At 70.9% G+C, this 57,671-nt stretch carries 44 protein-coding genes, 2 tRNA genes and 1 riboswitch (1 of these 47 running past the window's edge); of the genes, 33 read left to right on the forward strand and 13 right to left on the reverse strand.

Annotation, left to right across the window (positions count from 1 at the left end; genetic code table 11):
* Positions 1–352: 352 nt before the first annotated feature.
* A complete protein-coding gene (locus ACGFWJ_RS34600) occupies positions 353–541 on the reverse strand; it encodes a hypothetical protein (RefSeq protein ID WP_392956614.1) in 189 nt (62 codons plus the stop codon).
* Positions 542–809: 268 nt separating this feature from the next.
* Positions 810–1,799 (reverse strand): 2,3,4,5-tetrahydropyridine-2,6-dicarboxylate N-succinyltransferase, encoded by a 990-nt coding sequence (dapD, locus tag ACGFWJ_RS34605; protein WP_387643065.1) that lies wholly within the window; start codon positions 1,797–1,799, stop codon positions 810–812.
* 101 nt (positions 1,800–1,900) lie between these two features.
* Here dapD and ACGFWJ_RS34610 point away from each other — a divergent pair, with 101 nt between their 5' ends.
* The 3 genes from ACGFWJ_RS34610 (at position 1,901) to argF (ending at position 7,421) form a co-directional block, all read left to right on the forward strand.
* Positions 1,901–3,577 carry a 3' terminal RNA ribose 2'-O-methyltransferase Hen1 gene (locus ACGFWJ_RS34610; RefSeq protein WP_392956616.1) on the forward strand — a complete coding sequence of 559 codons (1,677 nt, stop codon included), beginning with the start codon at positions 1,901–1,903 and terminating at the stop codon, positions 3,575–3,577.
* On the forward strand, positions 3,574–6,177 hold the full coding sequence (locus ACGFWJ_RS34615) for a polynucleotide kinase-phosphatase (RefSeq protein ID WP_392956618.1): 2,604 nt from the start codon (positions 3,574–3,576) through the stop codon (positions 6,175–6,177). The genes ACGFWJ_RS34610 and ACGFWJ_RS34615 overlap by 4 nt, the downstream gene beginning before the upstream one ends.
* 242 nt (positions 6,178–6,419) lie before the next feature.
* Positions 6,420–7,421: an ornithine carbamoyltransferase gene (gene argF / locus ACGFWJ_RS34620; RefSeq protein ID WP_392956620.1), complete on the forward strand. Its 1,002-nt coding sequence runs from the start codon at positions 6,420–6,422 to the stop codon at positions 7,419–7,421.
* Between the two features lie 30 nt (positions 7,422–7,451).
* On the opposite strand, the gene ACGFWJ_RS34625 is transcribed toward argF, so the two are convergent.
* From ACGFWJ_RS34625 to ACGFWJ_RS34640, 4 genes are all read right to left on the reverse strand, one after another.
* Positions 7,452–8,018 carry a superoxide dismutase family protein gene (locus ACGFWJ_RS34625; protein WP_392956622.1) on the reverse strand — a complete coding sequence of 189 codons (567 nt, stop codon included), beginning with the start codon at positions 8,016–8,018 and terminating at the stop codon, positions 7,452–7,454.
* A gap of 161 nt (positions 8,019–8,179) precedes the next feature.
* Positions 8,180–8,584 carry a type II toxin-antitoxin system VapC family toxin gene (locus tag ACGFWJ_RS34630; RefSeq protein WP_387643070.1) on the reverse strand — a complete coding sequence of 135 codons (405 nt, stop codon included), beginning with the start codon at positions 8,582–8,584 and terminating at the stop codon, positions 8,180–8,182.
* Between the two features lie 273 nt (positions 8,585–8,857).
* Positions 8,858–9,760, reverse strand: coding sequence for a hypothetical protein (locus ACGFWJ_RS34635; RefSeq protein WP_392956624.1), 903 nt, complete (start codon positions 9,758–9,760; stop codon positions 8,858–8,860).
* Between the two features lie 149 nt (positions 9,761–9,909).
* On the reverse strand, positions 9,910–10,428 hold the full coding sequence (locus tag ACGFWJ_RS34640) for a SigE family RNA polymerase sigma factor (RefSeq protein ID WP_387643072.1): 519 nt from the start codon (positions 10,426–10,428) through the stop codon (positions 9,910–9,912).
* Positions 10,429–10,744: 316 nt separating this feature from the next.
* Here ACGFWJ_RS34640 and acnA point away from each other — a divergent pair, with 316 nt between their 5' ends.
* The 5 genes from acnA to ACGFWJ_RS34665 all read left to right on the forward strand — a co-directional run bounded on the left by acnA (position 10,745) and on the right by ACGFWJ_RS34665 (position 18,612).
* Positions 10,745–13,390 carry an aconitate hydratase AcnA gene (gene acnA, locus ACGFWJ_RS34645; protein ID WP_392956627.1) on the forward strand — a complete coding sequence of 882 codons (2,646 nt, stop codon included), beginning with the start codon at positions 10,745–10,747 and terminating at the stop codon, positions 13,388–13,390.
* A gap of 167 nt (positions 13,391–13,557) precedes the next feature.
* The gene (locus tag ACGFWJ_RS34650) at positions 13,558–14,871 is read left to right on the forward strand and encodes a glycoside hydrolase family 18 protein (RefSeq protein ID WP_392956629.1); all 1,314 of its coding nucleotides are present in this window, start codon (positions 13,558–13,560) and stop codon (positions 14,869–14,871) included.
* 374 nt (positions 14,872–15,245) lie between these two features.
* Entirely contained in the window at positions 15,246–16,652 is a 1,407-nt protein-coding gene (gene ngcE, locus ACGFWJ_RS34655; protein WP_387643075.1) for an N-acetylglucosamine/diacetylchitobiose ABC transporter substrate-binding protein, read from the forward strand.
* 75 nt (positions 16,653–16,727) lie between these two features.
* Positions 16,728–17,660, forward strand: coding sequence for a carbohydrate ABC transporter permease (locus tag ACGFWJ_RS34660; RefSeq protein ID WP_387643076.1), 933 nt, complete (start codon positions 16,728–16,730; stop codon positions 17,658–17,660).
* 13 nt (positions 17,661–17,673) lie between these two features.
* A complete protein-coding gene (locus tag ACGFWJ_RS34665) occupies positions 17,674–18,612 on the forward strand; it encodes a carbohydrate ABC transporter permease (protein WP_387861538.1) in 939 nt (312 codons plus the stop codon).
* 74 nt (positions 18,613–18,686) lie between these two features.
* Here the strand turns inward: ACGFWJ_RS34665 and pepN are convergent, their stop codons facing one another.
* A complete protein-coding gene (gene pepN / locus ACGFWJ_RS34670) occupies positions 18,687–21,254 on the reverse strand; it encodes an aminopeptidase N (protein ID WP_392956632.1) in 2,568 nt (855 codons plus the stop codon).
* Positions 21,255–21,443: 189 nt separating this feature from the next.
* On the opposite strand from pepN, the gene ACGFWJ_RS34675 reads away from it, so the two are divergent.
* Positions 21,444–22,079: a DsbA family protein gene (locus tag ACGFWJ_RS34675; RefSeq protein WP_387861536.1), complete on the forward strand. Its 636-nt coding sequence runs from the start codon at positions 21,444–21,446 to the stop codon at positions 22,077–22,079.
* 73 nt (positions 22,080–22,152) lie between these two features.
* On the forward strand, positions 22,153–23,370 hold the full coding sequence (locus ACGFWJ_RS34680) for an IS30 family transposase (RefSeq protein WP_392956634.1): 1,218 nt from the start codon (positions 22,153–22,155) through the stop codon (positions 23,368–23,370).
* 65 nt (positions 23,371–23,435) lie between these two features.
* Here ACGFWJ_RS34680 and ACGFWJ_RS34685 read toward each other — a convergent pair whose 3' ends face one another.
* Complete coding sequence (locus tag ACGFWJ_RS34685; RefSeq protein WP_392956636.1) at positions 23,436–24,839, reverse strand: amino acid permease; 1,404 nt, start codon at positions 24,837–24,839, stop codon at positions 23,436–23,438.
* Between the two features lie 279 nt (positions 24,840–25,118).
* Between ACGFWJ_RS34685 and ACGFWJ_RS34690 the strand changes: the two genes are divergently transcribed.
* Together ACGFWJ_RS34690 and ACGFWJ_RS34695 are read left to right on the forward strand one after the other, a co-directional pair.
* Complete coding sequence (locus ACGFWJ_RS34690; RefSeq protein ID WP_392956638.1) at positions 25,119–25,715, forward strand: biotin transporter BioY; 597 nt, start codon at positions 25,119–25,121, stop codon at positions 25,713–25,715.
* A gap of 74 nt (positions 25,716–25,789) precedes the next feature.
* Entirely contained in the window at positions 25,790–26,275 is a 486-nt protein-coding gene (locus ACGFWJ_RS34695) for a ribose-5-phosphate isomerase (RefSeq protein ID WP_387643082.1), read from the forward strand.
* 70 nt (positions 26,276–26,345) lie between these two features.
* On the opposite strand, the gene ACGFWJ_RS34700 is transcribed toward ACGFWJ_RS34695, so the two are convergent.
* Positions 26,346–27,599: a GNAT family N-acetyltransferase gene (locus tag ACGFWJ_RS34700; RefSeq protein WP_392956640.1), complete on the reverse strand. Its 1,254-nt coding sequence runs from the start codon at positions 27,597–27,599 to the stop codon at positions 26,346–26,348.
* A gap of 166 nt (positions 27,600–27,765) precedes the next feature.
* On the opposite strand from ACGFWJ_RS34700, the gene ACGFWJ_RS34705 reads away from it, so the two are divergent.
* From ACGFWJ_RS34705 to ACGFWJ_RS34715, 3 genes are all read left to right on the forward strand, one after another.
* Positions 27,766–28,977 carry a PP2C family protein-serine/threonine phosphatase gene (locus ACGFWJ_RS34705; RefSeq protein WP_392956642.1) on the forward strand — a complete coding sequence of 404 codons (1,212 nt, stop codon included), beginning with the start codon at positions 27,766–27,768 and terminating at the stop codon, positions 28,975–28,977.
* 387 nt (positions 28,978–29,364) lie between these two features.
* A complete protein-coding gene (locus tag ACGFWJ_RS34710) occupies positions 29,365–29,559 on the forward strand; it encodes a hypothetical protein (protein ID WP_035862776.1) in 195 nt (64 codons plus the stop codon).
* A gap of 370 nt (positions 29,560–29,929) precedes the next feature.
* A riboswitch (cyclic di-AMP (ydaO/yuaA leader) is annotated at positions 29,930–30,084 on the forward strand.
* Positions 30,085–30,089: 5 nt separating this feature from the next.
* On the forward strand, positions 30,090–31,076 hold the full coding sequence (locus tag ACGFWJ_RS34715) for a peptidoglycan DD-metalloendopeptidase family protein (protein ID WP_392956644.1): 987 nt from the start codon (positions 30,090–30,092) through the stop codon (positions 31,074–31,076).
* Between the two features lie 134 nt (positions 31,077–31,210).
* Here the strand turns inward: ACGFWJ_RS34715 and ACGFWJ_RS34720 are convergent.
* Positions 31,211–31,281: transfer RNA gene (locus ACGFWJ_RS34720), tRNA-Gly, on the reverse strand.
* Positions 31,282–31,430: 149 nt separating this feature from the next.
* On the opposite strand from ACGFWJ_RS34720, the gene ACGFWJ_RS34725 reads away from it, so the two are divergent.
* From ACGFWJ_RS34725 to clpX, 5 genes are all read left to right on the forward strand, one after another.
* A tRNA-Pro gene (locus ACGFWJ_RS34725) sits at positions 31,431–31,504 on the forward strand.
* Between the two features lie 242 nt (positions 31,505–31,746).
* Positions 31,747–33,120 (forward strand): trigger factor, encoded by a 1,374-nt coding sequence (gene tig, locus ACGFWJ_RS34730; RefSeq protein ID WP_392956646.1) that lies wholly within the window; start codon positions 31,747–31,749, stop codon positions 33,118–33,120.
* A 222-nt stretch (positions 33,121–33,342) separates the two neighbouring features.
* Positions 33,343–33,972: an ATP-dependent Clp protease proteolytic subunit gene (locus tag ACGFWJ_RS34735; protein WP_387861582.1), complete on the forward strand. Its 630-nt coding sequence runs from the start codon at positions 33,343–33,345 to the stop codon at positions 33,970–33,972.
* 44 nt (positions 33,973–34,016) lie between these two features.
* Positions 34,017–34,679 (forward strand): ATP-dependent Clp protease proteolytic subunit, encoded by a 663-nt coding sequence (locus ACGFWJ_RS34740; protein WP_387643087.1) that lies wholly within the window; start codon positions 34,017–34,019, stop codon positions 34,677–34,679.
* 275 nt (positions 34,680–34,954) lie between these two features.
* Entirely contained in the window at positions 34,955–36,241 is a 1,287-nt protein-coding gene (gene clpX / locus ACGFWJ_RS34745) for an ATP-dependent Clp protease ATP-binding subunit ClpX (protein WP_043913988.1), read from the forward strand.
* A gap of 82 nt (positions 36,242–36,323) precedes the next feature.
* Here clpX and ACGFWJ_RS34750 read toward each other — a convergent pair whose 3' ends face one another.
* Together ACGFWJ_RS34750 and ACGFWJ_RS34755 are read right to left on the reverse strand one after the other, a co-directional pair.
* Entirely contained in the window at positions 36,324–37,127 is an 804-nt protein-coding gene (locus ACGFWJ_RS34750; protein WP_392956649.1) for a hypothetical protein, read from the reverse strand.
* Between the two features lie 43 nt (positions 37,128–37,170).
* Positions 37,171–38,124: a hypothetical protein gene (locus ACGFWJ_RS34755; protein ID WP_392956651.1), complete on the reverse strand. Its 954-nt coding sequence runs from the start codon at positions 38,122–38,124 to the stop codon at positions 37,171–37,173.
* A gap of 145 nt (positions 38,125–38,269) precedes the next feature.
* Here ACGFWJ_RS34755 and ACGFWJ_RS34760 point away from each other — a divergent pair, with 145 nt between their 5' ends.
* Together ACGFWJ_RS34760 and ACGFWJ_RS34765 are read left to right on the forward strand one after the other, a co-directional pair.
* The gene (locus ACGFWJ_RS34760) at positions 38,270–40,906 is read left to right on the forward strand and encodes a valine--tRNA ligase (protein WP_387861532.1); all 2,637 of its coding nucleotides are present in this window, start codon (positions 38,270–38,272) and stop codon (positions 40,904–40,906) included.
* Between the two features lie 278 nt (positions 40,907–41,184).
* Positions 41,185–41,703 carry a hypothetical protein gene (locus ACGFWJ_RS34765; RefSeq protein ID WP_392956653.1) on the forward strand — a complete coding sequence of 173 codons (519 nt, stop codon included), beginning with the start codon at positions 41,185–41,187 and terminating at the stop codon, positions 41,701–41,703.
* 62 nt (positions 41,704–41,765) lie between these two features.
* On the opposite strand, the gene ACGFWJ_RS34770 is transcribed toward ACGFWJ_RS34765, so the two are convergent.
* A complete protein-coding gene (locus ACGFWJ_RS34770; RefSeq protein ID WP_392956655.1) occupies positions 41,766–43,289 on the reverse strand; it encodes a chitinase in 1,524 nt (507 codons plus the stop codon).
* A gap of 175 nt (positions 43,290–43,464) precedes the next feature.
* Between ACGFWJ_RS34770 and ACGFWJ_RS34775 the strand changes: the two genes are divergently transcribed.
* The 11 genes from ACGFWJ_RS34775 to ACGFWJ_RS34825 all read left to right on the forward strand — a co-directional run.
* On the forward strand, positions 43,465–44,856 hold the full coding sequence (locus tag ACGFWJ_RS34775; protein WP_392956657.1) for a bifunctional folylpolyglutamate synthase/dihydrofolate synthase: 1,392 nt from the start codon (positions 43,465–43,467) through the stop codon (positions 44,854–44,856).
* Positions 44,857–44,862: 6 nt separating this feature from the next.
* Complete coding sequence (locus ACGFWJ_RS34780) at positions 44,863–45,207, forward strand: DUF4233 domain-containing protein (protein WP_387643094.1); 345 nt, start codon at positions 44,863–44,865, stop codon at positions 45,205–45,207.
* Positions 45,208–45,290: 83 nt separating this feature from the next.
* Complete coding sequence (gene ndk, locus ACGFWJ_RS34785; RefSeq protein WP_387643095.1) at positions 45,291–45,704, forward strand: nucleoside-diphosphate kinase; 414 nt, start codon at positions 45,291–45,293, stop codon at positions 45,702–45,704.
* Between the two features lie 318 nt (positions 45,705–46,022).
* Positions 46,023–47,048, forward strand: a complete 1,026-nt coding sequence (locus ACGFWJ_RS34790; RefSeq protein WP_387643832.1) for a rod shape-determining protein — start codon at positions 46,023–46,025, stop codon at positions 47,046–47,048.
* Between the two features lie 79 nt (positions 47,049–47,127).
* The gene (mreC, locus tag ACGFWJ_RS34795; protein ID WP_392956659.1) at positions 47,128–48,063 is read left to right on the forward strand and encodes a rod shape-determining protein MreC; all 936 of its coding nucleotides are present in this window, start codon (positions 47,128–47,130) and stop codon (positions 48,061–48,063) included.
* Positions 48,063–48,710, forward strand: a complete 648-nt coding sequence (gene mreD, locus ACGFWJ_RS34800) for a rod shape-determining protein MreD (RefSeq protein ID WP_392956661.1) — start codon at positions 48,063–48,065, stop codon at positions 48,708–48,710. Before mreC ends, mreD begins: the two co-directional genes overlap by 1 nt.
* A 21-nt stretch (positions 48,711–48,731) precedes the next feature.
* Positions 48,732–50,966, forward strand: a complete 2,235-nt coding sequence (gene mrdA / locus ACGFWJ_RS34805; RefSeq protein ID WP_392956662.1) for a penicillin-binding protein 2 — start codon at positions 48,732–48,734, stop codon at positions 50,964–50,966.
* Positions 50,963–52,162, forward strand: a complete 1,200-nt coding sequence (gene rodA, locus ACGFWJ_RS34810) for a rod shape-determining protein RodA (protein WP_392956663.1) — start codon at positions 50,963–50,965, stop codon at positions 52,160–52,162. The genes mrdA and rodA overlap by 4 nt, the downstream gene beginning before the upstream one ends.
* Positions 52,163–52,246: 84 nt before the next feature.
* Positions 52,247–54,175 carry a TIGR03960 family B12-binding radical SAM protein gene (locus ACGFWJ_RS34815; protein WP_387643100.1) on the forward strand — a complete coding sequence of 643 codons (1,929 nt, stop codon included), beginning with the start codon at positions 52,247–52,249 and terminating at the stop codon, positions 54,173–54,175.
* A 248-nt stretch (positions 54,176–54,423) separates the two neighbouring features.
* Positions 54,424–55,197, forward strand: coding sequence for a TIGR03936 family radical SAM-associated protein (locus ACGFWJ_RS34820; protein ID WP_392956664.1), 774 nt, complete (start codon positions 54,424–54,426; stop codon positions 55,195–55,197).
* A gap of 362 nt (positions 55,198–55,559) precedes the next feature.
* Positions 55,560–57,671, forward strand: partial view of a ribonuclease E/G gene (locus ACGFWJ_RS34825; protein WP_392956665.1) — the 5' portion only. It continues 1,329 nt past the right edge of the window; 2,112 of the gene's 3,441 nt are visible here — the first part of the coding sequence; the start codon lies at positions 55,560–55,562; its stop codon lies off the right edge, out of view.

Raw genomic sequence — 57,671 nt, forward strand, 5'->3', positions numbered from 1 at the left:
CGACCCGCCACGACCGGGCCGGCCCGGCGTCGTCCTGGTCGGACCGACCAAGACCACCCCGACTCGCCAAAAATCAACCTAAATCACCGGTATTGGGGCTAGACGCGAGCTCCGAATGCCGGGATCTGGTCGCCGAGTTGCTGCGCGAGCAGCGGCGGGTGACGGCGGCCGACGGGGCGTCACCCGAAGGCACGGAGGACGCGGAGGACACGGAGGACAGGGAGGGCATGGAGGCCGCGACAACGGCATTGGTGGCACTGCGGGAGGAGGAGACGGTGCCGGCCGGGGCCCGGCGAGAGGGGGAGCCGATGCTCGTGGTCCCGCTGGGCCCGCCGGTCCCGGTGGCGTGTGCTCAGTCGCGGGCCGAGTCGTCCGGCTCGTCCCGGGGTGCGGTGTCCCGCAGCTCGGAGTCGAGTCCGGCCAGGTCGGTGTTGATCGAGGCGAGCAGCTCCTGCATCTGCTCCAGCAGCGACTTGGTGGTGACGGGCGCGCCGCCCGTGGGGGTGCCCGGGGTGGGCGGCTCGGTCCAGGGCTCGGACATGAGGGGGCCCCTTCAGCTCGGTGGTGCGGTGTGAAGCGCCGGGGGTCGACGCCGCCGGTCCAACGAGCTTCCGCCGTACGCGGTCACCCCGGACCACTCGTAGAGGTCCAACCGCCGGGCCCGGTCAGCCCCAGGGGTGAGCCGAGTTTGCGAGCCCGGCCCCCGCTCGGCTACAGCACCGAGCGGGGGCCGGGACTCCGCGGCGGCCGTCGGGCGGCTGCCGGACAGCCGCACCGCGGCTGCTGAACGGGTACGACCTGGAAGGAGGTCAGTTGTGCGAGTGCAGATCCGCGTTCAGGCCGCCCCACGAACCGGTGCGGGCGATCACCTCGACCGCGCCGGACTGCGAGTTGCGGCGGAACAGCAGGTTGTCCTGGCCGGACAGCTCCACCGCCTTCGCCACCGCGCCGTCCGGGGCGGTGACCCGGGTGCCGGCGGTGACGTACAGGCCCGCCTCCACCACGCAGTCGTTGCCCAGCGAGATACCGATGCCCGCGTTGGCGCCCAGCAGGCAGCGCTCGCCCACCGAGACGACCTGCTTGCCGCCACCGGACAGGGTGCCCATGATCGAGGCGCCGCCACCGATGTCGCTGTGGTCGCCGACCACCACGCCCGCGCTGATCCGGCCCTCCACCATCGAGGTGCCCAGGGTGCCGGCGTTGAAGTTGACGAAGCCCTCGTGCATCACGGTGGTGCCCTCGGCCAGGTGCGCGCCGAGGCGGACCCGGTCGGCGTGCGCGATGCGCACCCCGCTCGGCGCCACGTAGTCGGTCATCCGCGGGAACTTGTCGATGCCGTACACCGCGAGCTGCCCGCCCTGGGCGCGCACGGCCAGCCGGGCCTGCTCCACGTTGGCCACCGGCACCGGGCCGATCGACGTCCAGGCGACGTTCGCCAGCAAGCCGAAGACGCCGTCCAGGTTCTGGCCGTGCGGCTTCACCAGACGGGAGGAGAGCAGGTGCAGTCGCAGGTAGACGTCGTGCGCGTCCAGCGGCTTCTCGTCCAGCGAGGAGATCACGGTGCGCACCGCCACCACCTCGACGCCGCGCCGCGCATCGGCGCGCAGCGCCTCGGCGGCGCCCGGGCCGAGCGCCTGCTCGGCCTCCTCGGCGCTCAGCCGGACGGTACCGGACGGGCCGGGGGCGGCGGCCAGCTCCGGCGCGGGGAACCAGGTGTCGAGAACGGTGCCGTCGGCGGCGATGGTCGCCAGGCCGACAGCCACCGCACCGTTTACGGGAGTGGAGGTCTCAGCAGTCACATCCCGCACGTTAACCAATTGGGGCAAGTGCTGACCAACACGCTCACCGGACGGACAAAACCTGATGCCCGAGAACAGGCCCACCGGCCATACTCGGCCGGGTGTTCGTATCGATCTCCACCACCGGCACTGCCGAGAATCCTGCCTCCGACCTGGGCTTCCTCCTGCACAAGCACCCCGACAAGGTGCAGCGGTTCACCACCGCGCACGGCACGGCGCACGTCTTCTACCCCGAGTCCGGGGAGCACACGTGCACCGCCGCGCTGCTGTTGGAGGTCGACCCCGCGGCGCTGCTGCGGCAAGGCCGCGGCAAGGGCCGTTCCGGTTCGCCCGACCTGGCGCTCGCCGAGTACGTCAACGACCGGCCGTACGCCGCGTCCTCGTTGCTCGCGGTGGCGCTGCGCACGGTGTTCCGGTCCGCGATGAAGGGCGAGTGCACGCACCGCCCCGAACTGCCCGGCCGCGCCATGCCGTTGCGGATCTCGCTGCCCGCCGTCCCGGTGGCCGGCGGCGGACCGGCCCTGGTGGAGCGGCTGTTCGCCCCGCTGGGCTGGCAGGTCGAGGCGACGCCCGTCCCGCTGGACGAGTCCTTCCCCGAGTGGGGCGACTCCCGGTACGTACGGCTCGAACTCACCGGCACCCTGCGGCTCGCCGACGCCCTGCAGCACCTGTACGTGCTGCTGCCGGTGCTGGACGGCGCCAAGCACTACTGGGTCGCGCCCGACGAGGTCGACAAGCTGCTGTCGGCCGGTCAGGGCTGGCTCGCCGACCACCCCGAACGCGCCCTGATCACCCGCCGCTACCTGTCCCGCCGCTACTCGCTGACCCGACTCGCGATGGAACGCCTCGCCCTGGCTCGCCTGGCCGAGGCCGACGACCGCGAGGCCGAGGAACTCGACAACGCCGTCCCCGACGCCCCGGAGGAGGTGACCACCGATGGCACGGCCGACCCCGCTGCCGACGCCGCGCCGACCCAGGTGCAGGCGCAGGCGAACGCCGAGCCGAACGCGGAGCCGACCGCCGAGCCGGAGCCGGGGCACCCCGCTGCCGACGACGAGGCGACCGGGCGCGGTGGGCCGCTGGCCGTCCAGCGGCGGACGGCGATCCTGGCCGCGCTGGCCCGGACCGGCGCCGCCCGGGTGCTCGACCTGGGCTGCGGCCAGGGCGAGTTGGTGGGTGCGTTGCTCAAGGAATCGCGTGTGACGGAGGTGATCGGTGTGGACGTGTCCTCCCGGGCGCTGACGATCGCCGCCCGCCGGCTGCGGCTGGACCGGATGTCGGAGCGTCAGGCGAGCCGGGTGCGGCTGCTCCAGGGTGCACTGACGTACACCGACGCCCGGCTGAAGGGCTACGACGCGGCGGTGCTGTGCGAGGTGATCGAGCACCTCGACCTGCCCCGGCTGCCCGCGTTGGAGTACGCCGTGTTCGGTTCGGCCCGGCCCGCCGCGGTCGTGGTCACCACGCCGAACGCCGAGTACAACGTGCGCTGGGAGAGCCTGCCCGCCGGGCACCTGCGGCACGGCGACCACCGGTTCGAGTGGAGCCGCGCCGAGTTCACCGCCTGGGCGGCGCGGGTGGCCGACAGCTATGGCTACACGGTCGCGTTCGAGCCGGTCGGGCCGGTCGATCCCGAGGTCGGCGCGCCCACCCAGCTCGCCCACTTCCGCCTCGGCGAGCCCGCCGCCGCCCCGGCTGCCGCAGTCACCACAACAACGACCACCGACCGCACCGACGCCCCGTCGAACGACCTCGCCCCGGAAGGGAGCGCTCACCGATGACCACCGAAACCCTGGAGGCCGGCACCCCCACCGGCCGGCGCCTCCCCGTCACCGACGTCTCGCTGGTGGTGCTGATCGGCAGCACCGGCTCCGGCAAGTCCAGCTTCGCCCGGAAGCACTTCCTGAGCACCCAGGTGATCTCCTCGGACTACTGTCGGGGGCTTGTCTCCGACGACGAGAACGACCAGTCCGCCTCGGCCGACGCGTTCGACCTGCTGCACTACATCGTCGGCAAGCGGCTCGCGGCCGGCCGGCTCACCGTGGTCGACGCCACCAACGTCCAGCACGACGCCCGCCGCGCGCTTATCGCCCTGGCCCGGGAGCACCACGTGCTGCCGATCGCGATCGTGCTGGACGTGCCCGCCGAGGTGTGCGCCGAACGCAACCGGGCCCGGCCGGACCGGCAGCTGCCCCCGCACGTGATCCCGCGCCACCAGCGCGACCTGCGGCGCTCGCTGCGCGGTCTGGAACGCGAGGGCTTCCGCAAGGTGCACGTGCTGCGCGGGGTCGAGGAGATCGAGCGTGCCGAGATCGTGCCGGAGAAGCGCTACAACGACCTGCGGCACCTGACCGGCCCGTTCGACATCGTCGGCGACATCCACGGCTGCCGCTCCGAGCTGGAGACCCTGCTCGGCCGGCTCGGCTACGCGATCGTCCGCGACGAGCAGGGCCGCCCGGTCGACGCCGCGCACCCGGACGGCCGGACCGCCGTGTTCGTCGGCGACCTGGTCGACCGCGGCCCGGACAGCCCGGGCGTGCTGCGCCTGGTGATGGGCATGGTCGCGGCCGGCCACGCGCTCTGCGTTCCCGGCAACCACGAGAACAAGCTCGGCCGCTGGATGGACGGCCGCAAGGTCACCGTCTCGCACGGCCTGCAGGAGACCATCGACCAGCTGTCCGGCGAGAGCGAGGAGTTCCGCGCCCAGGTGCGGTCGTTCATGCGCGGCCTGGTCAGCCACTACCTGCTGGACGACGGTGCGCTGGTGGTCTGCCACGCCGGTCTGCCGGAGAAGCTCCAGGGCCGCGCCTCCGGCCGGGTCCGCTCGCACGCGCTGTACGGCGAAACCACCGGCGAGACCGACGAGTTCGGTCTGCCGGTGCGCTACCCGTGGGCCGAGGAGTACCGCGGCCGCGCCCTGGTGGTCTACGGCCACACCCCGGTGCCGGTGGCGAGCTTCCTCAACAACACCATCTGCCTGGACACCGGCTGCGTCTTCGGCGGCAGCCTCACCGCGCTGCGCTACCCGGAGCGGGAGATCGTCGGCGTGCCCGCCGAACAGCAGTGGTACGAGCCGGCCCGCCCGCTGCGCGGGGACGCGCCCGGCGGCCGGGAGGGGCGTCCGCTGGACCTCGCCGACGTGTCCGGCCGCCGCGTGGTGGAGACCAGAACCCTCGGCAACGTCGCCGTCCGGGAGGAGAACGCCGCTGCCGCGCTGGAGGTGATGAGCCGCTTCGCACTCGACCCGCGGCTGCTCGCCTACCTGCCGCCGACCATGGCACCCTCGCCGACCTCCCGCCGCGAAGGCTGCCTGGAGCACCCCGAGGAGGCGTTCCTCGCCTACCGGCACGACGGGGTGCGGCAGGTGATCTGCGAGGAGAAGCACATGGGCTCGCGCGCCGTCGTCCTGGTCGCCAGGGACGACACCGCGCTGGACAAGCGCTTCGGCCTGCCCGGCCCGGGCGCGATCTGGACCAGGACCGGCCGGGCCTTCCTGTCCGACGAGAGGCTCACCGGCGCGATACTCGACCGGCTGCGGGCCGCCGCCGAGCAGTCCCGCCTGTTCGAGGAACTCGACACCGGCTGGCTGCTGCTGGACGCCGAGCTGATGCCCTGGTCGCTGAAGGCCGTCGAACTGCTGCGCCGCCAGTACGCCGCGGTCGGCGCTGCCGCCGGCGCCGCCCTGCCCACCGCACTCGACGCCCTCGCCAAGGCCGCCGCCCGCGGACTGGACGTGGCGGACCTGACGGACCGGCAGCAGCAGCGCACCGCCGACGCGCTGGCCTTCACCGAGGCGTACCGGCGCTACTGCTGGCCGACCGAGGGCCTCGACGGCATCCGGCTGGCCCCGTTCCAGCTGCTCGCCGCCGAGGGCGCCAACCTGGCGCTGCGCCCGCACACCGAGCACCTCGACCTGATCGACCGCCTGGTGGACGCCGACCACCGCCTCGCGGAAGAGGCCGGTGGCACGGCCCCGGTGCTGCACCGCACTGGGCGGATGCTGGTCGACACCGAGGACGAGTCCTCGGTGGCCGCAGCCATCTCCTGGTGGGAGGAGCTGACCGGTGCGGGAGGCGAGGGCATGGTGGTCAAGCCGGTCGAAGCGCTGCACCGGGACAGCACCGGGCGGCTGGGCCAGCCCGGCCTGAAGGTCCGCGGCCGCGAGTACCTGCGGATCATCTACGGCCCGGACTACACCCGCCAGTTGGACCGGCTGCGGCAGCGTTCGCTGGGCCACAAGCGCTCGCTCGCCCTCCGCGAGTACGCGCTCGGCCTGGAGGCACTGGACCGACTGGCGGCCGGCGAGCCGCTCTGGCGGGTGCACGAGGCGGTGTTCGCGGTGCTGGCCCTGGAGTCCGAGCCGGTCGACCCCCGCCTCTGACGTCAGGCCCCGCCTCTGACGTCAGGCCCCGCCTCTGACGTCAGGCCCCGCCTCTGACGTCAGGGCCCGCCCCTGACGTCAGGGCCCGCCCCTGACGTCCGGTCCCGCAGCCGGCGCCGGTCCCGCAGCCGGCGCCGGGCCCGTGCCGCTGGCACCGGGCCCGGCGTTGCGGCATTGCATGAATATTCGAATACTCGTATACACTTCCCGTCTCAGTCCGTTGACCGACCCAGGAGACCGGTATGGCGTTCAACCTCCGGAACAGGCACTTCCTCAAGGAGACCGACTTCACTCCCCAGGAGTTCCGTCACCTGGTCGATCTCGCTGCGCAGCTGAAGGCCGCCAAGTACGCCGGTACCGAGCAGCCCCGGCTGCGGGGCAAGAACATCGCCCTGATCTTCGCCAAGACCTCCACCCGCACCCGCTGCGCGTTCGAGGTGGCGGCGCACGACCAGGGCGCGTCCACCACTTACCTGGACCCGGCGGGCTCGCAGATGGGGCACAAGGAGTCGGTCAAGGACACCGCCCGCGTGCTGGGCCGGATGTTCGACGGGATCGAGTACCGGGGCGACGGCCAGGAGATCGTCGAGGAACTGGCTGCCCACGCGGGCGTCCCGGTCTGGAACGGCCTGACCGACGAGTGGCACCCGACCCAGATGCTGGCCGACGTGCTCACCATCCAGGAGCACTCCACCAAGCCGCTGAGCGAGACCACCCTGGTCTACCTCGGCGACGCCCGCTCCAACATGGGCAATTCGCTGCTGGTCACCGGCGCGCTGCTGGGCATGGACATCCGGATCGTCGCCCCGGCGCAGCTGTGGCCGTCGGAGGATGTTCAGAAGACCGCCCAGACGCTGGCCGAGGCCAGCGGCGCCCGGGTCACCCTGACCGAGGACGTGGCGGCCGGCGTGGCCGGTGCGGACTTCCTGTACACCGATGTCTGGGTGTCGATGGGTGAGCCCAAGGAGGTCTGGGCCGAGCGGATCGCCCTGCTGAAGCCCTACCAGGTCTCGATGGACACGGTGCGCGCCACCGGAAACCCGGCGGTCAAGTTCCTGCACTGTCTGCCCGCGTACCACGACCTCGGCACCGAGATTGGTCGGCAGATGTTCGAGTTGACCGGCATGTCCGAGTTGGAGTGCACCGACGAACTCTTCGAATCGGCGCACTCCGTGGTCTTCGACCAGGCCGAGAACCGCCTGCACACCATCAAGGCCGTGATGGTGGCGACCCTCGGCTCCTGATCACCTCTTCTGACCGCCGGGCCGGACCGGTCAGAAGTCGATGTTCACACAGCCGACCCGGTCGGTGGGGGCGTGCGATCCGGCGTCGGGGCCGGCGTGCAGCACCAGCGAGTGCGCACCGTCGGGGCGGAACGCCCAGGGGACGGCCGCCGAGGCGTCGCCGGCCCCGCCGGGATCGGTGCGTACGGTCATCCGTACCTCGTTGTCCCCGGCGTTCGAGCCCGCCACGTGCTGGTAGTGCGGGCCGGACGCCGCCGGGTCGGAGCCGCAGTGGCCGGTGTGCACGTGCGCCGGGAACTCGTGCGGGCCCGCCACCCCGGCGACCTCCACCGCGACGGTCGTCCGGCCCGCCTCGCGGTGGACGGTGACCCGCACCTGCGCGCCGTACGGCACCAGTTCGGGTGCGTGGGTGATCGCCCTGGCGGGGACGATGCCGTTCGCGCGGTCGAACTGGGCGTCCACCACCTGGTCGGGGACGGCTGCGACGGCTGTCGCACCGGGACGGGCTGCGGGGCCGGGGGCGGGGACTTCGGGCGGGCCGATCGGCAGCAGGGTGAGCGGCACCAGCAGTGCGCCGGCGGCGGAGGACAGGGGCATCGCGAACCTTCCGACAGGCCGTCAGGGAACACCGCCCACCGTGGCCGCCGGTCACCCCGCCGCGCACGCCGCCGTGCCGGACCGTCGCCCGCAACCACCCGTACGAGAACGCAGGCCTACGAGAGCGCCGGCCATGGCGCGGTCCGGACCGGCCGGAGGTCTCAGCCGGTGGCGGTGATGCCGCGGATCTCGCAGCGCGGCCCGCTGGCGCGCATCAGCCGCAGGTCGGCGGTGATCAGCGGGGCGCCGCAGTGTTCGGCGACCGCGACGTAGGCGGCGTCGTCCGGGGTCAGGTTGTCCTTGAGCTCCCAGATCCGGCCGAGCAGCGGGGCGATCTCCACCTTGCGGATCGTCAGCTCCGGCAGCCGCCGGGCGACGTCGGCCGCCTGCTCGGCCGTCACCTCCTTGGCGAGGTAGAGCCCGCGCAGCGACTGCATCACCTCGATCAGCACATGCTCGGGCGCGACCCAGTCGGGGTCGGCGGCCAGCGCGGCACGGGCAGCGGCCCCGCGCGGCCCCGGGTCGGCGAGCGAGAGCACCACCGCAGAAGCGTCCACCACGATCACCCGCCCACGGTAGCCCGCCCGTACCGCCGCACTGCGGCGGGGTGCCCAACCGCCGCCCCCCACCACGCCGACCCGTGCCCGCCGGTCACCGCTACGGCGCGGGCCCGCCGGTCACCGCTACGGCGCGGGCCCGCCGGTCACCGCTACGGCGCGGGCCCGTCGGTCACCGCTACGGCGCGGGCCCGTCGGTCACCGCTACGGCGCGGGCCCGTCGGTCACCGCTACGACCCGTGCCCGCCGGCCACCGTTACGGCGCGGACCCACCTGCCACGCCTACGGCGCGGACTTTCCCGGCGTCGCCACCGCGCCCGCGGACCCGCCCCCCGCCGAGCCCGCACCCGACGTCTTCGCCTCCACGGCCGCCAGTTCCGCCGGACTCAGCGCGGGTTGCCCCGCCAGCCGCTGCTCGGCGTCCTCGGCGAACCGTCGGTCGATGACGGGTTGCCACCCCGGGAGGAGAACCCACTTCGAGATCTCGTCCTGCGACACCAGCGGCTCGTTCCGATCCGCACCGGTGGAGATCAGGGTGATCATGATGCCGTCGGTCCGTTGGAGTTGCGAAAGGAAGGTGATCCGCTGGGCGTCGTCGCGCCGGGCGATGACCGTGCCGTTCTCGGCCTTGAACGAATCGCACTTCTCGTCCGCGAGTCCGGGGGTGCAGCCGAATACGCCCGTCTGTGGCCGCGACGGGCCGGCGGGGGGTTCCACCTGGAGCATCAGGGTGCCGGTGTGTCCGTTCCTCGGGTCGTGCAGGGAGAGCATGACCGCGATGCCCGCCTGGAGGTCCGAGGGGGCGACCTTGTTGGTCCAGTAGTCGACGACCAGGCGGGAATCGAGCAGGTCGCCCAGCATGAGCCGGGCGGCAGGGCCGGTGAGCGGCACCCGTTCCGACGGCAGGGTGGTCTCCGGCGTGGGGGTGGCCGTCGTCGTGCCGGCCGTCGCGGTGCCGGCCGAGGCCGGAGGAACGGTGGTGGCGGTGGGCGGGCCGGGGCGCAGCAGCAGTCCGCCGACGAGGCCCAGGCCGGCGACCCCGACGATCACCCCGGTGAGCGTGGCGCGCCGCCGCAGCCGGAGGGACCGTCCCTCGGCGGTGGCCCCGGCGACGAGCAGGCCGAGGTCGGGTGCGGCGTCGCCGATCGCCCGCTCGAAGACGTCGGTCAGCTCCTGTTCGGGCATCGGGGCTCTCGCATTCTGACGGCGCGTCGGTCGGTTCGGCGGGCGGCCTGCGGGCAGGGCGGCCGGGGAGGGGCGGCCGGTGGGCAGGGCGGGGCGGCCGGGTGGCGGGGCGGCCGGGGCGGGGTGACGGGGGAGGGGCGTGGGCTCGGTCACGACGCCAGGCTGTCCAGGTGCGGGGCGAGCTGGCGGCGCAGCCGGGTGAGGGCGCGCAGCGCGCGGACCCGGACGGTGCCGGGGGCGAGCTGGAGTTCGGCGGCGGTCTCCTCGACGCTGCGGTCCTCCCAGTACCGCAGCACCAGGACGGCCCGGTCCTTGGGCGGCAGTTCGGCGAGTGCGGCGAGCAGCGCGACGCGCAGTGCCGGGTCGCTGTCGGGGGCGGCCTGTTCGGGGAGGAAGTCGAGGCCGGGCAGTTCGCTGCTGCGGCGCAGCCGCCGGTGCGAGAGGTAGCAGCGGAGCAGGACGGTGCGGGCGTAGGCGACGGGGCTGTCGGCCTGTCGGACGCGTCCCCAGGAGGCGTAGATGCGGGCGAGCGCGGTCTGGGTGAGGTCTTCGGCGAGGTGCCAGTCGCCGCAGAGCAGGAGGGCGGTGCGGAACAGTGCGGTGCCGCGGGCGTGCGCGAACTCCTCGAACTCGCGCCGCTCCTCGGCCCGTCGCCGCCCCACCACCATCCGCACCCCTTGTTACATGCCGCGTTCCGGCGGCCCCGTCACTGGACGCGGTGCCGCTCGGTACATAGAAGTCAGATGCCCCGGGGCTGCGGTTGCGTTACAGGATGAGCCGGTGAAGTTTGGACGGAGCCATGCACTATGGTTTATCTCGACATCGAGATACATTCGGCGTTAGACTATATCTTGACGTCAAGATACTTGCCGAGAGGCGCAGGTCCCGCGTTCGGCGGGCCTTCCATCATCGGCCCGGTAAGCGGCGGCCGTCAGGTTAGGCAAGGCTTACCTTATAACCGGGTGGACCAAGAAGGAGTCAGTCGTGTCCGCGAACAGCTTCGACGCCCGCAGCTCGCTGCAGGTGGGCGACGAGTCGTACGAGATCTTCAAGCTCTCCGCCGTCGAGGGTTCCGAGCGGCTGCCGTACAGCCTCAAGGTCCTGCTGGAGAACCTGCTCCGCACCGAGGACGGCGCGAACATCACCGCCGACCACATCCGCGCGCTGGGCGGCTGGGACCCGACGGCCGAGCCGTCCGAGGAGATCCAGTTCACCCCGGCCCGCGTGATCATGCAGGACTTCACCGGCGTTCCCTGCGTGGTCGACCTGGCCACCATGCGTGAGGCCGTGAAGGAGCTGGGCGGCGACCCGTCCAAGATCAACCCGCTGGCGCCGGCCGAGCTGGTCATCGACCACTCCGTCATCGCCGACAAGTTCGGCACCCCGGACGCCTTCGTCCAGAACGTCGAGATCGAGTACGGCCGCAACAAGGAGCGCTACCAGTTCCTGCGCTGGGGCCAGACCGCGTTCGACGAGTTCAAGGTCGTCCCGCCCGGCACCGGCATCGTCCACCAGGTCAACATCGAGCACCTGGCCCGCACCGTCATGGTCCGCAACGGCCAGGCGTACCCGGACACCTGCGTCGGCACCGACTCGCACACCACCATGGTCAACGGCCTGGGCGTGCTGGGCTGGGGCGTCGGCGGCATCGAGGCCGAGGCCGCGATGCTCGGCCAGCCGGTCTCGATGCTGATCCCGCGCGTGGTGGGCTTCAAGCTCAACGGCCAGCTGCCGGCCGGCACCACCGCCACCGACCTGGTGCTCACCATCACCGAGATGCTGCGCAAGCACGGTGTGGTCGGCAAGTTCGTCGAGTTCTACGGCGAGGGCGTCACCTCGATCCCGCTGGCGAACCGCGCCACCATCGGCAACATGTCGCCGGAGTTCGGCTCGACCTGCGCGATCTTCCCGATCGACGCCGAGACCATCAACTACCTGAGGCTCACCGGCCGTGACGAGCAGCAGCTCGCCCTGGTCGAGGCGTACGCCAAGGAGCAGGGCCTCTGGCACGACCCGTCGGTCGAGCCGGTCTTCTCCGAGTACCTGGAGCTGGACGTCTCCACCGTCGTCCCGTCGATCTCCGGCCCGAAGCGCCCGCAGGACCGCGTGATCCTGGCCGAGGCCGCCGAGAAGTTCGGCGAGGCGCTGCCGACCTACTCCGCCGAGGCCTCGAAGCCGACCGCCGTCACCGCGGCCGACGGCTCGTCCTACGAGATCGATAACGGCGCGGTCGTGATCGCCTCGATCACCTCCTGCACCAACACCTCCAACCCCTCCGTCATGCTGGGCGCCGCCCTGCTGGCGAAGAAGGCCGTGGAGAAGGGCCTCACGGTCAAGCCGTGGGTCAAGACCACCCTGGCGCCCGGCTCCAAGGTCGTCATGGACTACTACGAGAAGGCCGGCCTGCTCCCGTACATGGAGAAGCTGGGCTTCAACCTGGTCGGCTACGGCTGCGTCACCTGCATCGGCAACTCGGGCCCGCTGCCCGAGGAGGTCTCCGCCGCGGTGAACGAGTCCGACCTGGCGGTCGTCTCGGTGCTCTCCGGCAACCGCAACTTCGAGGGCCGGATCAACCCGGACGTCAAGATGAACTACCTGGCGTCCCCGCCGCTGGTGGTCGCCTACGCCCTCGCCGGCAACATGAACATCGACCTGACCCGGGACGCGCTGGGCCAGGACGCCGACGGCAACGACGTCTTCCTCGCCGACATCTGGCCGTCCGAGCAGGAGGTCGCCAACGCGGTCGCCGGCTCGATCGACGAGGCCATGTTCGACAAGGGCTACCAGGACGTCTTCGCCGGCGACCACCGCTGGCAGTCGCTCCCGGTCCCGACCGGCAACACCTTCGAGTGGGACGCCGAGTCCACCTACGTCCGCAAGCCCCCGTACTTCGAGGGCATGGCCAAGACCCCGAGCCCGGTGACCGACATCGCCGGTGCCCGCGTGCTGGCCAAGCTGGGCGACTCGGTCACCACCGACCACATCTCCCCGGCCGGCAACATCAAGCCGGGCACCCCGGCGGCGCAGTACCTCACCGAGCACGGTGTGGAGAAGCGTGACTTCAACTCCTACGGCTCGCGCCGTGGCAACCACGAGGTCATGATCCGCGGCACCTTCGCCAACATCCGCCTGCGCAACCAGATCGCGCCGGGCACCGAGGGCGGCTACACCCGCGACTTCACCCAGGCTGACGCTCCGGTGTCGTTCATCTACGACGCCTCGCAGAACTACCAGGCCGCGGGCATCCCGCTGGTGGTCCTGGCCGGCAAGGAGTACGGCTCCGGCTCGTCCCGCGACTGGGCGGCCAAGGGCACCGCGCTGCTCGGCGTCAAGGCCGTCATCGCCGAGTCCTACGAGCGCATCCACCGCTCCAACCTGATCGGCATGGGCGTCCTGCCGCTGCAGTTCCCGGCCGGCCAGAACGCCGACTCGCTGGGCCTGACCGGTGAGGAGACCTTCGAGTTCACCGGTGTCACCGAGCTGAACGAGGGCCGCACCCCGAAGACCGTCAAGGTCAAGGCCGGTGCGGTCGAGTTCGACGCCGTGGTGCGCATCGACACCCCCGGTGAGGCGGACTACTACCGCAACGGCGGCATCCTGCAGTACGTGCTGCGCAGCCTGATCGGCTGACAGTAGGCCGGAAGAGCCGCACCGTTTCCCGCAAGGGACGGTGCGGCTCTTTGCCATTTCCTGGAGGAATCCGGCCACCCTCTTGTGCGGCGCCCGCCAGGTGGACTAGACCTCTCCATCAGCACTTGGTCCATACCAATTGACGCCGAATCGGAGAGATGCTCGGAATGACCAGACGAACCTCCGCACTCCTCGCCGCCGCCACCATCGGCGCCCTGCTCGTCTCCCCGGCCACCGCGCACGCCGACCAGCAGGGAAAGCGCCTGAGCGGTCAGCGGGTCGGCTACTTCACCCAGTGGGGCATCTACAGCGGGTTCTCCGCCAAGAAGGTCCAGGACAGCGGCCAGGCCGGCAAGCTGACCGTGCTCAACTACGCCTTCGGCAACGTCTCCGCCGACGGCACCTGCTTCGAGGCGAACGAGGCCGGGGCGGGCGACGCCTGGGCCGACTACCAGCGGCCGGTGAGCGCCGAGGAGTCGGTGGACGGCGTGGCCGACGCCCCGGACCAGGCGCTCAAGGGCAACTTCAACCAGCTGCGCAAGCTGAAGGCGAAGAACCCGCAGCTGCGGGCGGTGATCTCGCTGGGCGGCTGGAGCTGGTCCAAGCACTTCTCGGACGCGGCGCTCACCGACGCCTCCCGGAAGAAGTTCGTCTCCTCCTGCATCGACCTCTACGTCAAGGGCAACCTGCCGCAGCTGGGCTCCGCCGAGGGCGGTGCGGGCGCCGGCGCGGGAGTGTTCGACGGCATCGACATCGACTGGGAGTACCCGGGCAGCCCGGGCGACGACGGCAACGTGGTGCGTCCCGAGGACGGGCGGAACTTCACCCTGCTGATGCAGGAGTTCCGCACCCAGCTGGACGCGCTGTCCGGCAGGAAGGGCCGGCACCACCTGCTGACCGCCGCGGTGCCGGCCGGTGAGTCCGCGATCGACAAGTTCGAGATCGACAAGGTCGCCGAGCCGGTGGACTGGCTGAACCTGATGGCCTACGAGCTGCACGGCCCGTGGGAGACCAAGGGCCCGACCAACCACGAGTCCAACCTGTACTCCGACCCGAACGACCCCACCGGGCTGCGGCTGAGCGTGGACCGGCTGGTCGGCACCTACACGGACCGCGGCCTGCCGTCCAGGAAGGCCGTGGTGGGAGTCCCGCTCTACGGCTTCGGCTGGACGGGCGTGCCCGGTGGCCCGCGCGGCAACGGCCTGTACCAGTCGGCCACCGGCCTGGCCCGCGGCGGCACCCTGGCCTACAAGCAGATCAAGGACCTGCCCGGCACGGTCTACAGCGACCGGGCGCACGGGGTGAGCTGGAAGTACGACGGCACCGACTTCTGGACGTACGACACCCCGGAGATGGCGACCGCCAAGGCCCGCTACGTCCGGGAGAACGACCTGGGCGGGGTGATGGTCTGGTCGCTGGACGGTGACGACGCCCGGGGCGGCATGATCGCCGCGCTGGACAAGGGGCTTCGGGACAACTGAGACTGAGGGCCCGTCAGGGCGCTCACCGCGCGCAGCTTTGCCGTCACAGTTCCCTAACGTGATGCGCAAAGCTGCGCAGTTCTATGTTCAAACGAACATAACCGCGCTAGATTCGCGATCAGGTCTGGCGCGGACACGTAATGTGCAGGGTCCCTGCACATTGCACATGCTGCACCGCCGACAACGCTTTGACTGTCAGGTTTGTTATCAGACCGGCGGCCTATTGCTGTCAGATGAACAGTGGACTATACCTTTGCGCATCATCACACCGCCTCTGACCGGCATATTCGCCGCTGGGCACCTTTCGGGCCACGAAAGTTGACGCGACGTCAGCTTTGGCTCACATCTTCTGGAACTGAGGGGTTAGGGCACGCATGGGCTCTGCAACTGAGTACAACCGCCGCGACCTGTTCAAGCGCGCGGCCGCGATCACCGTCCTGGCGGCCGGCAGCAGCTCGCTGCTCGCGGCCTGTGCCGGCGGTACCGGGAGCTCCGACAAGGGCACCAAGGCGGCGGGTGGCTTCAACCTGAGCGACGCCAAGAACCCGTTCGGGGTCAAGGACTCCGACGGCCTCGAGGTCTTCATCTTCGACGGCGGCTACGGCAACGAGTACGCCAAGGCGTTCGAGGCGATCTACTCGAAGCAGTACCCCGGTGCGAAGGTCAACCACCAGGCCGACAAGGACGTCACCGGCAAGCTCCAGCCGCGATTCAACGCCGGTTCCCCGCCGGACGTCATCGACGACTCGGGTGCCAAGCAGATGAAGCTGGACGTCCTCGCGGACTCCAACCAGCTCACCGACCTGGCCCCGCTGCTGGACGCGCCGTACATCGACGACCCGTCGAAGAAGGTCCGCGACGTGCTGATGCCCGGCACCGTCGAGTCCGGCACGGTCAAGGGCAAGGTCTACAACCTGTCCTACGTGTACACCGTCTGGGGCTGGTGGTACTCCGGCAAGCTGTTCAAGGACAACGGCTGGACCGCGCCGAAGACCTGGGCCGAGTTCATCACCCTGTGCGAGCAGATCAAGGCCAAGGGCATCGCCCCGGTCGCGCACCAGGGCAAGTACCCGTACTACATCAACGTCGTCATGATGGACATGATCGCCAAGCAGGGCGGCCTGGACCTCATGAAGCGGATCGACGCCCTCGACGCCGCCGCGTGGGACGACCCGGCCGTGAAGACCGTGGTCGAGGCGTTCTACCAGGTCGTCGACAAGGACTTCCTGCTCCCCGGCACCAACGGCATGACCCACACCGAGTCGCAGACGGCGTGGAACCAGTACAAGGCCGCGTTCATCCCGTCCGGCTCCTGGCTGGAGAACGAGCAGCTGCCGACCACCCCGGCCGACTTCGACATGAAGTTCCTGCCGATGCCGTCGCTGCCCGGTGACAAGCTGCCCTTCGAGGCCATCCGCGCCGGTGCCGGTGAGCCGTTCATCGTTCCGTCGAAGGCCAAGAACGTGGCCGGCGGCCTGGAGTTCCTGCGGATGATGCTGACCAAGGAGGCCTCGGGCAAGTTCGCCCAGACCGCCAACAGCCTCACCTGCCTCAAGGACGGTGTCGGCCCGGAGGTCCAGCTGAAGCCGGGTACCGCCTCCACCGTGGTGGCGCTGAAGGCCGCGGCCGCGAACACCTTCAACTTCCAGTACCCGAACACCGCTTCGAAGTTCGACGAGGACCTGCAGAACGCCTCCGGCGAGCTGATGGCCAAGCGCATCGGTCCCGACGAGTGGATCAAGCGCGCCAAGGAGTCGGCCTCCAAGAACAAGACCGCCTGATCGGTCACTCGATCAACGCACCGGGGGCGTCGAGGCGCCCCCGGTGCGTCTTCCTGACGGACAGGAGAAGTGGCCATGCGTCACGGCAAGTACCCCTTCATCGTGGGGTTCCTCTTCCTTCCGATCGTGCTGTACGTCGGCCTGGTGCTCTGGCCCTACGCGCAGACCTTCGGATACTCCCTGACCAACTGGTCCGGGGCGAGCCAGGAGATGGATTTCGTCGGCCTGGACAACTACACGAAACTCCTCGATGACGAGGTCTTCGCCGGTGCCCTCTGGCACAACCTGATGCTGCTGATCCTGCTCCCGGTCGTCACCATCCTGATCGCGCTGTTCTTCGCCTTCATGCTGAACGTCGGTGGCAAGGGCGGCACCGGCGGTGTGCAGGGCGTCAAGGGCGCGGCCTTCTACAAGGTCGTCTTCTTCTTCCCACAGGTGCTGTCGATCGCCATCCTCGCCGTGCTCTGGCAGGCGGTGTACCGCACCGACCAGTCCGGCCTGGCCAACGGCATCCTGATCAAGCTGGGCCTGGCCACCGTGAACGACCCGGTGCAGTGGCTGTCCGACCCCGACCTGGTCATGTGGTGCGTGCTGGCGGTGCTGGTCTGGTCCGGCGTCGGCTTCTACCTGGTGCTGTTCTCGGCCGCCATGCAGGGCATCCCGAAGGACATCTACGAGGCCGCCCTGCTGGACGGCGCCAAGCGCGGCCAGACCTTCTTCAAGATCACGCTGCCGCTGCTCTGGGAGACCGTCCAGACCGCCTGGGTCTACCTGGCCATCGTCGCCATGGACGCCTTCGCACTGGTCGCCTCGATCACCCCCGGCGCGTACTTCGGCGGTGGTCCCGACCACCACAGCGAGCTCATCTCGACCTACCTGATGCGCAACTTCCTGCGCAACGGTGAGGCGGGCTACGCCTGTGCGATGGGTGTGGTGATCTTCTTCTTCACCCTCATTCTGACCGTCGTCTCGCTGTGGGCCACCAAGCGCGACAAGATCGAGTACTGAGCGGGGACCGGACATGACCACTCTCGACAAGACCGCGAGCGTCCCCGGTCAGCGCGGTACCAAGCCCAAGCCGGGCAAGGACCAGCGCTTCGCCGACGGCGGCGGCGTGCTGAACGTCTTCTCGCACGGCTTCCTGGCCATCTGGGCCGTCCTGATCGTCCTGCCGCTGATCTGGGTCGTGCTCGGCTCGTTCAAGACCGACGCGCAGATCAACGGCTCGGCCTGGAGCTGGCCGGCGCACTGGGGCTTCGACGCCTTCAGCCGCGCCTGGTCCAAGGGCATCGGCGGCTTCTTCACCAACACGATCATCGTGCTGCTGGGCTCCGTCACCCTGACCATGCTGCTCGGCTCGATGGCCGCCTACGTGCTGGCCCGCTACGAGTTCAAGGGCAACCGGTTCATCTACTACCTGTTCGTCGCGGGTTCGATGTTCCCGGTGTACCTGGCCCTGGTGCCGCTGTTCTTCATGGTCCGCAACCTCGGTGAGATCTCGCCGTACCTCGGCCTGAACAGCTACGCCGGCCTGATCCTGGTGTACGTCGCCTACTCGCTGCCGTTCACCGTGTTCTTCATGTACTCGTTCTTCCGCACCCTGCCGAGCGCGGTGCACGAGGCCGCGATGCTGGACGGCTGCTCGCACACCCGGACGTTCTTCCAGATCATGGTGCCGATGGCCAAGCCCGGCCTGATCAGCGTGGGCATCTTCAACGTGCTCGGCCAGTGGAACCAGTACATCCTGCCGGTCACCCTGATGCAGCCCACCACGGCCGGCGAGGCCGACCACTCGATGCTCGCCCAGGGCCTGGTCAACCTGGCCCTGCAGTCCGGCTACAAGAGCGACGCCCCGGCGCTGTTCGCCGGCATGACGATCGCGATGCTGCCGGTGCTGGTGGTGTACCTGTCCTTCCAGCGCCAGGTCCAGGCCGGTCTGACCTCCGCCACCCTCAAGTAGCGGACGCCGCAAGGCAGAAGGCCCGGCCCCCGTTCCGAATCGGAGCGGGGGCCGGGCCGTTGTGCGCGGAATCGCTACTGGATGTCGCAGGCCTGCGCGCGCAGCGCCCGGGCCAGGTCGTCGCGGCACTCCAGCACCAGGCGGCGCAGCGCGGGGGCGGCGTCCTGGTGGGCGGTCAGCCAGTCGTCGGTGGCCGCCAGCGTCTCGGGCGTGGTCTGGTAGCGCGGGTAGAAGCCGCCGACGATCCGCATCGCGATCTCGATCGAGCGGTCCGCCCAGATCGACTCCAGCATCTCGAAGTACGGCTCGGCGTAGGAGGCCGTCAGCTCGCGCTGCCCGGCCTGGTTGAAGCCGGCGATCTGCGCCTCGACCAGGGCGTTGGGCAGTTCGTCGGAGTCGACCACGGCGGACCAGGCGGCGGCCTTGGCGCCCGGGGTGGGCAGCGCGGCCAGGCACTCGGTGTGCTGGCGGCGGCCGCTGGCGGTGTTGTCGCGGGCCAGTTCGGCGGCCAGCTCCTCGGTGTCGGCCGCGCCGTTGGCGGCGAGGGACAGCCAGAAGTTCCAGCGCAGTTCCTGGTCCACCGTCAGGCCGTCGATCCGGGCGGTGTCCTCCAGCAGGTCGCGCAGCAGCCGCAGGTGGTCGGCGCGCTCGGCGGTGTCGGCGAGGAAGCGGGCCCAGGCGAGCTGGTGGTCGCTGCCGGGGGCGGCCTGCGAGAGCTCGCGCAGCGCGACCTCGGCGAGCGCGGTGCCGTACTCGGCGCGGCGGGCCGGGTCGGCGTACACCTGCAGGGCGACGCCGGCCTGGAGGTGCAGGGACTGCAGCACGCCGATGTCGGACTCCCGGCCGGCGAAGCGCTGCACCAGGTCGAGGTAGTCGCGGGTGGGCATCAGCCCGTCCCGGGTCAGGTTCCACACCGCGGACCAGGCCAGCGCCCGGGCCAGGCCGGTCTCGCCGGTGAGGTCGCCGAGGCCGGTGCGCAGGGTCTCCAGCGAGCGCTCGTCGAAGCGGACCTTGCAGTACGTCAGGTCGTCGTCGTTGAGCAGCACCAGCGCGGGCACCGAACGGCCGGCCGCGTCGGCGACCACGGTGCGGGCGCCGGTGACGTCCAGTTCGTAGCGGTCGGTGCGCAGCAGCGCGCCGTCCTCGGCGAGGTCGTACAGGCCGACCGCGATCCGGTGCGGGCGCAGTACTTCGCCGTCCTGGCGGATCGCCAGTTCGGTGATCCGGCCCTCGTCGTCGTACGTGACCTCGGGGGTGAGGGTGTTGACGCCGGAGGTCTGCAGCCAGGCGGCGGACCAGGCGCGCAGGTCGCGGCCGCTGGTCTCCTCCAGGGCGTCCAGCAGGTCGCCGAGGACGGTGTTGCCGAAGGCGTGCTTCTTGAAGTACCGGCGGGCGCCCTCGAAGAACGCGTCCCGGCCGACGTAGGCGACCAGCTGCTTGAGGACGGACGCGCCCTTGGCGTAGGTGATGCCGTCGAAGTTGAGCTTGGCGTCCTCGAGGTCGCGGATGTCCGCGGTGATCGGGTGGGTGGTGGGGAACTGGTCCTGCCGGTACGCCCAGGCCTTGCGGCGGTTGGCGAAGGTGATCCAGGCGGAGCGGTACTTGGTGGCCTCGATCTGCGCGAACGAGCCCATGAAGTCGGCGAACGACTCCTTCAGCCACAGGTCGTCCCACCACTTCATGGTGACCAGGTCGCCGAACCACATGTGCGCCATCTCGTGCAGGATCACGTTGGCGCGGGCCTCGTAGGCGGCCTCGGTGACCTTCGAGCGGTAGATGAACTCCTCGCGGAAGGTCACGCAGCCCGGGTTCTCCATCGCGCCGATGTTGTACTCGGGGACGAAGCACTGGTCGTACTTGCCGAACGGGTACGGGTAGTCGAACTCGTCGTGGAAGAAGTCCAGGCCCTGCTTGGTGACGGTGAGGATCTCGTCGGCGTCGAAGTACGGGGCCAGCGAGCGGCGGCAGGTGGTGGCGAGCGGGATCTCCAGCACGGTGCCGTCGGGCAGTTCGCGCGAGTAGTGGTCGCGCACCACGTGGTACGGGCCGGCCACCACGGCGGTGAGGTAGGTGGAGATCGGCTTGGTCGGCGCGAACTCCCAGGTGCGGGTGGAGCCTTCCTCGGTGACGCGCTCGTGCACGGCGTTGGCGTACACGTCCCACGCGGCCGGGGCGGTCACGGTGAAGCTGAACGGGGCCTTCAGGTCGGGCTGTTCGAAGTTGGCGAACACCCGGCGGGCGTCGGCCGGCTCGTAGTGGGTGTACAGGTAGGTCTCGCCGTCCACCGGGTCGACGAAGCGGTGCAGGCCCTCGCCGGTGCGGCTGTAGGCGCACTCGGCGACCACCGTCAGCTCGTTGTGGGCGGCGAGCTCCGGCAGCGCGACCCGGGCGCCGTCGAACACCTCGGCCGGGTCCAGCCGGCGCCCGTTCAGCTCGACGGAGACCACCTCGGGGGCGAGCAGGTCGGCGAAGCTGGACGCGCCCGGGGTGGCGCAGTCGAAGGAAATCCGGGTGGTGGAACGGAAGGTAGGCCGGCCGGAGTCGGCCGCCGCACTCACGTCCAGGTGGACGCGGTAGCTCTCCACCCGGATGATCCCGGCCCGGTCGCGGGCCTCCTCACGGCTCAGGTTCTTGCCCGGCACGGCGGTACTCCTCTGTACGGAACACACGGCTTTGGGGGTGTTCATGGCACCCCGTCGGGGGCATCCTTTCACGCCGTTCCCACGGTGCCATTGCACTGGGCGAGGAATCATCACACTGGGGCCGGAGTTGCCGTTCGGAGGGGGCGACGCCCCCGCAACTCTCGATCGCCGACACCGAGGACGCCGCCCGTGAGCACCGCAGACACTCGCAAGACCGCCGACTTCTGGTTCGACCCGATCTGCCCCTGGGCCTGGATGACCTCCCGCTGGATGCTGGAGGTCGAGCAGCTCCGCCCCGTGGACACCCGCTGGCACGTGATGAGCCTGTCCGTCCTCAACGAGAACCGCGACGACCTGCCCGAGCAGTACCGCGAGCTGCTGGCCGCCGGCTGGGGCCCGGTGCGGGTGCTGATCGCCGCCGCCGAGGCGCACGGCGAGGAGGTGCTCGGCCGGCTCTACACCGAGCTCGGCACCCGCTTCCACAACCAGGGCCTGCCCAACACCCGGGAGACCGTGGTCGCCGCCCTCACCGCCGCCGGCCTGCCCGCCGAGCTCGCGGACGCCGCCGACACGGACGAGTTCGACGAGAAGCTGCGCGCCTCCCACGCCGAGGGCATCGGCCTGGTCGGCCAGGACGTCGGCACCCCGGTCATCGCCGTGGACGGGCCGGACGGCGACCGGATCGCCTTCTTCGGGCCGGTCGTCACTCCCACCCCGCGCGGCGAGGCGGCCGCCCGGCTCTGGGACGGCACGCTGCTGGTCGCCTCCACCCCCGGCTTCTACGAGATCAAGCGCACCCGCACCGCGGGGCCCTCGTTCGAGTAGCCCGCACGCGGAAACCCCCGCACCGAGGCTTGGGTTCTGACGGTCGTCGCAACACCCCAGCTGAAGGGGTGCGATGGACTTCGAGATCCGAGCGAATCGGGAGCCGCAGGAGCCGACGAGGCTCCGTGCCGAGCGGGCGGAATACTTCCGGCTCGTGCAACAGGGCTACAGCAACAAGGAGGCGTCCCGGCTGGTCGGCGTCCACGAGCGGACGGGACGCGAGTGGCGCAACGGCCGGACGGACCCGAACAGGTTCCGGGCGCCCGCTCGACCCGAGCGGGCGCCCGTCGCCGCGCCCGGACCGTCCCGGTACCTGCGTGAGGACGAGCGCATCCACATCGCCGACCGGCTCCGGGAGAAGGCCGGCGTTCGCACGATCGCCGCCGAGCTGGGCCGCAGCCCGTCCACGGTCAGCCGGGAGATCCGGCGCAACAGCCATCCGGGCAGCGGCAGTTACCGCCCCCATGCCGCGCAGGCCCGCGCCGACGCCCGCCGGCCCCGGCCCAAGCCCGCAAAGATCGCGCAGAACCGCGAGCTGCGGGACTTCGTCCAGCACCACCTCGACAGGAAGTGGAGCCCGGAACAGATCTGCCACGCTCTGCGGGACACCTTTCCCGACAGGCCGGAGATGCACGTGGCCCACGAAACCGTCTACCAGGCCCTCTACGTCCAGGGGCGAGGAGAGCTCCGCCGGGAGCTCGCCGGCGCCCTGCGCACCGGCCGCGCCCGCCGCGTCCCCCACCGCCAGGCCAACTGCCGCAGGCCGCGCTTCATCGACCCCATGGTCATGATCAGCGAACGCCCGGCGGAGGCGAACGACCGTGCGGTTCCCGGGCACTGGGAAGGCGACCTGATCATCGGCAAGGACAACGCTTCCGCGATCGGCACCCTGGTCGAACGCCACACCCGCTACGTGATGCTCCTGCACCTGCCGAACGGCCGCACCGCCGAACACGTCCGCGACGCCCTCGTCGACACCGTGCGGACCCTGCCCGCCCACCTGGTCCGCTCACTGACCTGGGACCAGGGCTCCGAGATGGCCGCCCACGGCTCGTTCACCGTCGCCACCGGCGTCCCGGTCTACTTCTGCGACCCCGCCAGCCCCTGGCAACGCGGCTCCAACGAGAACACGAACGGACTGCTCCGGCAGTACTTCCCCAAAGGCACCGACCTGTCCGTCCACACCCCGAACGACCTGGTCCACGTCGCTGCCGAACTCAACGGCCGCCCACGCAAAACGCTCGACTGGGAAACCCCAGCCGAGCGCCTGCATAAACTCATCGCAGCCTAAACAACCGACCACGTGTTGCAACGACCCCTAGAAACCGCCAGGGGTGCGGGGGTTTCCGCATGTGTTCAGACCACGGCCGGCCGGCGGCTCCGCAGGTAACCGACCACCGCCAGCACGACCGTCAGGCCGGCGGTGAAGTACAGCTGGATGCGGTTCGCGGAGTCCATCGTCATCAGCACCAGGACCACCGCGATCGCGGCCAGCGCCGCGTACGTCAGGTACGGGAACGCCCACATCCGGACGGGGAGCTGCGCCGCCGGCAGCTTCCGGCGCATCCGCAGCTGGGCGACGGCGATGAACGCCCACACCACCAGGACGGCCGCGCCGACCATGTTCAGCAGCCAGGAGAAGACCGTCTCCGGCCACCAGTACGACAGCAGCACGGCCAGGAACCCGAACCCGCAGGACGCCAGCACCGCGCGGCGCGGCACGCCGCCGGAGATCCGGGCCAGCGCGCGCGGGCCGTGGCCGCGGGCGATCAGCGAGTGCGCCATCCGGGAGGAGCCGTAGATGTTGGCGTTCATCGCGGAGAGCAGCGCGATCAGCACCACCACGTTCATCAGCTCCGCCGCTCCCGGGATGCCCAGGGTGTGCAGCACCGCCACGTAGGGGCCGGGCCGGACCACGGACGGGTCGTCCCACGGCACCAGGGTGACGATCACCGCCATCGAGCCGACGTAGAACAGGGCGATCCGCCACATCGCGGTGCGCACCGCCGTGGCCACGCTGCGCCGGGGGTTCTCCGACTCGGCGGCGGCGATGGTGACGGTCTCCAGCCCGCCGTACGCGAACACCGAGGCCAGCAGGCCGGTGACCAGCCCGGCGGTGCCGTGCGGCAGGAAGCCGTGGTGGCCGGTGAGGTTGGAGGTGCCGGGGGAGGAGGTGCCGGGCAGCATTCCGAGCACGGCGAGCACGCCGATCACCAGGAAGGCGCTGATCGCGAGCACCTTGATCGCGGCGAACCAGAACTCGAACTCGCCGAAGTTGCGGACGGCGGCCAGGTTGGTGCCGCAGAAGAACGCCATGAAGGCGGCGACCCAGACCCAGGACGGGACACCGGGCAGCCAGCCGGAGACGATGCCGGCCGCGCCGATCGCCTCCACGCCGACGCCGACGCACAGCAGCACCCAGAACAGCCAGCCGGCCGTGAACCCGGCCCACGGGCCGATCTCCCGCTCGGCGTGCACCGAGAACGAGCCGGAGGCGGGCCGGGCGGCGGACATCTCGCCGAGCATCCGCATGACCAGCATCACCAGCAGCCCGGAGGCCGCGAAGGCGAGTACCACGGCGGGCCCGGCGGCGGCGATTCCGGCGCCGGAGCCGACGAAGAGGCCTGCCCCGATCACTCCACCGAGGGCGATCATCGACAGGTGACGCTGCTTGAGACCGTGGGCCAGCCCGGCGTCCTCGGCGGCGCCATTGGCGTCCGGCCTGACAGCGGCGCGGGCGGAGGTGGGAGTACGGGTCATGCGCGGGGTTTCCAGACTGTGCGACTTCCCGACCATTTCGGCGGGGTCTGTCCACTATTCGGCATATGACGTGGACGCCCCAATCGGGACCGGCATCCGGACGGCCGTCCGACGGACAGTGACGGCCGCAGCACCGTGTGCACACAGTGAGGGCTTGGTCACAGGCCGGACCCGACAATCCCGGCCGGGTCGGCTTTGTCGTGCCCCGACGCGGCGGTGGAGCCCTGACACCGCATAGGTTCACAAGTGATCACCCCATCGGACACCCCGGGAGCAGCCATGGCCATCGCCGCGTCGACACCGTCCACCGCCGTCCTTGCCGACCTGCTGCCGCAGGCGTCCACCCGGATCGGCGCGCGGGCCCGCGACCTGGCCCTGGTGGCCGGCGGCGCCGCACTGACCGGCATCGCCGCCCAGCTGTCCGTTCCGGTGCCGGGCTCGCCGGTGCCGGTGACCGGGCAGACCTTCGCCGCGCTGCTGGTCGGCACCGCGCTCGGCGCCCGCCGCGGCGCCGCCGCGCTCGGCCTCTACCTGGCGGCCGGCGCGGCCGGCCTGCCCTGGTTCGCCGAGGGCACCTCCGGCGCGGGCATGGCCACCTTCGGCTACGTGATCGGCTTCGTGCTGGCCGCCGCCCTCACCGGCGCGCTGGCCCGCCGCGGCGCCGACCGCAGCCCGCTGCGCACCGCCGGCGCGATGGCGCTCGGCAGCCTGGCGATCTACGCGGTCGGCGTGCCGTACCTGGCGTTCGCCCTGGACGTCCCGCTGGCCAAGGCCGCGAGCCTCGGTCTCTACCCGTACCTGGTCGGCGACGCGCTGAAGATGGTGCTCGCGATGGGCGCCCTGCCGCTCACCTGGAAGCTTCTCGGCCGCCGCTGACGGGCGACCCGTTCCGAACCGGGCCCGCCGCCCCTGCCGGGGCGCGGGCCCGGTGGCATGTCACACTCGTGTCCATGCGCGTCTACCTGGGCTCCGACCACGCCGGATACGAACTGAAGAACCACCTCGTCGAGTGGCTGAAGGGGGCCGGGCACGAGCCGGTCGACTGCGGCCCGCACATCTACGACGCCGAGGACGACTACCCGCCGTTCTGCCTGCGGGCGGCCGAGCGCACCGCCGCCGACCCGGAGGCGCTGGGCGTGGTGATCGGCGGCTCCGGCAACGGCGAGGCGATCGCCGCCAACAAGGTCAAGGGCGTCCGCGCCGCGCTGGCCTGGAGCGAGCAGACCGCCGCCCTCGGCCGCGAGCACAACAACGCCAACGTGATCTCGGTCGGCGGCCGGATGCACACCGTGGACGAGGCCACCAAGTTCGTCGAGATCTTCCTCAACACCCCGTACAGCGGCGAGCCCCGGCACACCCGCCGGATCCAGATGCTCTCCGAGTACGAGACCACCGGCGAGCTGCCGCCCGTCCCGGCCCACCACCCGCAGGGCTGAGCCGGACCCAACGCACCGCGCCCGCCCGGGAGTTGTCCCGGGCGGGCGCGTTCGCTTTTTTCCCGGACGGTCAGAAGCCGTGCGGCAACCAGGGCTCCAGCCCCGAGCGGAACGCCGCCGACACCTGCTCCAGCGCACCCGTCCGCAGCTCCCGCACCAGCCCCGCCGCGGCCAGCGCCGTCAGCGAGGTGCCGCCCAGGTAGACCGAGCCCAACTCGCGGACGTCCAGCTCCAGATCGGCCGGCTCGTCCGTCGGCACGCAGGAGGCCGGCTTGCCCGGTACGGCCGTCAGCCGCCAACGGCCCGCGTTCCACGGGCAGAACGCGTCGGTGACCTCCAGCACCGCGTCCACCGGCTGCGCCCAGCCGCGCGCCTCAAGCGCCTTCGGCAGGTCCACCAGCCGCACGAACATGGCGTCCACCAGCCGGGGCATCAGGTGCCGGTAGTCCGACACCAGGTGCAGCAGCGGGTCGTCCGCCGGCAGGTTGAACGCCTCCACCCGCTCGGTGAGGTCGAGGTCAAGCAGGAACTCCCACAGCCGGGCGTACACCCAGGGCTGCTCCGCCTGCACCGCGCGGACCCGGACCACGCCGGCCGCGCCACGATCGTTCCAGTCGTCCTTCACCGCGTACCGGGCGTAGCCGAGCAGCTCACCGGTCTCCGGATCCTCCGCCACCACCGACTGCAGCGGGGAGAAGCCGCTGCGGGACTCCGGCGCGTCCAGCACCGGCAGCTTGTCCCAGCCCGGCTGCCGCACCAGGGTGCCCGGGCGGCGAGTGGCCAGACGGTCGTACAGCTCCTCGCAGCGGGCCAGTTCGGCCCCCGGATCGGCCAGCCGCAGCACCAGCTCGCCGCGGCGCTCCGGCGTGTGCACCTTCACCCGGCCGCGGATCATCGATATGACCGCCTTGCGGGTGCCCTGCCCGTAGCCGAACCGCCCGTAGATCACCGGCTCGGACGCCGTCAGCACCGCCAGCGCCTCCCCGGCCGCATGTACGTCGGCCAGCTGACGGCGCATCATGGCGGTCAGCGCGCCCCGGCGCCGATGGGTGGGCAGCACGCCCACCATCGTCACGCCCGCCGCCGGGACCACCGCTCCGCCCGGCACGACCAGCCGGAAGCTGAACGCCGAGCAGCCGCCGACGATGCGCTCGCCCTCGCAGATCGCCAGCGAACGCTCCACCTCGGTCAACTCGTGCCACAGCGCGCGTTCGGCGGGAGCCTCCCCGCCGCCGCCGAAGGCCACGTCAAGGGTGCTGTACCAGGTCTCCCACTCCTCGGCGCGCAACGGCCGGATGGTCAGATCGGGGTGTCGAATCGTCATGAGCCCCTGCCTACCACCCGATCCGGAACCGTGCGACCGATTTGTCGCGCCCATGCCGTAGCCGGCCTCCCGGGCGGCCGAAACCCACCGGAGCGTGCCCCTCCCGTTGCACTCGGTGCCACCGGGCCGTCGACGCGCGCACCGGCGGTGGATACAGTCGGTCCCCATGGTCGGCAGAGCGCGCCCCAGAGCGACGGGCCGGGACGGCGGACCGTCCCGCGAGCCCGTGACGGCCCGGCTGCGCGCTGCGCTGTACCGGGCCAGGCGCAGGGTGCGCCGCACCGGAGTCGACTACTTCCGCGGCGACGGCGTCGACTGGTGGGCGTTCGCCGCCCTCGCCCTCGCCGTGCCCGTCCTGGTCCTGCTGAACATCCTGCTTCCCGACTGGGCCCCGCCCACCGCCCTGGTGCTGCCCGTGCTGGCCGGCGCGCTGCTGCTGCGCCCCGGCACCCTGGTGCTGCTGTACGCCGTCGCCGCCGCCGGACTGATCACCGAATCCCTGGTGCACACCGGCGAACGCGTCGCCAGCGCGCAGCCGGAGACCTACACCCACGGCGTCACCCCCGGCTCCGCGCTGGTGGTCGGCGCGGTCGGCGTCGCCGGACTGCTGGTCGCCCAGTTCCGCCGCCGGATCGGCGTGCCCTGGCGCGGCGGCTCCACCATGCTGTTCGACCTGCGCGAGCGGATCCGGATCCAGGGCCGGGTCCCGGAACTGCCCGACGGCTGGCACACCGACACCGCGCTGCGCCCGGCCGGCGGCCAGTCCTTCTCCGGCGACTTCATGGTCGCCGCCCGCACCGGCCCCGGCGGACGGATGCTGGAAGCCGTCCTCGCCGACGTCTCCGGCAAGGGCATGGATGCCGGCAGCCGCGCCCTGCTGCTCTCCGGCGCCTTCGGCGGCCTGCTCGGCTCGCTGCCCGCCCACGACTTCCTGCCCGCCGCCAACGGCTACCTGCTGCGGCAGGACTGGGCGGAGGGCTTCGCCACCGCCGTCCATCTGGTGGTCGACCTGGACACCGGCGAGTACGAACTGCTCTCCGCGGGGCACCTGCCCGGCATGCACCGCCTCGCGGGCGCCGGGTACTGGGAGGTCAAGGAGGCCGAGGGCCCGCTGCTCGGCGTCTACGACGAGGCCAAGTTCGAGGGGGTGCGCGGCACCCTCGGCCCCGGCGACGTCCTGATGCTGTGCACCGACGGCATGGTGGAGATCCCCGGCCGCGACCTCGCCGAGGGCATGGACCGGCTGATGGGCGAGGCCGACCGGCTGGTCGCCACCGCCCCGGGGTCGATCCGGCCAGGCTCCGCGGTCCGGCTGATCGACACCGTCGCCAAGCACGTCAACGACGACCGCGCGGTGCTGCTGGTCTGGCGCCGCTGAACCTCCGTCCGGTGCAGACGCGGTGAGCGCGGAGTGTCCACGGAGTGTCAAACCCGGACGTTGATCTTCGGCCAATTCCGGTTCGCGGCCCGAGCCGGGCGGCGATGTTGGATCTGCCTGCCGGTTTGCCGCGCAGGCCAGCACGGACCACCGCCCGCCGACGGGGTGTCAGAACCCGTCCGCTATCGTCGCGGTCGGCGAAAATCAGTCCTGCCAGGCGGGTTCGGGCACCGAGCGACCGGGCAAGTCCTTTACGCACTCAGCACGAGCGACCACACTGAGTCCGGATGGAGTGGTGGGGACACGGGGGGCAGGGGCCGGTTTCCGCCTGGGAGCCAACGCCGGCTTCCACCGAACCCCCGCCATGAATCGAGGAAGTGAGTCCCGGTGGCCTTCTCCGTCTCCGCGCTTGTCCTGTTCGGCATCATCGTCGCGATCTTCATTCGCAACAAGCAGCTGAAGACCGGGCACGCCATCGTCGCCGCCCTGTTCGGCTTCATGCTGAGCCAGTCGACCATGGCTGGCCCGATCCAGCAGTTCCTCACCTCGGTCTCCAAGGCCATCGCGTCGATCGCGGGCTGACGGCCTGTCGGCTCCCCGGCGGCACGCCACGACGGGCGGGAGACACCCCCGCGCCGTCCATTCGGCCTGCCCACGGTGACCAGGCTCACCCGCGACGTCACGCCAGGTCCGCGCCCGAACGCGCACGGTGGCCGAAGTCGCCCACCGTGCGGGGTTCGTACGCGCACTGTCATGATCGCGTACGCGCACCGCAGCGTGGTGTCGGCACAGCGTGACCTGGTGGATCGTCAGCCCCTTCCCGATCCAGGGAGCGGGGCCGATCGGCGTTTGCCAGCCTCACGGGCCGTGGGATTTGCTTCCTCCGCAGCCCGGCCAGTGACCGGGCGGGCCACCGGACGGAACGCCTAGTCCTGCCGTCGTCCGGTGCCGACCAGATACCACGCCACGGCAGGAGCGGGGGAACCACAGGTAAGTCGCCGGGCCCGGAAACCACCGGGAACGGCTCGGGGTGAAGCCGCAGTCCCTGCGGCCGGGCAACTCTCGCCCGAACCCGACAGCTCACCTCGCAGGCGTCGGAGAGGAACGCCTTCATGTCCGCTCAGGGCAAGCACCGCAAGCCGAGCCTGGCCACCATCGCCCGGATCGCCATCGCCACCGGTGTGGCCGGCGCCGCGATCGGCCTCCCGGTCACCGCCGCCTCCGCGCACACCGCCACCGAGCAGGCCGGCAGCCGCCCGTCCACGGTCTCGGTGGACGCCACCCCCGTCGCCGACCAGGCCGCCGCCCCGCACAGCTACCGGGTCGCCTCCGGCGACACCCTGTCCAAGATCGCCGCCGCGCAGCACGTCGACGGTGGCTGGCAGAAGCTGTACCAGGACAACCGCTCCGTGGTCGGTGGCAACCCCGACCTGATCTTCCCGGGCCAGAAGCTGGCCATCAACGGCCAGGCCGCCGCCCCCGCGCAGGCCCCGGCCGCCAAGTCCACCTCCACGGACACCGCCACCGCGCCGAAGGTCGCCGTCAAGAAGGCCGACACCGCGAAGCCGGCCACCACCGGCACCGTCAAGGCCCAGCCCGTGGCCCCGGCCCCGCAGGCGGCGCCCCCGGTCGCCACCACGGCCACCACCGCCACCACGGCCCCCACCGCGGTCCCGGCCGCCGCGAGCAACAGCTCCACCTACGTCGCCCCGGCGCCGGGCAAGGTCACCACCGGTTACAAGGTCGCCGGCTCCAACTGGGCCTCCGGCTACCACACCGGCATCGACTTCCCGGTCGCCACCGGCACCAGCCTCAAGGCCATCGCCAACGGCACCGTGGTCTCCGCCGGCAACGGCGGTGCCTACGGCAACCAGGTCGTCATCAAGCTGGCCGACGGCAAGTACGCCCAGTACGCCCACCTGTCCTCGATCTCCGTCTCGGCCGGCCAGTCCGTGACGGCGGGTCAGCAGATCGGTCTCTCCGGCGCCACCGGCAACGTGACCGGCCCGCACCTGCACTTCGAGATCCGCACCACCCCGAACTACGGCTCCGACATCGACCCCGTCGCCTACCTGGCGGCCCACGGCGTCAACGTCTGATCCACGCCTCACCCCCGAAGGCCCCGCGCAGTCCGCTGCGCGGGGCCTTCGGGCTGTCCGGCGAACCGTGCTGGCGCCGCGGAGAACGGCAACGGCCCCGACTGCGTTGGCAGTCGGGGCCGTTGGCCATTCGGAGCGGGTGACGAGAATCGAACTCGCGTGACCAGTTTGGAAGACTGGGGCTCTACCATTGAGCTACACCCGCAAAGGCGTACCCGCACCGCGTCGCGGTGGCGAGGACTGGATCAGGGTACCTGGTCGAGCCGGTGGATTGCACACTCCTTCCGCGCTGTCGGCTCGCGAATATCGCCCCGGTCGGAGGCGGCCCGACGTGTACTCTTCTGCTCGGCACCACGGGGTGTGGCGCAGGTTGGTAGCGCGTCCGCTTTGGGAGCGGAAGGCCGTCGGTTCGAATCCGGTCACCCCGACCGTGCGGCAGGGTCTCGTCCGTGGGCGGGGCCCTGTTGTCGTTGTGGGGCGCGGCCGCCCCGGCCCTGCTCCGCTGTCGTTGTGGGGCGCGGCCGCCCCGGCCCTGCTCCGCCGTGCACCCGGTGCCGGGCGCAGTCACTTTCGTGGTACCGGTAGGATGGACCGCTGGCGGTAGTACGGACAGCATTGCAGCCCCAACCGCCTATCGCCCTGACCGCAAGCCCCCCTAGGAGACCCCACCGTGAAGAGCGCCGTCGAGACTCTGAACCCGACCCGGGTTCGACTCACCGTCGAGGTGCCCTTCGAGGAGCTCAAGCCCAGCCTCGACGCGGCGTACAAGAAGATCAACCAGCAGGTCACCGTTCCGGGCTTCCGCAAGGGCAAGATCCCGAACCGGGTCATCGACCAGCGCTTCGGCCGTGGCGCGGTGCTGGAGGAGGCCGTCAACGACGCGCTTCCGCGCTTCTACACGCAGGCCGTCGACGAGGGCCAGATCGATGTGCTGGGCCAGCCGGACATCACCGACATCGCCGGTGTCGAGAACCTGGCCGACGGCGGTGACCTGAAGTTCACCGCCGAGGTCGACGTCCGTCCCGAGGTCGCCCTGCCGGACTTCGCCGAGATCGCCGTCGTGGTGGACCCGGTCGAGGTCACCGACGAGGACATCGAGAAGTCGCTGCAGCAGCTGCGCGAGCGCTTCAGCTCCGTGAAGGATGTCGAGCGCGCCGCCGCCGAGGGCGACGTCGTGGTCATCGACCTGGAGGCCAAGGTCGACGGTGAGGTGCCGGAGGACGGCACCGCCACCGGCGTGAGCTACGAGATCGGCTCCGGCCGCCTGCTGGACGGCATCGACGAGGCCGTCGTCGGCCTGTCCGCCGGTGAGGCCAAGACCTTCACCACCACCCTCAAGGGTGGCACCCAGATCGGCAAGGACTCCGAGGTCACCGTCACCGTGACCACCGTCCAGGAGAAGGAACTCCCGGAGCTGGACGACGAGTTCGCGCAGCTGGCGAGCGAGTTCGACACCCTGGAGGAGCTGCGCGGGGACTCCCGCAAGCGCCTCGAGCGGATGAAGGAGTTCGACCAGGCCACCCAGGCCCAGGAGAAGGTCCTCGACGAGCTGCTCACCCGGGTCGAGATGGACTACCCGGAGAAGCTGCTCGCGGACGAGATCGGCACCCGCAAGCACAACCTGGAGCACCACCAGCTGGAGCCGATGGGCATGACCCTCGACACCTACCTGGCCTCCCAGGACAAGTCCCGCGAGGACTTCGACAGGGAGACCGAGGACCAGGCGAAGAAGGGCATCAAGACCCAGTTCGTGCTGGACCAGATCGTCAAGAACGAGGAGCTGGGCGTCAACCAGGAGGAGCTCACCGAGCACCTCATCCGTCGCGCCGCCGGCTCCGGCCTGACCCCGGACCAGTTCGCCCAGCAGGTCGTCCAGGGCGGCCAGGTCCAGCTCCTGGTCGGCGAGGTCGCCCGCGGCAAGGCGCTGGCCCTGGTTGTCGAGGCCGCCAAGGTCACCGACACCAACGGTGAGGTCGTCTCCTTCGAGGACGATGAGGAAGAGGTTGTCACCGAGGCCGCCGCCGAGGAGACCACCGAGGCCTGAGCCTCGTAACCGCCGGGAATCCGGCGGACCGCAGCACCGGGACGGGCCCGGGCACCGCATGGTGCCCGGGCCCGTTCGCGTTGGGCCCAGTCACCCTGCGCTCACAGCGAACAGTTCTGCGTGGGGGATTCAGCGGCCGGGCCTGCGCGTTAGGGTCGGTGGACAGCGACACACACGCAGATCGACTGAGCAGGTGGCTAAGTGACGTTCCCGCAGATGCAGATGCCTGGCCCGATGGCACCGCACGCCGCCGGCGGCGACGTGGGCGGCGGCCTGGGCGACCAGGTCTACAACCGGCTGCTCAACGAGCGCATCATCTTCCTCGGCCAGCAGGTCGACGACGACATCGCCAACAAGATCACCGCCCAGCTCCTGCTGCTCGCGGCGGACCCCGAGAAGGACATCTTTCTCTACATCAACTCCCCGGGCGGCTCGATCTCGGCCGGCATGGCGATCTACGACACCATGCAGTACATCAAGAACGACGTCGTGACCATCGCCATGGGCATGGCCGCGTCGATGGGTCAGTTCCTGCTGACCGCGGGCACCCCGGGCAAGCGCTTCTCGCTGCCGAACGCCAACATCCTGATGCACCAGCCCTCCGCGGGCCTCGGCGGCTCCGCCACCGACATCCGGATCCAGGCGGAGCAGCTGCTGCGCACCAAGAAGCGGATGTCGGAGATGATCGCCCACCACAGTGGGCAGACCTTCGAGCAGGTCACCGCGGACTCCGACCGCGACCGCTGGTTCACCCCGGAGGAGGCCAAGGCGTACGGCCTGATCGACGACATCATGCACAGCGCCGCGGACGTCCCGGGCGGCGGCGGCACCGGCGCCGGCCTGGCCGGCTGACCGGTTTCGGAATCCAGACCGCACGCTTCGGAGGACCACAGAACATGAACATCCCCAGCCTGTCCGGTGCCAAGGCCCGCCTGGAGGACATGCGGGCCGAGGGCCGCTACATCGTCCCGCGGTTCGTCGAGCGCACCTCGCAGGGCGTTCGCGAGTACGACCCGTACGCCAAGCTGTTCGAGGAGCGCATCATCTTCCTCGGCTCGCAGGTGGACGACGTCTCCGCGAACGACATCATGGCGCAGCTGATCTGCCTGGAGTCGATGGACCCGGATCGCGACATCTCGATCTACATCAACTCCCCGGGCGGCTCGTTCACCGCGCTGACGGCGATCTACGACACCATGCAGTTCGTGAAGCCGGACATCCAGACGGTCTGCATGGGCCAGGCCGCCTCGGCCGCCGCGGTCATCCTGGCCGCGGGCACCCCCGGCAAGCGGATGGCGCTGCCGAACGCCCGGGTGCTGATCCACCAGCCGTACACCGAGACCGGCCGCGGTCAGGTGTCGGACCTGGAGATCCAGGCCAAGGAGATCTTCCGGATGCGCGAGCAGCTGGAGACCATGCTGGCCAAGCACTCCAACAAGGAGGTCGAGCAGGTCCGCGAGGACATCGAGCGCGACAAGATCCTGACCGCCGAAGAGGCGCTGGAGTACGGCCTGGTCGACCAGATCGTCTCGACCCGGAAGAACTCGTACACCGACTGAACCCTCGCCCCGGGGCGGCGCGTACGTGACGTACGCCCCGCCCCGGGGCGTTCCGGTCGGGGCCGCGGCCCCGGCACAATGGCTGTCGGGTCATGCACCCGCGACGGCATCTGTTCGGTATCAATTCGCCCAGGGCGTAGGGCAGAGCGGCCGAAGTCGACGGAAACAACGGCTCGGCAGAGTACCGTCGGATACCAGACCGACCGCCGACGCAGCCGGTCTCACAGCACCAGGCCCCGACCCCCGCGGGGCCCCTGGCGAAGGGGAAGCACCTCGTGGCACGCATCGGAGACGGTGGCGACCTGCTCAAGTGCTCGTTCTGCGGCAAGTCGCAGAAGCAGGTGAAGAAGCTGATCGCCGGGCCAGGCGTGTACATCTGCGACGAGTGCATCGACCTCTGCAACGAGATCATCGAGGAGGAGCTCGCCGAGAGCTCCGAGGTGCGCTTCGAGGAACTCCCGAAGCCCCGCGAGATCTACGAGTTCCTGGACCAGTACGTGGTCGGTCAGGACCTCGCCAAGAAGGCGCTGTCGGTCGCGGTCTACAACCACTACAAGCGCGTCCAGGCGGGCGAGGCCGGTCGTTCCGGCTCCGGCCGGGACGACGCGATCGAGCTGGCCAAGTCGAACATCCTGCTGCTGGGCCCGACCGGCTCCGGCAAGACGCTGCTCGCGCAGACCCTGGCCCGGATGCTGAACGTGCCGTTCGCGATCGCGGACGCCACGGCGCTGACCGAGGCCGGCTACGTCGGCGAGGACGTCGAGAACATCCTGCTGAAGCTGATTCAGGCGGCCGACTACGACGTCAAGAAGGCCGAGACCGGGATCATCTACATCGACGAGATCGACAAGGTCGCCCGCAAGAGCGAGAACCCGTCGATCACCCGCGATGTCTCCGGCGAGGGTGTGCAGCAGGCGCTGCTGAAGATCCTGGAGGGCACCACCGCCTCGGTGCCGCCGCAGGGCGGGCGCAAGCACCCGCACCAGGAGTTCATCCAGATCGACACCACCAACGTGCTGTTCATCGTGGGTGGCGCGTTCGCCGGCCTGGAGCGGATCATCGAGGGCCGGGCGGGTGCCAAGGGCATCGGCTTCGGCGCCACCATCCGCTCCAAGCGTGAGCTGGACGCCTCGGACCACTTCCGCCAGGTGATGCCGGAGGACCTGGTGAAGTTCGGGATGATCCCGGAGTTCATCGGCCGTCTGCCCGTCATCACCAGCGTGCACAACCTGGACCGCGAGGCGCTGCTGCAGATCCTCACCGAGCCGAAGAACGCGCTGGTGAAGCAGTACCGCAAGCTGTTCGAACTGGACGGCGTGGAGCTGGAGTTCACCCGGGACGCACTGGAGGCCATCGCCGACCAGGCGATCCTGCGGGGCACCGGCGCGCGCGGTCTGCGGGCCATCATGGAGGAGGTGCTGATGTCCGTGATGTACGAGGTGCCGTCCCGTCAGGACGTCGCCCGCGTGGTCGTCACCGGGGACGTGGTCTCCAAGCACGCCATCCCGACCCTGGTCCCGCGCGACATGATCAAGCGTGAGCGCCGGGACAAGAGCGCCTGACCAGGCGTCAACCCGGCCGCAGCGAAGGGGCCCCGCACCGGTGAACGGTGCGGGGCCCCTTTCATGTCCCGTGCGGCGGAGGCTACTTGGGGACCTCGGCGAGCTTGCGCAGCTCCTGGGTGTCGGCGATGACCTTCTCCTTGGTGACGCCGTCCTCGGCGGAGATGTCGAGTTCTATGACCATCACCACGGACGAGCTGTCGGCCCAGACGCAGATGCCGCCGTGCTGACCGCTCAACTCCAGGTCGCCGCAGGACATCCGGCCGCCGAGCGGGCCCGCGTCGACGTCGCTGCGGTTGGTGGCGCCGCCGGACGGGAGGCTGCTGTACAGCACGTCGACCTGCTTGGTCGGGAGCAGCACGTGGCCGGTCAGGCCGGACACCAGCAGCATCTTCTCCTGGTCCGAGGAGCGGTAGATGGCGCTGACCGGCTGCGGGTCGGTGAAGGAGTCCTTCTCCGACTGCAGGCCGCTCTGCAGGGAGGTGGCCAGGTCCTTGGCGTCCGCGTCGTCCGGGTCGTTGGTCATGTCGTGGAAGGACTGCGGCAGGACGACGTTGTTCTTGCCGGTGTCCGCCGCGGTGTGGACGATCAGGTAACCGAGCGTGGTCGCGCCGCCGAGAACCACCGCGGCCACCACGGACAGGCCGATCCACAGGCCCTTGCGGGACTTCTTCGGCGCCACCGGATACCCGGGCGGGTAGCCGCCGGGGGTGCCGGGCGGGAACGCCTGCGGCGGCACCGCGCCGCCGCCCCAGGCCTGCTGCGGCGCGGCCGGCTGGCCGTAGCCGCCCTGGGGCGCCGCGGGTGCGCCCTGCGGGGGTATCGCGTCCTGGACGGGCGGGGGTCCGAAGCCGGGCTGCGGCGGGCCGAACTGGTTGTCGGACACGGGGCGATACTCCGTTCGAGCGTGAAGTGCAGTACTGCGGTGGTTACTTGGTGACGGTCGCGGCGTCGCGGAGCTGGCGGGCGCGGGTCGCGGCCTCGGTGGTGCTGATGGTCTTGCCGGAGGGGTCCATGGAGATGAACGCGACCATGCCGATGGTGGAGTGGCTGGCGAACATGCACATCGGGATGCCCATCGAGGCCTTGCCGGTGCCGGTGTCCGAGGTGCCCACGCCGCAGCGGAGCTTGGCGCCCGGGTCCGTCGGGTCGCTGGCCTCGACGTCCGTCAGCTCCTGCTTCCAGACCAGCTTGCCCGCGGAGGCGTCGCTGCCGTCGCCCTCGTTGATCTTCTTGGTGAGCACGTCGAGCGCCTTGGCCGGGTCCGGGACCTTGCCCCAGGAGCCGCTGAGGCTGGCCGCGTCGGTGGTGGTCTTCTGGTAGGTCGCGGCGAGCGTGCCCTCGAAGGTGCCGACGCCGTCCAGGCCCTTCAGCCCGCCCTTCTCGTCGGCGTTCTTCTTGGTGTAGCCGGCCACGCTCTCCGGCGCGGACAGCTTGTACTTGCCCTCGGTGTCTGAGCCCTTGGTGCCGCTCAGCCCCCAGTAGGCGAGGCCGCCGCCGATGGCCAGCACCAGGACCACCACCACGGCGATGATCCCGCCCTTGCCCTTGGACGGGGCGGGCGGCGGCGGGAAGCCGCCGTAGCCGGGCTGGCCGGGCTGGCCCGGCTGCTGGGGCATGCCGCCCCACTGCTGCTGGGGCGGCGGCGCCTGCTGCGGGTAGCCGTACCCCGGCTGCCCGGCGGGCGGCGGGGTGCCGTAGCCCGACGGCTGCGGAGCGCCGTACGCGGGCTGCTGCGGAGCGCCGTAAGCCGGCGGCTGGGGGGCGCCGTAGGCCGGCGGCTGCTGCGGCGCACCGTAGCCGGGCTGCGGCGGGGGAGCGCCGTACGGCTGCTGCGGCTGCCCCTGCGGATACTGCTGCGGTCCCTGGCCCTGGCCGTACATATGTCTTTTCTCCCCCGCCGCCTCTGTTGCGCGGCCCCGTCCGATCGACTATGCGGGCACGCTACCGTACGGCCCCCCCACCGCGCCGAGCGGTCGGTGCACTGTCGGTCACAACTGTGGTCGGGTCTTCCGTAAACTGTGCGTCGTGACCGACACGACGAACCAGCGCCCCGCGAGCAAGCCCGGGGACGAAGCAGCCACCCTCCCGACGACCTACGCCCCGGCCGAGGTAGAGGGCGAGCTGTACGAGCGCTGGGTAGAGCGTGGCTATTTCACCGCCGATGCGAAGAGCGACAAGCCCGCCTACACCATCGTCATCCCGCCGCCGAACGTCACCGGTGCGCTGCACCTGGGCCACGCGTTCCAGCACACGCTGATGGACGCGCTGACCCGCCGCAAGCGGATGCTGGGCTTCGAGGCACTCTGGCTCCCGGGCATGGACCACGCGGGCATCGCCACCCAGAACCGGGTGGAGCAGCAGCTCGCCGAGTCCGGCCTGTCCCGGCACGACCTGGGCCGTGAGGCCTTCGTCGAGAAGGTCTGGGAGTGGAAGGAGAACTACGGCGGCCGGATCCTCGGCCAGATGCGCCGTCTCGGCGACGGCGTGGACTGGTCGCGCGAGCGCTTCACCATGGACGAGGGCCTGTCGCAGGCCGTCCAGACCATCTTCAAGAAGCTCTTCGACGACGGCCTGATCTACCGCGCCGAGCGCATCATCAACTGGTGCCCGCGCTGCCTGACCGCGCTGTCCGACGTCGAGGTGGACCACAAGGACCTCCCGGGCGAGCTGGTCTCGATCCGCTACGGCGACGGCGAGGACTCGATCGTGGTCGCCACCACGCGCGCCGAGACCCTGCTCGGCGACACCGCGGTGGCCGTCCACCCGTCCGACGAGCGCTACGCGCACCTGGTCGGCCGGACCATCAAGCTGCCGCTGACGGACCGTGAGATCCCGGTCGTCGCCGACGAGCACGTCGACCCGGAGTTCGGCACCGGCGCCGTCAAGGTGACCCCGGCGCACGACCCGAACGACTTCGCCATCGGCCAGCGCCACAACCTGCCGAACCTGACCGTGATGGACGAGCGCGGCGTGCTCACCGTGCACGGCCCGTTCCTCGGCCTGGACCGGCTGGAGGCCCGCTCCGCCGTGGTCGGCGCGCTGCGCGAGCAGGGGCGCATCGTCGCCGAGAAGCGCCCCTACGAGCACGCCGTGGGCCACTGCTCGCGCTGCCACACCGTGGTCGAGCCGCGGCTGTCGCTGCAGTGGTGGGTCAAGGTCGAGCCGCTGGCCAAGGCCGCCGGTGACGCCGTCCGCGACGGCAAGGTCGAGATCCACCCGAAGGAGCTGGAGCGCCGCTACTTCGACTGGGTCGACAACATGTACGACTGGTGCATCTCGCGCCAGCTCTGGTGGGGCCACCGGATCCCGGTCTGGTACGGCCCGAACGGCGAGGTCGTCTGCGTCGGACCGAACGAGCAGCCGCCCACCGGCGAGGGCTGGGAGCAGGACCCGGACGTCCTGGACACCTGGTTCTCCTCCGGCCTGTGGCCGTTCTCCACCCTCGGCTGGCCGGAGAAGACCGCCGACCTGGAGAAGTTCTACCCGACCGACGTCCTGGTGACCGGCCACGACATCATCTTCTTCTGGGTCGCCCGGATGATGATGTTCGGCCTGTACGCGATGGACGGCGAGATCCCGTTCAAGACGGTCGCACTGACCGGCCTGGTCCGCGACGAGTTCGGCAAGAAGATGTCGAAGTCGTCCGGCACCGCCGTCGACCCGCTGGACTGGATGGACGCCTACGGCGCCGACGCCGTCCGCTTCACGCTGGCCCGCGGCGCCAACCCCGGCGCCGACGTGCCGATCGGCGAGGACTGGGTCAAGGGCTCCCGGAACTTCTGCAACAAGATCTGGAACGCCACCCGCTTCGCGCTGATGAACGGCGCCACCGTCCAGGGCCCGCTCCCCGCGACGGAGGAGCTCACCGCGGCGGACCGCTGGATCCTGTCCCGGCTGAACGCCACCGTGGCCGAAGTGGACGCGCTGTACGAGGACTTCGAGTTCGCGAAGGTCTCGGACACGCTGTTCCACTTCGCCTGGGACGAGGTCTTCGACTGGTACGTCGAGCTGTCCAAGACCACCCTCAACAAGGGCGGCGCGCAGGCCGACCACGCCCGCCGCGTCCTCGGCGAGGTGCTGGACGTGACGCTGCGTCTGCTGCACCCGATCGTCCCGTTCGTCACCGACGCGCTGTGGACGGCGCTGACCGGCGCCGAGTCGGTCGTCGTCGCCGAGTGGCCGAAGGACTCCGGCTACCGCGACACCGACGCCGAGTCGGAGATCGCGCAGCTGCAGCAACTGGTCACCGAGGTCCGCCGGTTCCGCAACGACCAGGGCCTGCGCGACACCCAGAAGGTCCCGGCGCAGCTGGAGCTGGCCGGGCACCGGCTGGAGGTGCACGAGGCGGCGATCCGCTCGCTGCTGCGGCTGACGGCGCCGGAGGAGGGCTTCCACGCCACCGCCTCGCTGCCGGTGGCCGGCACCACCGTCTCGCTCGACCTGTCCGGCACCATCGACGTGGCGGCCGAACGCAAGCGCCTGCAGAAGGACTTGGCGGCGGCCGAGAAGGAGAAGGCGCAGACCACCGGCAAGCTCGGCAACGAGGCCTTCCTGGCCAAGGCGCCGGACGACGTGGTCGCCAAGATCCGGCTCCGGCTGGAGACCGCCGAGGCCGACATCGCCCGGATCACCGCCCAGCTCGCGGCGCTGCCGCAGGGCTGACCGCGCGTCAGGAAGGGCCGCTGCTCCCGCACTGCGGGGGCAGCGGCCCTTCGCCTTTCCCGAGTTGGGGCCGGCGGTCTGTCAATTCCCTTGGCCGCGCGTCGCGGTAACGGTTTCGCTGCGGCTATTCGTCCTGTATTCCCGGCAATTGACGCACTGCGCCAAAGGGAATACATCGGGTTGCCGCCCCCCGCGCGTTCAGCGAACTTCGCACATCGAATGTGTACGGTGGGGCGGAAGTTCCCATTCGGGCGGGGCGTCGAACGGAGGGCATACGCATGGTGGCGACCAGGGAGTTGGCCGACGAACTTCCGATGGCGGAGGTGGAGGCGGCCAAGGCCCGGGCGGCAACCCTCCTGTTGGCATTCCAGCACGGAAACCAGCTCGCCTTCGACACCGAACTCGACCTGCTGCTCGCCGAGAACGCCGAGCGCGAGGCGACCACCCTGCTGGTGTGGATCGCCGCCGAGGCGGTCCGCAAGGCGTACGCGCCCGAGGTCGCCGACCGGGTGCTGCGCGGCCTGGCCCGGCGTGCCCCGTACGGCACTTGCGAGGTCGCGGTGGACGAGGAGACGGCCGGCGCGGCGCTGCTGCTGGAGGCCGTCGCCGACGGGGACGTCGCCGCGGTCCGCGCCCTGGTGGCCGGTACGCCCGACACCACCTACCTGCTGGGCGGCCTGGTCCAGGCGGTGGCGATGATGCTGCCGCTGCTGCCGGACGGCGAGGCCGAGGAGATCGCCACCGAACTGCGCCGCCGACACGCCGCGCGACTGCCCACACCCCGCGTCACCACTTGACGGATCGTCACTGCCGGGCCCGGCGGGGAACTTCCCCCGCCGGGCCCGCTGCCGTGCTGCCGCTACGGCATGGCGTGCAGGTGGGAGCCGACGGTGCCGGCGATGCCGCCGCCCGCGAGGGCGTCCCAGTTGGTGGACCAGGTCATCGCGCCGCCGATGCCCGGCCAGGTCTTCGCGGGTTTGAAGGAACCGCAGTTGGTTCCCGCGGCCAGGCAGTCCAGCGCCGCGTTCACGGTCGCCGGGCTGGTGTAGCCGCCCCCCGCCGCGCTGGTGGAGGCGGGCACCCCGAGGCCGACCTGGCTCGGGTCGAGGCCGCCCTGCAGCTGGATGCAGGCCAGGCCGGTGAGGAAGTTCTCGGTGCCCTGCGAATACACGCCGCCGTCGCAGCCGAGCATCGCACCGGAGTTGTAGTACTGCATGTTGACGATGGTCAGGACGTCCTTGGTGGCCAGCGCCAGCTTGAAGTACTCGGTGCCGGTGGACTGCATGTCGATGGTCTGCGGAGCCATGGTGAGCACGAACCCGGACCCGACCTTTGCCGCCAGGGTGTGCAACGCCTGTGCCATGTAGGTGGAGTTGACGCCGTTCTCCAGGTCGATGTCGATCCCGTCGAAGCCGTACGTCTGGATCAGGCTGTACGCGGAGTTGGCGAAGTTGGCCGCCGCGGCCGAACTCGCCACCGAGACGGTGCCGTTCTGCCCGCCGACCGAGATGATGACCTTCTTGCCGGCCGCGCGCTTGGCCGCGATGTCGGCCCTGAACTGGGCGCCGCTGTAGCCGTTCAGCTTCGAGGACAGCGTCGGGTCCAGGGTGAAACTGATCGCGCCCTGGGTGCTGGTGGCGTCCGCGAAGGCCACCGCGATGATGTCGTACGCCGCAGGGACGTCACTGATCCGTTGCGGGGTCGCGCCGTTGTAGAAGTTCTGCCAGTAGCCGGTCAGCTTGTGCTTCTGCCCGGGCGGCGGCGGAGTGGTGGAGGAGCCGCTGGGTGAGGGCGACGCCGAGGTGGACGTCGAGGGGGACGGCGACACCGAGGTCGGACCGGAGCTGGACGGGCTGGGCGAGCCGGTGCCCGGGCCGACCATCGAGACCTTGTCCACCAGGTACGGCGGCTGGCCGTACCACCCGTGGAACCACACCTGCACCGAGGTGGTGCCGGCCCCCGTGGTGAAGGTGCTGCTGAGGGTGTTCCACCCGGTGTTGGAGCTCCAGGTGGACGGGTCGGTGCCGCCGGTGCCGGTGGCGCCCAGGAACACGTACGAGCCCTGCACCACCGCGGACAGGGTGTACGTCGAGTTGGGCAGCACGGCGACCTGCTGGCTGCAGTTGGCGTAGTCCGACCCGGCCGGGGTGCCCTGAAGGTCCCAGCCGGTGGTGGAGTTGTTCACCGCGGTGACGGTGGGGCCACAGGCCCACGGGGTGATGTGGTCGCCGGCCGAGAAGTCGCCGTTCCGGATCACGTCCACGTCGGCGGCGGTGGCCGTCCCGGTACCGGTCAGCACCATGCCGACCAGGGCCAGTACGGCCGCCAGCAATCCGGCGAGCAGGGCCCGTGCGCCGCGCGGAAGTCGATGTGGTGCACGCATGCCATCTCCATGTGGGGGAGTGTCGATGGGGGTGCGGTGCGGGGGAGCCGAGGAGCTGGACGAGCGACTCACACGGTGGAGTAGACCAATTCCGGTGTCAAGAGGTCCGGAGCCGGTCCGCGGGCCACCGGGGTGGCCGTCGGGGGCGGACGTCGGGAGTCCTTAGACTGGCGGGGTGAGCGACAAGGCCGAGCCCAACCCCTACACCGTCCGTCCCGCCGACGCCGGCGGCACCGACTCCGATCTGCGCGCCGTCGAGGCCGAACTGGCCACCCGCTGGCCGGAGAACAAGCTGGAGCCCTCGCTCGACCGGATCGAGGCGCTGATGGACATCCTCGGCCAGCCGCAGCGCTCCTACCCGTCCATCCACATCACCGGCACCAACGGCAAGACCTCCACCGCTCGGATGGTCGAGCAGCTGCTGGGCGTCTTCGAACTGCGCACCGGCCGCTACACCTCGCCGCACGTGGAGTCCGTCACCGAGCGGATCAGCCTGGACGGGGCGCCGATCAGCCCGGAGAAGTTCGTCGAGACCTACCGCGACATCGAGCCCTACGTGCAGATGGTCGACGCGGCGCAGCCGGTCGCGATGTCCTTCTTCGAGGTGCTGACCGGCATGGCGTACGCGGCCTTCGCGGACGCCCCGGTGGACGTCGCGGTCGTCGAGGTCGGCATGGGCGGCTCCTGGGACGCCACCAACGTGATCGACGCCCAGGTGGCGGTGATCACCCCGATCGGCCTGGACCACACCGACAAGCTCGGCGACACCACCGGCAAGATCGCGGTGGAGAAGTCCGGGATCATCAAGCCGGGCGCGCTCGCCGTGGTCGCCCAGCAGAAGCTGGACGCCGCCGAGACGATCCTGCGCCGGGCCGTCGAGGTGGACGCCACCGTGGCCCGCGAGGGCATGGAGTTCGGCGTGCTGCGCCGCGAGGTCGCCGTCGGCGGCCAGCTGGTCACCCTGCGCGGCCTCGGCGGCCACGAGTACCAGGACCTGTTCATCCCGCTGCACGGCGACCACCAGGCGCAGAACGCCGCGCTGGCGCTCGCCGCGGTGGAGGCGTTCTTCGGCATCGGCCAGGGCGGCGCCGAGCACCTGGACGAGGAGAAGGTCCGGCAGGCGCTGTTCGGCGTCTCCTCACCGGGCCGGCTGGAGGTCGTCAGGCGCAGCCCCACCGTGATCCTGGACGCCGCGCACAACCCGCACGGTGCGCAGGCCGCCGCCGCCGCGATCGGCGAGGCGTTCGGCTTCACCAAGCTGGTCGGCGTCATCGCCACCAGCGGCGACAAGGACGTCACCGGCCTGCTGGAGGTCTTCGAGCCGATCCTCGCCGAGGTCGTCATCACCCAGAACTCCACCCACCGCGCGATGCCCGTCGACCGTCTCGCGGCCCTCGCCGTCGAGGTGTTCGGCGAGGACCGGGTGCAGGTCGAGCCCCGGCTGGACGACGCCATCGACGCCGCGGTCACCCTCGCCGAGGAGGAGGACCTCGGCGGCGCCGGCGTCCTGGTCACCGGCTCCGTCATCACGGTGGGCGAGGCGCGCCTGCTGTTCGGAAGGAAGTAGCGGTCGATGCGCACCCTGTGCTCCTCCACCCTGATCGGCGAGGCGCTGCTGATCATGTTCGCCGGCCTGGTCGCGATGAAGCTGACCGACGTCGGCACCGGCACCATCTGGGCGGTCAGCGGCGTCGCCATCCTGCTGTGCGTGCTGCTGTGCGGCGCGATCACCCGGCCCGGCGCGGTCTGGGTGGGCTGGGCGCTGCAACTCGGCGTGCTGGCCAGCGGCTTGGTGCTGCCGACGATGTTCGCCTTCGGTGTGGTGTTCGGCGGCCTGTGGTGGTGCTCGGTGCACTACGGCCGCAAGATCGACGAGCTCAAGGCGCAGCGCGCGGCGGCCGCCGGGGCGGCCGCCTGACCGGGCTGGTCGCGGGGGCGGCCACCCGGCCGGGGTAATGTCAGGTGCACACACCGCACGACCCACACCCGAGGAGCCGCCCCGTGTCCCAGCGCACTCTCGTCCTGCTCAAGCCCGACGCCGTGAAGCGCGGCCTGGCCGGCGAGATCATCAGCCGGATCGAGCGCAAGGCCGGCTGGCGCTTCGCCGCGATGGAGCTCCGCACCTTCGACCGCGGCACCCTGGAGCAGCACTACGCCGAGCACGTCGGCCGCCCGTTCTACGAGCCGCTGCTGGAGTTCATGACCTCCGGCCCGTCGATCGCGCTGATCGTCGAGGGCGAGAACGTGATCCCGGGCATCCGTGCGCTGGCCGGTGCCACCGACCCGCTGCAGGCGGGCGCGGGCACCATCCGCGGCGACTACGCGACGATCACCCGCGAGAACCTGATCCACGCCTCGGACTCCCCGGAGTCGGCCGAGCGGGAGATCAAGATCTTCTTCCCGTCCCACGTCTGAGGACTGTGGAGGGCCGTGCGGCCCCGGTGCCCCTGCCTCGGCAGGGGCACTTCGCCCAACTGGGCGTTAATCCTCAAATCACGGAACCCCAGCCTCCGACACGGCGTCCCAATGCCAGGAGAAGCCGATCCGTCCCCGGAGAATGGGCGGGACTCCGTGCCCGCCGTTCGCACCGTCCGGCGTGATTACCATGGACCCCAACTCACGGGCTCGGAGCGGCTGCTCAGCCGCCGTCAGCCCTGCGGGCCCCGGCGGCCGGCTCTCCCCCCGCCCTTGATCCACATTCGGGAAGGCACTCGACATCCCATGGCGAACAACCTGTCGTTCCTCGGCCGGGACCTGGCGATCGACCTCGGCACCGCGAACACACTGGTGTACGTCCGGGGCAAGGGCATCGTGCTGAACGAGCCGTCGGTGGTCGCGGTGAACACCAACACCGGAGGAATCCTCGCGGTGGGTGCCGAGGCCAAACAGATGATCGGTCGCACCCCTGGCAACATCGTGGCGATCCGCCCGCTGAAGGACGGCGTGATCGCCGACTTCGAGATCACCGAGCGGATGCTGCGGTACTTCATCCTGAAGATCCACCGCCGCCGCTACCTGGCCCGCCCGCGGGTCGTGGTGTGCGTCCCCTCCGGCATCACCGGTGTCGAGCGCCGTGCCGTGGTCGAGGCCAGCATGCTGGCCGGCGCCCGCCAGGTGCACATCATCGAGGAGCCGATGGCCGCCGCGATCGGTTCCGGCCTGCCGGTGCACGAACCGACCGGCAACATGGTCGTCGACATCGGCGGCGGCACCACCGAGGTCGCGGTGATCTCGCTCGGCGGCATCGTCACCGCCCAGTCGCTGCGGGTGGCCGGTGACGAGCTGGACAACGCGATCGTCCAGCACATCAAGAAGGAGTACAGCCTGCTGCTCGGCGAGCGCAGTGCCGAGCAGATCAAGATGTCGATCGGCTCCGCGTTCGGCCTGGAGGGCGAGAAGGACGAGCACGCCGAGATCCGCGGCCGCGACCTGGTCTCCGGCCTGCCGAAGACCGTGGTGATCTCCGCCGCCGAGGTCCGCACCGCCATCGACGAGCCGGTGAACTCGATCATCGACTCGGTGAAGACCACCCTCGACCAGTGCCCGCCGGAGCTGGCCGGCGACGTGATGGACCGCGGCATCGTGCTCACCGGCGGCGGCGCCCTGCTGCGCGGCCTGGACGAGCGGCTGCGCCGGGAGACCGGCATGCCGGTGCACATCGCCGAGAACCCGCTCGACTCGGTGGCCCTGGGGGCGGGCAAGTGCGTCGAGGAGTTCGAGGCACTGCAGCAGGTACTCGACGCCCAGCCGCGTCGCTAGACAACTTTCCAACTGAACAACAGACAGAGCTGATGGACCAGCAGATGGACACTCAGCACGAAGGGGCGGCACCAGCACCGTGAGGGACACCCGACAGAGTCGACTACTGCTGGTCCTGCTGGTCGCGCTCGCATTCGCCCTGATCACCGTCGACATCAAGGGCGGCCAGGACTCGCCGCTCGGCGCCCCGCGCCGGGCGGCCGCGTCCGTGCTCGGCCCGGTCGAGAACGCCGCGGCCGGCGCCGTCGACCCGGTCGCCGGGTACATCCGCGCGATCCGCGACGCCAGCACCCACCAGCAGCGCCTGGACCAGATCACCCGGGAGAACACCGAGCTTCGCCAGAAGCTGGCCTCCTCGGACGCCGCGTCCGGCCGCACCAAGCAGCTGGACGACATGCTGCGCACCGCCGGCACCGGCGGCTACACCATCAAGGCCGCGCAGGTGATCGCGGTCGGCGCCGCCCAGGGCTTCTCCTGGACCATCACCATCGACGCCGGCAGCGACGACGGCCTGACCCGCGACATGACCGTCATCGACGGCCAGGGCCTGGTCGGCCGGATCACCACCGTCGCCCCGACCACCGCGACCGTGCTGCTCGCCTCCGACCCCGGCTTCACCGCCGGCGTCCGGCTGGAGGGCAACAACGAGATCGGCTTCGCGGCCGGCCAGGGCGCCTCGCCGATGAAGATCGAGCTGCTGAACGGCCGCGCCCAGGTGAAGGCCGGCGACCGGCTGGTCACCTTCGGCTCGCAGAGCGGACGCCCGTTCGTCCCCGGCGTGCCGGTCGGCACCGTCAAGGAGGTGCAGGCCACCCCGGGTCAGCTCACCAAGACCATCCTGGTCGAGCCGTACGTGCAGTTCACCCGCCTCGACCTGATCGGCGTGGTGGTCGTGCCGCCACGCACCGATCCGCGGGACGCCGTGCTGCCGCCGGTCCCCGCCCCCTCCGCCGGCGCCGCGGGCAACCCGCAGGCGCCGATTGCCCCCGTACCGCCCACCACCGGGGGGAACTGATGTTTCGTCCGTCTCGGATCCTGCTGTCCGCCGTCCTGCTGGTGTTCGCCCTGGTGGTCCAGGTCAGCATCCTCGGCCGGCTCCAACTGCCCGGTGCCACCCCGGACCTGCTGATGCTGGTGGTGGTCGGCCTGGGCCTGGTGTACGGCCCGACCGGCGGCTGCCTGGCGGGCTTCTTCGCCGGCCTGCTGGCCGACCTCGCCCCGCCGTCCGACCACGCCGTCGGCCGGTACGCGCTGGTGCTCTGCCTGGTCGGCTACGGCGCCGGGCTGTTCCGCCCGGAGAACGGCCGGCAGCGATCCGCGCTCAGCGCGATCGGCGTGGTGGCGGTCGCCGCGGTGGTCTCCACCCTGCTGTACGCCACCGTCGGCGCCCTGGTCGGCGACACTGCGGCCCGGCACGTCGGCCTGACCGGGCTGGTGTTCAGCGCCCTGTTGTACGACGTGCTGCTGGCCCCGTTCACGGTGCCGCTGGTGATGCTGCTGGCCCGCCGGTTCGACGGCGACCGGGTGGTCAACGAGACGGTGCGCGGCGCGGACGGCGGCTCCGGCCTCGGCGCGCTGGCCCGCTACAAGACCACTCGCGACCCCTCGTCCACCGCCTCCTACAAGAAGAAGCGCGCGCTCGGCCTCGCCAAGCGCCCCTGAGCCGGGACGGAGTCCGCGCACGTGACGAACATTCCTGATACCGGCCGTACCCGGCGGGTGACGATCCGGCTGGTGGTGCTGCAGATCCTGGTGCTGTCGCTGCTGGCCACCCTCGGCGGTCGGCTGTGGTACCTGCAGATCCGCAACGGCAAGGAGTTCACCGCCAAGGCCCAGGGCAACCACATCCGCGAGGTGGTGGAGCCCGCCGTCCGCGGTGAGGTCCTGGACGCCGCCGGGCGGATCCTGGCCGGCAACGAGACCAAGCTGGTGGTGTCGGTGTCCCGCACCGCGCTGATGCAGCAGAAGGACCACGGCAAGGCGGTGCTTTCCCGGCTCGCCGACGTCCTCGGCGTGCCCGCCGACGACGTCAAGAACAAGGTCCGGCTGTGCGACGCGAAGACCCCGCAGCCGTGCTGGAACGGCTCCCCGTACCAGCCGATCCCGGTCACCCAGCAGGCCACCACGCAGCAGGCGATGCAGATAATGGAGCGCCGCGAGGACTTCCCCGGCGTCACCGCCCAGCCCACCGCACTGCGCCGCTACACCGGCGCGGAGGGTGCCAGCGCCGCCCAGATCCTCGGCTACCTGTCGCCGGTCACCGACGACGAGGTCACCAAGACCGCCGACAAGTCCGGCCGTGAACGCCGCCTGCCGTCCGACCAGATCGGCCGGGCCGGCCTGGAGTCGGTCTACGACGACGACCTGCGCGGCACCACCGGCGTCGACCGGCTGGAGGTCGACAACCTCGGCCGGGTGATCGGCAGCGCCGGCACCACCCCCGCCCAGCCCGGCAACAACCTGATCACCTCGATCGACGCCCGGGTGCAGAAGGTGGTCGAGGACCAGCTCAACCAGGCCATGGTCGAGGCCCGCAAGGTGTACGACAAGGAGACCAGCAAGAACTACCTCGCCGACTCCGGCGCGGCCGTGGTGATGGACGTCCACACCGGCCGGATCGTCGCGATGGCCAGCGCCCCCACCTACGACCCCAACCTGTGGGTCGGCGGCATCTCCGCCAAGGACTACGAGGCGCTGAACAGCAAGGACTCCAACTACCCGCTGATCAACCGGGCCATACAGGGTCAGTCCGCACCCGGCTCGACGTTCAAGGTGATCTCCACCACCGCCGCCGTGCAGGCCGGATACGACCTCAACGGGCACTACCCGTGCCCGAAGTCGCTAACCATCGGCGGCCGCGAGTTCAAGAACTTCGAGTCCGAGCAGTTCGGCGACATCTCGCTGGAGAAGGCGCTCGAAGTCTCCTGCGACACCGTGTTCTACGGCCTCGCCTACGACCAGTGGATGAAGGACGGCGGCCTCAAGCCCAAGAAGGACGCCCCGGACTGGTTCTTCAAGACCGCCCACGAGTTCGGCCTCGGCGCCAAGACCGGCATCGACCTGCCGGGCGAGGTGGCCGGCCGGGTCCCCGACCGGCAGTGGAAGCAGTCCTACTACGACGCGATGAAGCAGTCCTGGTGCGACCAGGCGGCCAAGGGCGGCCACGAGTACGCCGACGAGATCGCCCGCGAGAACTGCGCCGACGGCAACCAGATGCGCGCCGGTGACATGGTCAACTTCGCCATCGGCCAGGGCGACACCCTGGTCACCCCGCTGCAGATGGCCCGGATCTACTCGGCGCTCGCCAACGGCGGCACCCTGTACCGGCCCAGCATCGGCAAGGCGATCGTCAGCCCCGACGGCACCCTGGTGCGCGACATCGCCCCGCACGAGGACGGCAAGATCCCCGCGCAGGGACAACTGCTCGAGTACATCGACCAGGCCACCGCCGGCGTCATCACCGCCGGTACCGCCGCCTGGAAGTTCACCGGCGCCGGCTGGCCGCAGGGCAAGATCGAACTGCACGCCAAGACCGGCACCGCCGAGGTCGCCGGCAAGCAGACCACCTCCTGGCTGACCACCTACAGCAAGGACTACGCGGTGGTCATGACGATCAGCCAGGGCGGCACCGGCTCCGGCGGCTCCGGCGACTCGGTCCGTCGGATCTACCAGGCGCTGTACGGCGTCGACGACAAGGGCAACATCGACAACGCCAAGGCGCTGCTGCCGCAGCCGCAGGCCGCACTGCCCAAGTTCAACCCGGACGGCACCGCGATCATCCAGGCCTCGTACAGCTACGAGGGCGACCGGACCTTCCTGGACCCGGCCCGCCCGGCCCAGGCCGACCCCGCCACCGCGGTGGCGCTCGCCGCGCTGGAACCCAACCGGGCCGGCAGCAACGGAAGGGGCCGGTCATGACCTCCTACGGCTCGTACCGCACCGTGCGGCTCGCCCCGCGGCGCTCCTCGCTGTCCCGGGCGCTGGCCAAGGACTCCCCGCTGCGCCGGCTCGACTGGATCATGATCCTGGCGGCGCTGGGGCTGTCCCTGATGGGATCGCTGCTGGTCTGGTCCGCCACCCGCGGCCGCGACTCGCTGACCCACGGCGACCCGCAGTACTTCCTGTACCGGCACCTGACCAACCTGGTGATCGGCATCGGCCTGTGCGTCGCGGTGATCGCGCTGGGCACCCGGCGGCTGCGCACCGCGGTGCCGTTCTTCTACCTGGCCGTGATGCTGATGCTGTTCGCGGTGCTCAGCCCGCTCGGCTCGACGATCAACGGCGCGCACTCCTGGATCCAGCTCGGCGGCGGCTTCTCCGTCCAGCCCGCCGAGTTCGCGAAACTGGCGATCGTGCTGGGCATGGCCGTGGTGCTGTCCGCCCGGGTGGACGCCGGGGAGCGCGAGTTCCCGCCCACCCGCAGCGTGCTGCAGTCGCTGGCGGTCGCCGGCTTCCCGATGTGCGTGGTCATGCTGATGCCCGACCTCGGCTCGGTGATGGTCATGGTGGTCACCATGCTGGGCGTGCTGATGGCCTCCGGCGCCGCCAACCGCTGGGTGATCGGCCTGCTGGCCGGCGGCACCGCCGGCGCGCTCGCGGTGTGGAAGCTCGGCATCCTCAGCCAGTACCAGATCGACCGCTTCGCGGCGTTCGCCAACCCGGCGCTCGACCCGTCCGGCGTCGGTTACAACACCGCCCAGGCCCGGATCGCCATCGGCTCCGGCGGCCTTTTCGGCATGGGCCTCTTCCACGGCACCCAGACCACCGGCCAGTTCGTGCCCGAGCAGCAGACCGACTTCGTGTTCAGCGTGGCCGGCGAGGAACTCGGCTTCATCGGCGCCCTGGTGATGATCGGTCTGCTCGGCGTCATCCTGTGGCGGGCCTGCCGGATAGCGCGTCAGGCCACCGACCTGTTCGGCACGATCCTGGCGGCCGGCGCGGTCACCTGGTTCGCCTTCCAGGCCTTCGAGAACATCGGCATGAACCTCGGCATCATGCCGGTCGCGGGCATTCCGCTGCCGTTCGTCTCCTACGGCGGCTCGTCGATGTTCGCGGTGTGGATCGCGATCGGGCTGCTGCAGTCGGTGCGCTCGCAGCGGCCGATAGCGATCTGACCGCTCCACGCGTGGAAACAGTGACCCTCGGGGCTCGGCTACCCTGAAGGGTCACTGCTTTTTCTGCCGTAAAGGTCCTTGCGCATGACTGTCGAATCGGTCTTCCCACGCCTGGAGGCCCTCCTCCCGCACGTCCAGAAGCCGATCCAGTACGTCGGTGGCGAGCTCAACTCGACCGTCAAGGACTGGGACGCCTGCGATGTCCGCTGGGCGCTGATGTACCCCGACGCCTACGAGGTCGGCCTGCCCAACCAGGGCACCATGATCCTCTACGAGGTGCTGAACGAGCGCGAGGGCGTCCTCGCCGAGCGCAGCTACAGCGTCTGGCCCGACCTCGAAGCCCTGATGCGCGAGCACGGCGTCCCCCAGTTCACGGTGGACGCGCACCGCCCGATCAAGGCCTTCGACGTCTTCGGTCTGTCGTTCTCCACCGAGCTCGGCTACACCAACATGCTGACCGCGCTCGACCTGGCGGGCATCCCGCTGAACGCCGCGGACCGCACCATGGACGACCCGGTCGTGCTGGCCGGCGGCCACGCCGCGTTCAACCCCGAGCCGATCGCCGACTTCATCGACGCCGCCGTCATCGGCGACGGCGAGCAGGCCGTCCTCGACATCACCGACATCGTCCGCGCCTGGAAGGCCGAGGGCCGCCCCGGCGGCCGCGACGAACTGCTGCTGCGCCTCGCCAAGACCGGCGGCGTGTACATCCCGCGGTTCTACGACGTCGAGTACCTGCCGGACGGCCGGATCGGTCGCGTCGTCCCCAACCGCCCCGGCGTGCCGTGGCGGGTCTCCAAGCACACCGTCATGGACCTCGACGAGTGGCCCTACCCCAAGCAGCCGCTCGTCCCGCTCGCCGAGACCGTGCACGAGCGGATGTCCGTGGAGATCTTCCGCGGCTGCACCCGCGGCTGCCGTTTCTGCCAGGCCGGCATGATCACGCGCCCCGTGCGGGAGCGAAGCATCACCGGCATCGGCGAGATGGTCGAGCGCGGCCTGAAGGCCACCGGCTTCGAAGAGGTCGGCCTGCTCTCGCTCTCCTCCGCCGACCACTCCGAGATCGCCGACGTCACCAAGGGCCTCGCCGACCGGTACGCCGAGGACAAGGTCGGCCTCTCGCTGCCGTCCACCCGGGTCGACGCCTTCAACATCGACCTCGCCAACGAGCTCTCCCGCAACGGCCGCCGCTCCGGCCTCACCTTCGCCCCCGAAGGCGGCTCCGAGCGGATCCGCAAGGTCATCAACAAGATGGTGTCCGAGGAAGACCTCATCAACACGGTGGCCACCGCGTACGGCAACGGCTGGCGCCAGGTGAAGCTGTACTTCATGTGTGGCCTGCCCACCGAGACCGACGAGGACGTCCTCCAGATCGGCGCGATGGCGAAGAACGTCATCGCCAAGGGCCGCGAGGTCACCGGCACCAACGACATCCGCTGCACCGTCTCCATCGGCGGCTTCGTCCCCAAGCCGCACACCCCCTTCCAGTGGGCCCCGCAGCTGTCCGCCGAAGCCACCGACGAGCGGCTCACCAAGCTCCGCGACTCCATCCGCGGCGACCGCAAGTTCGGCAAGAACATCGGCTTCCGCTACCACGACGGCAAGCCCGGCATCGTCGAAGGCCTGCTCTCCCGCGGTGACCGCCGCATCGGCGCCGTCATCCGCGCCGTCTACGAGGACGGCGGCCGCTTCGACGGCTGGCGCGAGCACTTCTCGTACGACCGCTGGATGGCCTCCGCCGAAAAGGGCCTGGCCGGCACCGGCGTCGACGTCGACTGGTACACCACCCGCGAGCGCACCTACGAGGAAGTCCTCCCCTGGGACCACCTCGACAGCGGCCTCGACAAGGACTGGCTCTGGGAGGACTGGCAGGACGCCCTCGAAGAGGTCGAGGTCGAGGACTGCCGCTGGACCCCGTGCTTCGACTGCGGCGTCTGCCCCCAGATGGACACCCACATCCAGGTCGGCCCCACCGGCAAGAAGCTCCTGCCCCTGACTGTCGTCAACAACTGACCCAGCCGGAGCGGAAGTTCGCCCCCGTCGCACATGCTGCGGCGGGGGCTTCGGCGTAGCTGCCCGGTACGTGGGGCAGCGGTCCGAGAGGTACGCCGGGCGTTGGCGGGTCGAGGTACCGCGTACCCTTGGAACGACAGAGTCCGGCCGGAGCCGCAAGCGGTGCGAGGCCGGACGGGGACACACTGACAGAAGGACTGAGCTCCCTGGCACGCCGCACGCCCGACGGTCCGCCGCCCGCGCCGACGGTGCAGCGCATCCGTCTGCGCTACACCAAGCGCGGCCGTCTGCGCTTCACCAGCCACCGGGACTTCCAGCGGGCGTTCGAGCGCGCGCTCCGTCGCTCGGCCGTCCCGATGGCCTACTCCGCGGGCTTCACCCCGCACCCCAAGGTTTCCTACGCGAATGCCGCCCCCACCGGTACCGCCAGCGAGGCCGAGTACCTGGAGATCGGCCTCGCCGCGCCCCGCGATCCGGAGGCGCTGCGCCGGCAGCTCGACGAGTCGATGCCGTCCGGTCTGGACATCATCGACGCCGTCGAGGTGCGCACCAGCAACTTCGTCGAGCGGCTCGAGGCTTCCGAGTGGCTGCTGCGCCTGCCCGGCGTGGAGCCCGCCGAGGCCGAGCGCGCCGCCGCCGCTTTCCTGGCCGCCGAGGCGGTCGAGGTGCAGCGGATGACCAAGAACGGCCTGCGCACTTTCGATGCGCGCGCCGCCGTCGCCGCCATCGAGCTGCTCCCGGAGGGCTCCGCGCAGGTCGGGATCGGTGACGACACACTCACCGAGGGTGCGGGCGATGTTCGTACGGGTGCTCCCTGTGCGATACTGCGCCTGGTAGTACGACACGCCACACCCGCCGTACGACCCGACGACGTATTGTCCGGCCTCCGTTCGACGGCCGACCTCGCGCCGCCGGTCCCCGCAGAGGTGACCAGGCTGGCGCAGGGGCCGCTCGACGAGCAGACCGGCACGGTGACCGACCCGCTGGCGCTCGACCGCGCCGCGGCCGAGGTCGGCCGGTAGGCCGCCCCGCCGCGCGCATCCGCCGTCCGCCGAGTGGGCGGGAGCGCAGGCACGGAGCTCATCTCCGGGCCTGCGGCTCCCCGGCCTCCGCGGCTCCCCAGGGGAGCGAGCGTCGTTGCGCGAAGGCCCGGCCGTCCCCGGCCCGGCCCTTGAAAACTGAGAAGACTGGTCAGACCAGAAGACTTTTCGACTCCCCGCGCCCTGCGGGGGTCGAGCGAGACTACGAGCCCCTGTGCGGCCTCGCGTCCGAACGACGGCACCGTGGGAGCCGGAACCGCCCGAAAGGTGCGGCCGGCTGGTGAATGCGGTGGCACGTCGTGCCCGGATGCGGAGCCCGGGGGCCTGACGGGAGATACACCCGCATGCTCGAAAACACCGAACCGCAGTCCGCTGCGGCCGACCACACCGACGACGGCGCCTCCGCCGCCCCGCCGCGCCGCCGTCGCCGGGCGGTCTCCCGCCCGGCCGGCTCCCCGCAGGGCGCCGCCGGCGAGAGCGCCGAGACCGTCGTCGCGGCCGCCCCGGCGAGCGCCGAGGAGCCGCCGGCCGCCGAGAAGCCCGCCCGGGCCCGGCGTACCCGCAAGCGTGCCGAGGCCCCGGCCACCACGCCGGAGACCACCCCCGCCGCCGCCGAGCCGGTCACCGAGGAGCCCGCCGCCGCCGAGCCGGCCGCGGAGGAGAAGCCCGTTCGCGCCCGCCGGGCGCGCAAGCGCGTCTCCGCGCCGGCCCAGAGCCCCGTGGCGGCCGAGGAGCCGGTCGTCGAGGAGCCCGTCGCCGAGGAGCCGGTGGCCGAGCCGACCGTCGAGGAGAAGCCGGTCCGCGCCCGCCGGGCGCGCAAGCGCGTCTCCGCGCCGGCCCAGAGCCCCGTGGTCGCCGAGGAGCCGGTCGTCGAGGAGGAGCCCGCGGCCGAGCCGGTCGCCGAGGAGCCCGTCGCCGAGCCGGTCGTCGAGACCTCGGCCGAGCCGCCGCGCGCCCGCCGCCGTGCCGTCCGCCCCTCCACCGCGATCTTCCAGGCGCCGGTCTTCCAGGAGCCCGCGTCCGCCCCCGCTGCCGCGCCTGCCGCCAAGGCCGCGCCCGCCGCCAAGGCCGAGCAGGCCCCGGCCGCCGCGCCGCAGGACGAGGCCGAGACCGACGACGAGTTCGAGTACAGCGGCGTCGGCCGTCGCCGCCGGGTGCGCACCCAGGTGCGCGTCCAGCAGTCCGCGAAGGGTGCCAGGGCCGCCAAGGCGGCGCAGCCCGCGAAGGCCGCCCAGCCCGCCAAGGCCGCGGAGCCGGTGAAGGCCGCCCAGCCGGTGAAGGTCGAGGCCCCGGCCGAGGTCGAGGCGCCCGCCGCCGGGCCGGAGCAGGAGTCGGAGTGGGAGGACGACCGTCCGTCCCGCCGCCGCCGTCGGGGCGGCCGTCGTCGCCGTCGCGGCGACGCCGAGGACGCGGGCGAGCCGACCGAGACCGTCGAGACCGAGGTCGAGGACACCCACGAGGAGCCCGAGGCCCAGGAAGGCCACGACGAGGACGAGGACGAGGACGACCTGGCCGCCGGCCTGTCCTCCTCGCGCCGCCGCCGTCGCCGTCGCCGCCGCAGCGGTGAGGGCGGTGCCGACGCGGGGGAGACCACCGAGGACGGCGTGCGCACCGTGGTGAAGGTCCGCGAGCCGCGCCGCCGCTCCACCGAGCCCGCGTTCGACCCGGACGAGGTGCAGTCCATCAAGGGCTCCACCCGCCTGGAGGCCAAGAAGCAGCGCCGCCGCGAGGGCCGCGAGCTGGGCCGCCGCCGGGTGCCGATCATCACCGAGGCCGAGTTCCTGGCCCGCCGCGAGTCCGTCGAGCGGGTCATGGTGGTGCGTCAGACCGGCACCCGCACCCAGATCGGCGTGCTCGAGGACGGCGTGCTGGTCGAGCACTACGTCAACAAGGAGCAGGCCACCAGCTACGTCGGCAACGTGTACCTGGGCAAGGTGCAGAACGTGCTGCCGTCGATGGAGGCCGCGTTCGTCGACATCGGCAAGGGCCGCAACGCCGTGCTGTACGCCGGCGAGGTCAACTTCGGTGCGCTGGGCGGCCACAGCGGCCCGCGCCGGATCGAGTCGGTGCTGAAGTCCGGCCAGTCCGTGCTGGTCCAGGTCTCCAAGGACCCGATCGGCCACAAGGGCGCCCGTCTGACCAGCCAGATCTCGCTGCCCGGCCGCTACCTGGTGTACGTGCCCGAGGGCTCGATGACCGGTATCTCCCGCAAGCTGCCGGAGAACGAGCGGGCCCGCCTCAAGCAGATCCTCAAGAAGATCGTCCCGGACGACGCGGGCGTGATCGTCCGTACCGCCGCCGAGGGCGCCTCCGAGGAGGAGCTGACCCGCGACGTCCAGCGCCTGCAGACGCAGTGGGAGGAGATCCAGAAGAAGGCCGCCTCCGGCAACGCCCCGGCGCTGCTCTACGGCGAGCCCGACATGACGGTGCGCGTGGTCCGCGACATCTTCAACGAG

This window comes from Kitasatospora sp. NPDC048407, assembly GCF_043200475.1.
In the GTDB taxonomy this organism is placed as follows: domain Bacteria; phylum Actinomycetota; class Actinomycetes; order Streptomycetales; family Streptomycetaceae; genus Kitasatospora.

Bases quoted from the DNA above. Each gene is read 5' to 3' on its own strand.
- ACGFWJ_RS34780 (WP_387643094.1), top strand. From the start codon at position 44,863: ATGCGCACCCTGTGCTCCTCCACCCTGATCGGCGAGGCGCTGCTGATC.
- ACGFWJ_RS34680 (WP_392956634.1), top strand. From the start codon at position 22,153: ATGGACTTCGAGATCCGAGCGAATCGGGAGCCGCAGGAGCCGACGAGG.
- argF (WP_392956620.1), top strand. From the start codon at position 6,420: ATGGCGTTCAACCTCCGGAACAGGCACTTCCTCAAGGAGACCGACTTC.
- ACGFWJ_RS34665 (WP_387861538.1), top strand. From the start codon at position 17,674: ATGACCACTCTCGACAAGACCGCGAGCGTCCCCGGTCAGCGCGGTACC.
- ACGFWJ_RS34700 (WP_392956640.1), bottom strand. From the start codon at position 27,599: ATGACGATTCGACACCCCGATCTGACCATCCGGCCGTTGCGCGCCGAG.
- ACGFWJ_RS34735 (WP_387861582.1), top strand. From the start codon at position 33,343: ATGCCTGGCCCGATGGCACCGCACGCCGCCGGCGGCGACGTGGGCGGC.
- ACGFWJ_RS34715 (WP_392956644.1), top strand. From the start codon at position 30,090: ATGTCCGCTCAGGGCAAGCACCGCAAGCCGAGCCTGGCCACCATCGCC.
- ACGFWJ_RS34625 (WP_392956622.1), bottom strand. From the start codon at position 8,018: ATGCCCCTGTCCTCCGCCGCCGGCGCACTGCTGGTGCCGCTCACCCTG.
- ACGFWJ_RS34640 (WP_387643072.1), bottom strand. From the start codon at position 10,428: ATGGTGGTGGGGCGGCGACGGGCCGAGGAGCGGCGCGAGTTCGAGGAG.
- ACGFWJ_RS34815 (WP_387643100.1), top strand. From the start codon at position 52,247: ATGACTGTCGAATCGGTCTTCCCACGCCTGGAGGCCCTCCTCCCGCAC.
- ACGFWJ_RS34770 (WP_392956655.1), bottom strand. From the start codon at position 43,289: ATGCGTGCACCACATCGACTTCCGCGCGGCGCACGGGCCCTGCTCGCC.
- ACGFWJ_RS34755 (WP_392956651.1), bottom strand. From the start codon at position 38,124: ATGTACGGCCAGGGCCAGGGACCGCAGCAGTATCCGCAGGGGCAGCCG.
- ACGFWJ_RS34600 (WP_392956614.1), bottom strand. From the start codon at position 541: ATGTCCGAGCCCTGGACCGAGCCGCCCACCCCGGGCACCCCCACGGGC.
- mreD (WP_392956661.1), top strand. From the start codon at position 48,063: ATGTTTCGTCCGTCTCGGATCCTGCTGTCCGCCGTCCTGCTGGTGTTC.
- ACGFWJ_RS34695 (WP_387643082.1), top strand. From the start codon at position 25,790: ATGCGCGTCTACCTGGGCTCCGACCACGCCGGATACGAACTGAAGAAC.
- ACGFWJ_RS34660 (WP_387643076.1), top strand. From the start codon at position 16,728: ATGCGTCACGGCAAGTACCCCTTCATCGTGGGGTTCCTCTTCCTTCCG.
- ACGFWJ_RS34615 (WP_392956618.1), top strand. From the start codon at position 3,574: ATGACCACCGAAACCCTGGAGGCCGGCACCCCCACCGGCCGGCGCCTC.
- rodA (WP_392956663.1), top strand. From the start codon at position 50,963: ATGACCTCCTACGGCTCGTACCGCACCGTGCGGCTCGCCCCGCGGCGC.
- ACGFWJ_RS34635 (WP_392956624.1), bottom strand. From the start codon at position 9,760: ATGCCCGAACAGGAGCTGACCGACGTCTTCGAGCGGGCGATCGGCGAC.
- ACGFWJ_RS34690 (WP_392956638.1), top strand. From the start codon at position 25,119: ATGGCCATCGCCGCGTCGACACCGTCCACCGCCGTCCTTGCCGACCTG.
- ACGFWJ_RS34705 (WP_392956642.1), top strand. From the start codon at position 27,766: ATGGTCGGCAGAGCGCGCCCCAGAGCGACGGGCCGGGACGGCGGACCG.
- ngcE (WP_387643075.1), top strand. From the start codon at position 15,246: ATGGGCTCTGCAACTGAGTACAACCGCCGCGACCTGTTCAAGCGCGCG.
- ACGFWJ_RS34685 (WP_392956636.1), bottom strand. From the start codon at position 24,839: ATGACCCGTACTCCCACCTCCGCCCGCGCCGCTGTCAGGCCGGACGCC.
- ACGFWJ_RS34740 (WP_387643087.1), top strand. From the start codon at position 34,017: ATGAACATCCCCAGCCTGTCCGGTGCCAAGGCCCGCCTGGAGGACATG.
- ACGFWJ_RS34650 (WP_392956629.1), top strand. From the start codon at position 13,558: ATGACCAGACGAACCTCCGCACTCCTCGCCGCCGCCACCATCGGCGCC.
- ACGFWJ_RS34765 (WP_392956653.1), top strand. From the start codon at position 41,185: ATGGTGGCGACCAGGGAGTTGGCCGACGAACTTCCGATGGCGGAGGTG.